The sequence below is a fragment of the Piscibacillus sp. B03 genome, from assembly GCF_052246295.1.
Classification (GTDB): Bacteria; Bacillota; Bacilli; order Bacillales; family Alkalibacillaceae; genus Piscibacillus.
Map to the genome: position 1 here is coordinate 1 of NZ_JBQQCO010000011.1, position 57671 is coordinate 57671.

Below are 57671 nucleotides of genomic sequence, written 5' to 3' on the forward strand. Positions count from 1 at the left end.
TAATCAAACCAAAGTGATTAAGCGTAATGCCTTTGGCTTTAAACGGTTTGATCGTTTTAGATTAAAGGTGTTATTGCATCATCAATATAAGAATTTAAAGGTTCGTATCAATTAAATTAGGAGTGAGACTATGCTCACCCCAACATTTGACTTAGAACCTTTTTTATCCTTCTTTTAACGCTAAGTAAGGTAGGTCTCCTTCATCTGTTTCAGCTACAATTACATCTCCACTTACGTTCTCCGCTTCATATAATGGAGTCCCAACTAATAAATGAGTGGCGGTTAAATCCCGAAACCCCTCTGGATCTTTAACTTGTTTTTCAACAATTCCTAGATCATCACCTTTTTCATAGTCTGAGTCTACCACCCACTCAATGTCACTCGCATTTTTGTACACAATCCCATTTACATACAAAATATCCGCTTCAGGGTTTTCTTGTAATATAGACGACGGAGTTGGATTTGGCTTGACCTGCTCTTCTCCCTCTCCACTTGTACAACCAGTGGATAATAATAATAGAAATAAAACCAGTATCCTCATATGACCCCTCCACTACTTCAGTCGTACATCAATAAAAAAAGTTACAACTTATTCCAATATCCAGTGCCTTCACCTATAATGTTCTCTAAGGGGGATGAACACATGCGTGAAATAAGAAAAATTAAACCTGACCACATTCGTGATCTGGTCAAAATCGAACAACAAGCCTACACAGCCAGACAAGCTGAAAGTGTAGATGACATTGATAAAATAGTTGAGAAATACGAGAAGATGTTTAAAGAGGCAAAAGGCTTTCATTACTTCGGACTTTTTGAGAATCAACAACTTCTTGGCTCGATGAAACTTTACGATTTTAAAATGAATGTTTTTGGCCAATTCTTACCTCTTGGCGGCCTTGGAAACGTCGCTGTTGATTTATTACATAAGAAAGAAAAAATAGCCAAAGACCTTGTAACCTACTACTTAGATCATTACGTTAATCAAGGATATGCCTTAACCGCTCTATACCCATTCCGTCCTGACTTTTATTACCGAATGGGCTTTGGTTATGGTAAAAAGAAGGACTTATACAAAGTCGTCCCTGAAGCTTTTCCTAACTTTAAGAATAAAAATGACTTAACCTACTTAGGTAAGGAAGACTCACAAGCTGTCGTTGATTGCTATAACACATTTGCTTCAAATCATCATGGCCTATTTTATTCTGACGGACCACATTTTGATGCGTACTTAGAGTCTTTTAAATCAAAAGTCATAGGTATTAAGAAAAAAGGTAAACTGACTGGATTTGCTGTCTTTACCTTTCAAAATAGGTCTGATGATCACTTTTTATCAAACGATATACAAATTCATCAACTGGTCTACAACGACACGGATGCGTTAAAACAGCTGATGACCTTTTTCCATACGCAGAAGGACCAAGTTAATCGCATTAACATAGCCACTCAAGACTCTAGCTTCAACCATTTACTGAGTGACGCACGTAATGATTCAAACAACTTAATACCACCTATTTTCCATGAGACCAACCAATCTGGGACAGGCATTATGTATCGGATTATTAATGTTAAAAAGTTTTTCCAACAGCTTGGTAAGCATAATTTTAATGGTGTAACGACATCAATTACGTTTAATGTTCGTGATAGCTTTTACCCTAAAAATGAAGGACCTGTTACGATTACTTTTAATAATGGTAATCCCATTGTCACTCAGGGTGCAAATGCTAAAATGACGATTGATCTCGATATTGCCGATTTAACTAGTCTTGTATTAGGGGTCATTGATTTTAGAAAACTTTACTTATATGGTCTTACAAAGATATCTGACGAAGCATACGTTGAGGAGGTAACGAATCTTTTCGCAACAGCAGAAGGTCCTATCTGTACTACAGGGTTCTAAACTTGCGACAGAACAAGTGGTTGTCTATACTAATAACAGCTCATACAAAAGGAGAGTCAATCATTGATTGAAGTTTACGTAGATGGGGCTGCACAAGGTAATCCAGGCTTAAGTGGCGCTGGTGTTTATATAAAAGCTAAAGGGAAACAATATGAATATTCATTCCCTCTAGGCTCACGCACAAGTCATGAAGCTGAATTTATAGCTGTTATTAAAGCATTAGATATCTGTCATAAGGAATTTCCAAACGAGATTCTCTCTTTTCGTACTGATTCACAAATTGTAGTTGATGCAATTGAATCAGGTTACACGAAAAACTCTTTATTTCAGCCACTTTTAACAGATATTATCGAAAAAGGTAATCAATTTCCTTTATACTTTTTTAAATGGATTGCAAGTAAACAAAATCACCATGCTGATCGCTTGGCTAAACAAGCGATTTATAAAAATGAAAAGAGCTGACCCACGAGAGTCAGCTCTTTTTCATTATCCCTTATAATCTTCTGGTTTTACTTCTTCTCCATTCTTACCATGGTAACGAAGTCCCCAGCCAGTGATTGCGGCAATTAACATAACAATGAGTAGTCCCCATCCTTGGAATACAAATGGGAATACTTGAGTTGGGCTAACGCCTGGTACATCGTAATTCTCAGTAACACCTTGAATAGTTGTGTAAGCTAATAGTACACCACCACTCCAAGGGAAGATATATCCAAGTGCTGAACTTACAGTATCTAGGAAGTTCGCACGACGATATGGGTGTAGGTTTGAATTCTTACCAATTTTACTTACGAAAGGTGCAGCTGCAATTTCTGCTGCCGTGTTAATCGTAATAAATGAGTTTAAGAATGCAACAATCGCAAAAATCGAAAGCTCAGCACGTCTTGTTACATCATTGATTAGCTTAACGAAGAAGTCCATAATTCTCTCCATCGTTCCGGCTAATTCTAATAAGTATGATGCGGATAATATGAACAAGATTAAGATTGCCATATTAAAGTAACCGCTTAAACCGCCCATTAAGGCACCTTCAACGACAGCACCATTGTCGCCTTCATAAATATGAATAACCTCGGAGAATGGTACACCTATTACAAAGAATAATGCGATTGACGCAATGATTCCCCAAGTTAAAGATGTTAATAGGTGGTGTCCTCTTAACGCCAAGAACAGCACCAGCGCGAACGGAATCAGGAAGACCAATCCGTCGGCGGTAACTTCATTTTCAAGTTGAGTTAATAAACTTGTGTTATCAACTCCTGATCCTCCACCGAAAATGACAAATAAAATTAATGCTGGAATCGCCGCAGCAATTGAGTATTTGAAACGTGAGCGAACCACGCCTGGAACGTCCGCTTCCTGTGTAGTTGCCGATACGATAGTTGTATCCGACACAGGTGCTAAGTTATCTCCAAATACCGCACCGGATAGAATAGCTGCAAGTAAGATGGTAGGGTCTGCACCTAGCACAACACCTGCAGGGTACATTAAAATACCGAAAGCAGCTACAGTACCATAACCTGTACCAACCGCACTTGAGAATAAAGATGCTAAGATAAAGGTTAACCCGACAAACAATCCACCTTCAAAGCCAGTTTGAAAACCGAACCAGATAAGACCATCAACTAGTCCACCTGCTTGTAGGAGCGTCGCAAACATACCTGCCCAGAACCATGCAATGATTGCCACAACACCAATTGGCTGTGCCATCCCATCAAATAATCCTTGAGCATAATCCCCCCACTTGGACTTTGTTAACAATAAACCGATAATTAAACCAATAACCATTCCAAGAATAAGAGCTTGTTCCGTCACTAAGCCTGTAACACTAAGAACTACAGCCCAAATTATGAAAAAGACTAATGGAATAGTCGCTACAAATGGACCACCACGAAACTCAAGTTTCTCGACTTTTTTCGAGGCAGTCGCTTCGTTTAATTCTTCATTGTTATTCCCCATAACATGTCCTCCTCTCTGAATTACTACATATTATACAAGATGTTCACAGAATATACAAAATTATTCTTAAATCATAAATAGTGACAAAACAACTAGTTAATCGACAGCTTTTTGGATCTAAATTTTGTTTGAAAAAATAACCACAACTCAAGGATTAACGATAGAAGGACAACTTTAGCCCAAATAGGTAGCAGCCAAATCTGAAACTGACTCAATACATCGGGTAACTGATATATCGGACTTAAATTTAGCGCTAAAGTAAAGGCAAAAAACATACCAAAGGTAAAGTTTCTAGACCACTGAGACACATGATAGTTCCATACGCCTTGTACAAATCCAAGTGTTTTAATTCGCTTATAAGCTCTTACTAACTCTACACTCTCAACAATAATTAATAATACTAATACTAAGAACCAAAACCAGATTATAAAGTTTGTTGAGAATAACTGACTAGTAACAATTGCTAAACCTGTAATTGATAACGCACCATGTATGATACAATTCGTGTTCTTCCAGTCATGTATGAGTGTCCATTGTGATAAAATATAGCGTCTTATTAATAAATATAGACCTAATAAATAAAAAACCACACCTAGGATAATAAGGCTTTCAACAACTACTAATGGAATCCACCCAAACAAATTCTTTACTAATATAACAATGGATTGCGTTCCTACTGTTGATAGTAAAATCACCCCATGAACGGCTGGATTATCTTCTACTATTATTTTTTTAAAACTTTTAATCACCGTTACTAGAAAAATCGCCCAAAGAGCCACATTAATCATAGCCATCCCTTGTAAGAAAGGTAAGGTTTGTGGAAAATATTTTAATAGAACGTTACAAAGAACCGACACCCCTGCAATCCAAGTCCCAATTGTAAATGACTGAATTGGGTTGTTCAAGAAGGGCTCTAGGAATTCACGTTGAAAAAACTGTATTGTTAATCTCCAATAGATGAGAACCCAAGCGATTAGCAAGAAGATTGCTAGAACTTTACCCAAGTAAGCATCTATTATTGGAAAAGCTTGTATTCCTCCATATAAAAAGATCCCATTCGCCATAATAATAGCTCCAGATGCGGGATCAATTCGTTTCGCAAACATGACTATACACCTCACTAACTTAACTATTTTAGCAAGGTATTGAAGATCATAGCAAATTAATTACATTTAAATGATGTTCTGCTGAAGTAAGCGCTTATTATAATAATATGTCAATTTACTTCGAGGGAATGCACGTGAAACGGGTTCAAGTGTCGCTCAAACGAGGGAAATGATTGTAACATGAATATACAATAGAAGAGCTTTATTTTCCTAATAGAAAAATAAAGCTCGCCCACTACGTTTTCTTATGTTTCCTTTTCAACTCTAAAGTTACTTTCTAGTACTGGCCAGTTTTGTGCAAACGGAATGTTTAAGACCCAATAACTCACACCTCTAAGATCATAATCTTTAACGGTTTCGTACTTGGCTTGCGCACTCCGAGCGTCTTCAAACCATACCTCGTGTCTCTGTCCTGTTTCATCGGTATACTCAAAATAGGGTGATTTATGTTGCGGATGAAACTGAATATCCGACCCGTATTGAGCAGCTAAGTTAAGTGCCTCATCTAGACTGACAGTTGTCGCATATGTCCCTTGCACCCAAGGGATATTCCAGTCTCGTCCGTACAACGGTACTCCCATCATAATTTTCTCTGGTGGAATAACCGTAACCGCATAATCTAACACTTCACGAACTTCATCAATCGGTGCAATTGCCCAAGGCTCACCACCAGCCCAGCCCCATTCATATGTCATGAGGACTACAAAATCTAGTATCTCACCATGGGCTGCGTAATCATGAGCTTCATATAAAAGCCCAGTCTGTTCACCAGAATCTTTAGGTGCTAACGCCGAAGAAACTGAATAACCTAAAGGACGCAAACTCTCGACGACTCGCCTCAAAAAGTCGTTATACCCTTCTCGGTCTTCTGGATATACATACTCAAAGTCAAAATTAACACCCTGATATCCTTTCTCTTGCATCACAACAAGCATATTATCTATTAAAGTTTCTTGAAGTTCAGGATTTCTAAAAAGAGTCGAAGCTAAATCGGAGTCGAATGTTTGATTGGCGTAATTCGTCAACACCAACAATGGCAACGTATTTGTTTCATATGCCGCATTAATCACAGCTTGCTCGTTGAAACTTGTCAACGTTCCATCCTCACGATAACTATAAGTGAATGGTGATAAATAAGTTAAGTGTCTACCAACCTCTAAGACCTCTCTCCTACCTTCTTCTTGTGTTTGAGTAATATAAGCATTTACTTCAATCAAAGGAAGTGGAGGAACTGGTACTCTAATCCTTTGGCCAGGTGAAATTTGTGAAGGATTGGAGATATCATTAACCTCCACAATATCAGAAACAGTCGTACCGTATCTTTGTGCTATCATCCACAGCGTTTGACCGCTTTGAACTGTGTGGATTCGGTATGGCATTTGCAACATATCGCCAACATTAATCAAACTCGGATTCGCAATATTATTGAAGTCTGCGATTTCTTCCATTGGTATGCCATACTCTTGTGAAATTCGCCATAACGTATCACCGGGCTGGACAACATATTCAACAGTTGGATCTGGTACAACAAGAGATTGACCTACCACTAATACATTTTGATCAGCTAAATCATTTACATAAGAAATCTGATCAATTGTCGTGTTGTACCTCCTCGCAATTCGCCAGAGTGTATCTCCACTACTCACGACATGAATATTCATCGATATACCCTCCTCTAACTTACTTATATCTATCTTATTCATGCCGTGGTTGTCCTATGGGTAAAATATATCTCTAGTACTCCAGTTCAACTTCAACACCTTTTGGAACTTCTATTAAAAAGTATTGTTTCATACTATCTCTATCTATTAAATGATCACTTTCCATCATAGAATCTTCCTTCATTTGACGAACAGGTAGTTCATTGTAAATTGCTTTTATACTAACATGTTGAGTTGGTTCCACAATTGATAATCTCCCATCCATATTCTCTAGCCAAACCTCAGCAGGTGGGATGAGTTTAATAACTGGATGGTCAAAATCCATCATATATTGAGTAACTTTAATATCATTACGTTCTGAGTAGCTAACATCTATTTCATATTGAGTTAACTGGTCATGCACAATGACCTTATCTAAATCAAAGTCAAAGGTCCATTCTTTAATTACCTTGACAGCATTACTAGATAAATCTTTATTTTTATGAGCTTGATCGAACGCAGGCTTTACCTCTTTTTCATTTAATTCATAATCCTGATTGGCACCACTAATTTGAATCGTGATCAGGAATACAATTGTTAAGGTGAGTAGTAACCCTATATAAGACATTAAGATCGCATTTCGACGCTTAAAGAAAATATTATTGTGCGAAAAGGCACCTCTACTCACTATAGAAACGATTATCGCAATAATAATCGATATAATTACGATTGGAATGATTGATGAAATGATTCCCATTTTACTGCACCTCCAATCGTCGTGTTGCGACTGCAGCCAAACCAAAACATGCAATACTCGTTAGCAAAACTTTTAACACAAATAGGAATAAATTTGACTCTTCGCCAAAAAACGTGATAATTGGTGCTAAACGTTCGTTTTGTATCGTGATCATCGCTCCAATAAGCACAATCACTACTAATTTAATTAGTCTTCCTTGCCTTATGATGCTCCCAATCAAATAACCTACAGAACTGATTAACATTAAATAGAAGAAAGTAATGATTAAGTTTACAACCATAATCGATAGTGTGTATTCTCCAAAGATGACAAAACTATCTAACCCATAAATCCAAATATGAGATATTTTCACTGCGAAACTAGCTAATAAAATTGAAATCGCACCTATAAGATTCGCTACGACAATAAATAAGATATTAGCTATTTGCCTACTGAATAAACTTGTGACAAAGATTTGATCTGCCAGTCTGTTATCGTCCCGATCTAGAGTGACAGCTATAAAAAAAGCCCATAGACAAGTAAAGAAGAACACGAAATCTCCCGAAACAAATTGAATACTTAAATCTATGTGCCCCATACCACGACTTCCACTTCCAACTCCCATCAATGAGAAAACCATGGCAATGACTTGCACAGCAATAAGACCTTGAAAGACACTTTTGTAACTTAACCATTTATAAACGGTTTGATTTTTTACAACATCCCACAAACTAGGATGATTTAAAGACATCATCAATTCCCCCTTTTGTGTCGCTCGTTAAGTGCATCGATAAATCTGCTGCATCAACCTTAGATAATCGCACTCCTGCTTCCCCTAGTCTTAACTTTTGAGAATCGGTTACCGCATTATTAATAACCATATAGACTTGTTTTTGGCTCAACTCTTTTTTGAATATAATATCCTTTTGATCAACAATCGATTGAATGACATCTTGGTTGCCTGTTAAACCAACTGCATGTTCCTTAAAGTCTTCCATTGGTGCATGTAAAACACAAGACCCATTCTTGATTAAGACCACCTCTTCTAAGATCGTTTCCAGTTCGTTCAATAAATGACTGGATACGATCATCGTTCTAGGGTAAGCCATATAGTCTTTTAATAATGCACGGTAAAAGTCTTGCCTGACCGAATAGTCCATTCCGGTCGTAGGTTCATCAAATAACGTTAATGGACACCGACTAGCAAGACCTAAAATGGCATTGAAAGTCGAAGCTTTACCTTTCGATAACTGATCATGAAATATATGAAGGCTAATTCCAAAATAATCTAGTAACTTATCAGCAAACCGTTGATCCCAATTTGGATAAAACATTTTAGCAGCTTCTAAAATTTCGCTTAATCTCATTTCAAGTGAGAAGTTCATTTGGTCATCTACATAGATTGAGTTAGCTGAAACTATTAGATTATTGAATGGTTTTTCGCCAAACACTTTAATGTCACCACTTGTTGGAACAATTTCACCTGCTAGCGACTTTAGTAATGTTGTCTTCCCTGCACCATTTCTACCGATTAAACCAATAATTCGATTTTCTTCAAGTTTAATAGACAATGAATCCAAAGCTTTATGATTCTTATATTTCTTAGTAACATTTTCACAAGATACCACACTCAAGATTTCCCCCACCTTTCTCCTCTAACATTCTCAATCATCTGAATAAGTTCTTTTTCATCTACATTTAAATGCTCGGCTTCTTGCACGAGCTCACGAACCATTCGTAATAAATTTTCATTCTTTCTCCTTAATAAAATTTGCTCTTTCGCATGCTCTTCCACGAACATACCAAGACCCCTTTTCTTATAAAGCACGTCATAATTAGCTAGAATATTAATCCCTTTTGCTGCAGTCGCTGGATTAATATTAAATAAATCCGCTAACTGATATTGTGAATACATTTTCTCATTTGCTTTAATACTGCCGTTAAGTATTTCCGTCTCAAGCCACTCTGCTATTTGGACATAGATAGGCTTTGAACTATAATGGTTTAAAACCAAATTGAATTTCACCCCCCACGTAGAGTAGTGCGTTAGTGATGTAATGTACTATTTAAGTATATGCCAAAAAATAACTTTTACAACCCTCTTTCGCAAAATTTGTTCAAATATTTTTCAGAGAGACGTCACAAATCAAATGCTCCTTTATAAATCGTTATGTTAAAGTGAATAATAGACATGATCACAGTTAAGGAGCAAAATAATGAAAAACATAATAACATTATTATTAATTGGATTGATGATATTTTTAGTTGCTTGTGGCGATGAGGAGCAAGAGTCGAATAATGGTGAGGAATCTAACCACGAAGGTCACAGTGACACTCAAGAGGATGAAGATGAATCGTTAATTCCGGTGATTGTTGAAATATTGGTAGATGATGAAATTGAAACCGGCGAACAAACGCTTCAAGCGCGCGTGACTCATAATGAAGAACCAATCGCTGAAGCTGAAGAGGTTATGTTTGAAGTGTGGGAAAAAGATCATAAAGACGATAGTGATATGGTCGAAGCAACCTATACAGAAGACGGTATTTATGAAATTACTTATAACTTCGAAGAAGAAGGTACTTATGAAATGTATGCTCATGTTACAGCTAAATCACAACATGTGATGCCAAAGCATGTGTTTGAGGTCAATGCGAATTAATCTGTATAATTGATATAATGAATCTCCCCCTTTTGTATGTAATAAATGAGGCATTCAAGCTAAGCTTGAATGCCTTCTTTATACTTCTATAGCTTCTTTAACTTCTTTTACCTGACTAACATTAAGTACTTTTTCTAAATTAACGAGAATTAATAGTCGTTCGTCTTGTTTTGACACCCCAGATATGTATTCTTTATCCACTCCCCCAACCATTTGAGGTGGTTCTTCAATTGTTGAGGAATCAACTGTTAGAACTTCTTTTGCATCATCGACCAACAACCCTAAACGCAAGTCATCAATATTAATCAACAACACTCGCGCTGATTCGTCTTTGGAAACATCCCCAATCTCTAACAGCGTTTTTAAATCAATAACAGTTGTGATTTCACCTCTAATATGAGACATCCCCTTAACATATTGGGGAGCTTGAGGAATTTTAGTCAATTCAGGCACTTTCTCAATGGCCTGAACTTGTTCAATTGGCACACCATAATACTCATCTCTCATACGAAAGACTACATATTGGCTCATAAATGCCACCGCCTTTTATTTTTATGGTTATTTTTTCTTATAAAAATCCTAACCTAACCCTATTGTTAAGTCAATATAATCAGGACATGCTACAATGTAGGAGGGTGATAATTGATGATCGTATACGTTGATGCAGATGCTTGTCCAGTTAAAGACATTATAATAGAAGAATCTAAAAAATATAATCTTGAAGTTGTATTAATACGTAGCTACTCCCATTTCTCCAATCTAATAGAAGAAGAACATGTTAAAACAATTTATGTAGATTCAGAAAATGAAGCTGCTGACTACAAAATAATGAAACTTGTGGGCAAAGGGGATGTTGTCGTAACACAAGATTACGGTTTAGCTTCTCTACTCTTAGCCAAACAGTGTACCATTTTACATCACAAAGGTTTCCAATACAAACCTGAAAAAATGGATACATTATTAAATTCTCGCTATGCAAGTGCCATGGAACGAAAAAGTGGTAAACGAACAAAAGGTCCTAAGGCCATGACAGACCAAGACCGAGAGAAATTTAGACAGCTTTTTAAGAAGACCATCTCTTTTTAATACAATCTAATTGCCGTATAGGCATACCAACTTGATAATGCTAAGATGACTGCTGACATTAAAATCGTATAAGTTCTAGTTTTAAAGTGACGAAAGTACTTCTGTCCGAATTGCCATGCGATTAAATAAACTGGGATCGTAATAATAACGGCTAATAAAGTAAGCCCCAATGTAAACAAAGGTACCTCCAACCAACCTTCTATATTATGGCCACTCCGATTCACAAAGCCCACCACCGCAATAGAAATATAAATAGGATAAAGGTTCAAAAGGCTTACAACAATGAAATAGAAAACCGTCAGCAAGTTCTTTTTCATTCTTTTTTCCCACCTTTAAATATAAAATCTCAACTTCCCCTACCCTCAATTTACACTAAATTTTCAATAAAATCTATTATCTTCCAATTATTTAGTTAGATTATTTCACACTGTCTTCCTTTTTCGATTTAATTCGCTAATAAAACACAACTTAAGTATTATTTACTATGAATTTTAAATAGTGATAATATTTTATCAATTCAGTCAATCGTTGGAATATCACATAGTTATCGTCAGTATATTTGACACTGTCGTGTGAAAAAATTTTTGAAAGGGGATATGTTGTGAAAAAGTTAATTGTCTTGATCGGTATGTTAGCATTCTTGCTCATACCACTCCAAACTGTATTGGCAGACGATGCCAGCACATCTGAAAAACAGGAATACTTGGTTCAATTTGATGGCCCAGCCAAAGAAGGTGTCTTAAAGGCTTTCGGAGTTGAAAGCTCAGACATCTTACATGAATTTCAGGTATTACCTGTATACCACTTAAAGCTAACGGATAAACAGGCCAAGGGTTTAATGAACAATCCACATATTAAAAATGTGGAGGAAAATGCAGAGGCTAAGGTAACTGCACAAACTACTCCATGGGGTATACCTCATGTTCAAGGTACCACTTCACAAAACTACGGTTACACTGGTAACGGTGTAAAGGTTGCAGTTCTGGATACTGGAATTGACTCATCACACGGCGATTTAAATGTATCTGGAGGCTACTCAGTATTTGGTGATTCACCTTACTATGATGGAAATGGGCACGGCACCCATGTAGCTGGTACCGTAGCGGCCCTTAACAATAATACTGGCGTATTAGGTGTTGCACCTCAAGCTAGCCTTTATGCAGTAAAAGTATTAGACGGAAATGGTAGTGGTTCATACGCTGGCATCGCTGAAGGTATTGAATGGGCGATTCAAAACGATATGGACATTATCAACATGAGCCTTGGTGGATCTCAAAGTTCATCCATCTTAAAAGACTATTCTGATTACGCATATTATAACGCTGGCATTCTTGTAGTTGCAGCAGCTGGTAATAGCGGTAATTCATGGGGCTGGGGTGACACGGTAGGTTACCCTGCTAAATACGATTCAGTTATTGCAGTGGCGGCTGTAGATCAAAACAATAACCGAGCATCGTTCTCTAGTCACGGTCCAGCTGTAGAACTTGCGGCTCCAGGTGTCAATATTTTAAGCACAATGCCTGGCAATAACTACGATTCTCTTAACGGAACGTCTATGGCATCACCACACGTAGCTGGGGTTGCTGCTCAGGTATGGCAGGCTAAGCCTTATCTATCAAACTCTCAACTACGTTCACTACTAAATAACACTGCACAATATCTAGGAAACTCTAACTACTATGGCAGTGGTTTAGTTCAATCATTTGATGCAATTGCTCAATAACTAATTTGATAAGCAGGGTTGAGTGAAAAACTCTTCCCTGCTTCATCATAAATAAACATAATTTTAGGAGGCTAATTTTGAAGAAAGTTGTAGTACTATTAACAGCATTGTTCTTACTCATGATTCCAGTACAATCGGCTTTTGCTGATGAAGCTAGTAATCAAGCTAAAGTTGATTACTTAGTACAATTTGATGGTTCTGCTGAAAAGGGCTTACTTAAAGCATTCGGTGTAGAGGAAGATGACATTGTACACGAGTATAACCAACTTCCTGTTTACAATGTAATGCTAACTGAAAAGCAAGCAGAAGGGTTGAAAAACAATCCACAAATTAAATACGTGGAAGAAAATGCGGAAGCGCAATCGTTTGCCCAAGAAACACCTTGGGGAGTGCCACATGTTCAAGGAACTGAAGCACAGGATCACGGACACACTGGTGATGGTGTTAAAGTTGCCGTATTAGACACTGGGATTGATGCTTCTCATGAAGATCTGAGCGTTGCTGGTGGTCACTCTGTTTTCGATGATTCACCTTATGATGATGGAAATGGTCACGGTACACACGTCGCGGGTACTATTGGTGCACTTGATAATAATGTAGGGGTTGTTGGTGTCGCACCAGATGCTGAACTTTATGCAGTAAAAGTTCTAGATGAAAATGGTAGTGGTTCATACGCTGGAATCGCTGAAGGCATTGAATGGGCAATTAATAATGACATGGAAATTATCAATATGAGCCTCGGTGGTTCTACTAGCTCATCCGTATTAGAAGAATACGTTGACCTAGCTTATGAAGAAGGAATTTTAGTAGTTGCAGCCGCAGGAAATAGTGGAACATTTCTTGGGTGGTTTGATACTGTTGGTTACCCCGCTAAATATGATTCTGCCATCGCCGTAGCAGCAGTAGATCAAAACAATAATCGTGCTTCCTTCTCAAGTACTGGTGATGCTGTTGAATTATCAGCTCCAGGAGTAAGTGTATTAAGTACCGTTCCAGGTAATGGTTATGACTCTTATGATGGAACGTCAATGGCTTCTCCACACGTGGCTGGTGTTGCTGCACAAGTTTGGGCTGAAAAACCACATTTATCTAACGTAGAATTGCGTGAGTTACTTAATAGCACCGCACAATACCTAGGTGATTCATACCATTACGGTAGTGGTCTTGTTCAGTCATTTGATGCGATTAACTATATTAATTAACTAAATATAAAACCCTTTAGGAGGTCTTTACATGAAGAAAGTATTAGTTATTATGAGTGCATTAGTTTTACTTCTAATGCCACTGCAAACTGGTTTTGCAGAAGAAGTTCAATCTCAATCTAAGTCAGACTACTTAGTAAAATTTAACGGTCCTGCTGATAAAGGATTATTAAAATCTTTTGGAGTAGATGACCCAGATGTTAAACATATGTTTGATAGACTACCTGTAGCTGCTCTAAGTTTATCTGATGGTCAGGCAAAAGGGTTAATGAATCACCCACAGATAGAAACTGTAGAAAAAGATGCTGAGGTGCAAGCATTCGCACAAACGACCCCTTATGGTGTGCCACAAGTGCAAGGGACAGACGCACAAGATGCTGGTCATACTGGCAACGGTGTTAAAGTAGCTGTATTAGATACTGGTATCGACTGTTCTCATGAAGATTTAAATGTTTCAGGTGGTCATTCTGTATTTGACGACGCTGAAAACAATGACCCTTGTTATGATGGTAATGGTCATGGTACTCATGTAGCTGGAACAGTAGCTGCATTAGATAACAGTGTTGGTGTGCTAGGTGTGGCTCCACAGGCTGACCTTTACGCGGTCAAAGTTTTAAACAATGATGGTAGTGGTTCTTATGCCGGAATCGCTGAAGGTATTGAGTGGGCAATTAATAATGATATGGACGTTATCAATATGAGCCTTGGTGGATCTCAAAGCTCTTCTATATTAGAAGACTTTTCAAACCTAGCATATGATGAAGGCGTCTTAGTTGTCGCTGCCGCTGGTAATGAAGGTAACAGAGGCGGTAAAAATGATAGTGTCAGTTATCCAGCCAAGTATGACTCTGTTATGGCAGTCGCAGCAGTAGATGAAAACAATCAACGTGCATCATTCTCTAGCACGGGGCCTGCTGTTGAAATCTCCGCACCAGGTGTAAACGTTTTAAGCTCAGTACCGGGCAATAGTTATGACTCATATAACGGTACATCAATGGCTTCACCTCACGTAGCAGGTGTCGCAGCTCAAGTATGGGCAGCTAAGCCAGGCTTAACAAATGTTGAGCTTCGTCAGTTATTAAATGACACAGCACAACAGTTAGGAGATTCAAATCAATATGGTAACGGACTTGTTCAATCACTAGATGCAATTAATCAATAAGTTTATTAAGAATCCAGTCACTATAATGGCTGGATTTTTTTTGACTTTCTACCTATCCCTCCGACAAATCTCTACAAAAAACACCCAATCCAACGAACTATTGATCAATCAATCTAATTTACTAATCTTATATGTCTTAAGCCTTATTTGCATTTATAGTAGAAGGTATTTTTCAAGATTTGCTGAAACTTGTAACTAAATTAAAAAGGGAGATTGCGTATGAAGAAGCTTTTGAAATTGAATAGTAAATTTTTACCTATTACCATGATTTTATTAATGCTTTTTTCAACATGGGCCGAAGTTGGGCTAGCGTTCTCAGCACAAGCTGAAGAGCATTCAGAAAAAAGCGAATTAGAAATTGAGAAAGAGCGTGAGCAGGACGTAGAAGAACAGGCTACTACTGGACCTGAAGATTCAGAAGAACTTAAAACACTGCTCACAGATCTCGGATTTGAACCAAAATTATCCGAAACTACTCCAAGAAAGGCTAATGCCCCACCCAAAATTAGTGAAAGCATTTCAAAACAACTCCAAGAACATAATCAAGTCGATGTCATAATACATCTAAAAGATTCAACTAACTTCCAATCTATTTATCAAAATGTCAAAGGAAAGCCTAAAGCTGAACGTACGAAACACGTTATGGAAACATTACAAAACCAAGCTCAGGCATCACAAAAAGGGCTAAAGAAAGCATTAACAGCTTTAGAAGATAAAGGTCAAGCAACTGTCAAAAAGGAATTATGGATTAATAATAGTATTGTCGCTACAGTTGACCAAGAAGCTTTTGACTCTATTAAAAAACGTGATGATATTGAGCGTATTCAACTAGATGAAACATTACAAGTTCCAGAAATCACAGTTGAAAGTACGCCTAATCTTCCAGAGTGGGGATTAGAGAAAATTAATGCCACTCAAGTTTGGGGCGAGTATGGCATAACAGGAGAAAATGTTGTTGTCGGGATCATGGATACTGGTGTCGATGGCAGTCACGAAGCATTAAAACATAATTACCGTGGAAAAGATAGTAATCATGAATCTTCTTGGATTGATTTATCTGGTGATGGTTATGACACGCCAGGAGATGGCCACGGTCACGGAACTCATGTGGCTGGAACAGCTGTTGGTGGCGGTGAAGGTGAACCTATCGGTGTTGCACCGGGTGCAGAGTGGATAGCAGCTAAAATTTTCAAAGATAGTGGGTCAACTACTACTTCAGCCATCCACGAAGCATTCCAGTGGTTTATGGCTCCGGGTGGAGATCCAGCTAATGCTCCACATGTTGTAAACAATTCATGGGGGAACTCAAATACTTATAACCTAGAATTCTATGACGATGTACAAGCATGGATTTCAGCTGGGATCTTCCCTCTTTTCGCAGCTGGGAACGATGGACCTGGAGCTCAAACAATCGGATCACCTGCTAGTTTCGTAGATTCATTTGCCGTTGGTGCAACTGACCGATATGATCAAATTGCTTCATTCTCTAGTCGTGGACCTGTTTATTGGGAAAATGAAGATGGTGAAATGGTCAGTCATATTAAACCTGACGTATCAGCGCCAGGGCATGAAATTTATTCTGCATGGCCAGGTGGTGAATATAACACAATCAGTGGTACATCTATGGCGACCCCTCACGTTGCGGGTGCGATCGCGTTACTACTTAGTGCAAATCAAGACCTAAATATTGGTGAGGTCGCCGATGTACTGAAAAACACAACTCGAAAAGAAGCACACATGGGTGAGTTACCAAATACACAATATGGTGAAGGAATTGTTAATATTTATCAGGCTGTTACAGAAGCAGCTTTTGCAGGAACGTTAGAAGGTCAATTAACTGACGAAAGTGGTGAACCTCTCTCAGGTAGTGTTCACTTACCTGACCTTAATATAACGATTGACGTTGAGGATGGTTCGTTCACCCATAAAATACGTGAAGGCGAGCATGACATTATTGTAAAATCTTTCGGTTACATTGACTATGAAACAACGATTAATATTGAAAAAGACCAATCAACCGAAGTGAACTGGCAACTAGAGCAAGCTGAGTCTTACACGGTGACTGGTCAAATTGTAAACAGTGAAACAGACGAACCTGTTCCTTACGCTTTTATCAGAGTTCAAGACACACCTTTAAATACCATAAGGGCTAATGAATCTGGAGAGTTTACTATCAATAACCTACCTACAGGTGTTTACGACCTACAAGTAACAGGTTCAGGTATTTTAGGAACAACAGAAACAGTAGATGTTGATCAAGACTTGAACTTAGAAATTGGCGTGGAGCCTAACTTAGAGTCGGGTGACCAAGAATGGAGAACCTCTAATCAAAATTTTGCGCGTAATGCCCTTTCAACTAATAATATTGATTTGAGCAAGTTAGAGAAGAACTGGTCTTACAATACTGATTCTAAAGGACAAATCGTATTTGCCTCCCCTTCCGCTTCAGATAACACCATCGTTTACACAACAGATCGAGGTTGGGTGACAGCACTAAACCTTCAGACGAGTAATGAAATTTGGAGTATCCGTATAGGTGATACCGTTCGCTCAACACCAACGATTGACGATGGTGTCGTCTACTTATCGGGTGGGGCTGATCAGAACATTTATGCTCTCGATCTAGCAACTGGACGCACCATCTGGAGTCAAAATATCAGTCAACCTGCTATTTATGAAGCACCTGTTGTTAGAGATGGGACTGTATATGTTGGTTCAAGCATGACTGAACAAACAACCGTTTACGCACTAGATGCGAATACTGGACAACCAGATTGGTCAGTTGAATTTGATTCTTCGTCCTTCTTTAACCCAACTTTAGGCGAAGACCTTCTATATGTTGGAACATTTGATGACAAAACATTAAGAGCGTTAAATCCAGAAGACGGATCTGTCACTTGGAGTTATCAATTAGAGGAGAATGAAGGCTTTCTCTCTCACCCTGTTTATAAAGACGGTGTTGTATATGCACTCTCCTCAAACATGGGTAGTAATGGAACCTTGCATGCCCTTAACTCTAGTGATGGCTCATTATTATGGAAGACTGGGAATGTTGGTGATTCACAAGCCAATACTCCAATAGTATATGGAGATTTAGTCGTTGTAAGTTCAGCAAGCCAACCTGTTGTAAAAGCTTTTAATATCGAAAATGGTGAAGAAGTATGGTCAAATGATGGCACTGGTACGATCTTAAACAACGGATCGATTACAAGTAATGGCATTTTATTCGTTTCCAATACGAATGGCTCATTAATGGCAATCGATGTGTTTACGGGAGAAATTTTGAAAAAAGAATCACTACCAAACTATAGCACGTCAACACCATTAATATTACCTGGTACTGTATTAGTCCCACATTTATCAGGTATTGAACAATTCATTGCACCAGGAACACTAACGGGATCAATCAGTGATGAATCTGGCCAACCTGTTGAGGCTAAAATTTCAATAACGGAAACAGGACAATCAGTTTCGGCTAATCAAGACGGTGGATATACATTTAATCATTCTCCAGGCCAATACGATGTTAAAGTTAGTCAATATGGTTATGAACAAGTACAAGAATCAATTACATTTGTCTCTGGCTATGAAGTTAACCGAGACTTTACACTTAAAGAAGCTGAGACGGGCTCAGTTGAAATTACAGTTACTGATGATCGTGTCGGTGATGCCATTGAAGGTGTTGATATTGAGCTAAAAGACACAACAGTTAGCGGAACAACAAATTCAAATGGTGTATTTGAACAATCTGATGTTTATGCTGGTACTTATGAAATGACCTTATCGATTAACGGCTATGAAACCTTATCCGAAATTATTACTGTCGAGCCTAATACAGATCAGCAATATGAATTTTCACTAAAACCTATTGGTATTGCAGTCTTAAATGATTATGAATCAGAAATTACAGAGCTTCTTAACTTAAATGGTTATTCTGCAGAAGAACGTGATTGGGATATCATTGAAGATATCGAACGTTACGACATCGTTTACTTAAACGGTGCCTACACGACTGATGGTTGGAAACCTGATGAGGATATTTTTAACGAACTTGTAGAAGAAGCCAAAAATGCAGAGGTTAACTTAGTATTTGCGGATACTTGGGGTGGAAGCTATGGTTCGATTCACCATTTAACCGACTTCTTTGGTGACCCTCAAGAGTTAAATCATAACTACGGCACTGGCTCAGTTTCGTTAAGAGTTAATAAAGAGCATCCAATCTTTGAAGGATACGAAGTTGGTGATTATTTAGAGTTAAATGGTCGTAATGGTGATTTTGCTTGGTTTAATAACTACTCAGGTAGAGATCTAGCTGAAATTGGCTCTTCTGACCTTGGGTTTGTCGGTACAGGTGTTGCTTACAAACCAGTTAGTGAAAATAGTGCACATTTATTATTATCATCCCACGCTGCCTCACCTTGGCTCTCACCATTCCAAGGTTGGCAACAGGATACACAAAATGTTTTCCTGAATAGCATGGACTATTTACTATCAGCTAACTTCGGTCATATAACAGGTACTGTAACGAATGAAGAAAACAATCCACTTGATGCGACGATTGAAGTAGTCGAAACAGGGTATCTATATAAAGATCAAAGTGAGATTGACTTTTATCATGATGAAGGTACCTACACATTAAAGGTAAGAGCATCTGGTTATGAAACAGAAACACTTGAAGTAGAAGTAGCTAATGGCACACCTTCAGAGTTAGATATTGTCTTAACATCCACTCAAGGCGGCTCAGTTATTGGTGAAATACAAGATGCACTGTCAAATGAGCCTTTAAGCGATGTAGAAGTTAAAATTTCACAAAATGGTGAACTCGTGCAAGATACAACGTCTGACGAACAAGGTTATTATGAAATCTTAGACCTTGATGAAGGCAATTATGAACTTCAATTTAGCAAAGCTGAATATATTAATGAAACAATAGATCTTGAAATCGGTTCTGTGCCAATAGAACAGAACATGGAGTTAACACCTGTTCCAGCAGTAGCAGTATTAGATGATTACTATGCAAGTGACAGAAGCTTTGAGGCTGTTTTTGCAGAAGCTGGAATTGATGTTGAAGAAGTACCAGATAACGAAATTATGGAACGATTAGATGAGTTTGATGTCGTGTTTGTTAACGGCTTAGGGTTAGATTTACGAAGAAACCTTGATGAGTTCATTAGCAAAGCTGATGAGGCTAAAACGAGTTTAGTGTTTGGGGAAACTTACTATACATCATCTCCACTGAACCAACTAGTCGAACAGCGCGGCGATCCAAGCAGTCGAGATCGTGCTGACCATTCGTCTAGCACCGAATATGTTGTGACAGAGCAACATGAGATTTTTGGAGAAGCTAAAGTCGGTGATACGATTGAAATTTTGACACCAGGAAATGGTCGAATCGGTTATTTTGATGGGTATAGTGGCTATAACATTGCTGATATCAAACATCGAGACCTAGATGAACCATATGGTAATAGTTTTGGATATAAACCTAGAACCGAAAGCAGTGTTGAGCTATTACTAGGCGGTTATGCTTTTACATTTAGCCATGATGCTGATGATTACACACCTGAAGGTAAGGAGCTTTTAATAGATAGTGTTGTCTGGGCAGCACATACACAGTTCCCAACCATCAACGGAACGGTAACCGACGCTGATGGTAACCCACTAGAAGCGAGCATTAATGTGGTTGGAGAAAATTTTGAGACCACAACGAATGAAAATGGTGAGTATTCCATCGCCCTGCTTGAAGGCGATTATGAATTAGAAATCAATTCGTTCGGTTACGAAGCGTATACCGTTTCAGCAACAGCTGACCAAAATAGCGAGCCCCTTAACATTGAAATGGATGTCCATCCAGATGCTGCTTCAATAAGTGGCGTAGTTGAAAATGAACAAGATGGACAAGCCGTTGAAGGTGTTAACATCAACGTGGAAGGCTTCCCACGTCAAGCTGAAAGCAATACACAAGGTGCGTTCTCTATCGAACGTATGGAGCCAGGTGATTACAAGTTAGTTTTATCAACTGAAGGTTATGTGACGAAAGAAGTATTTGTGAGCCTTAACGCTGGTGAAGAACTTGACTTAACAGTAGACATGAAACCATCTCCTCTAGTCGGGATTATTGTTGATAATAATTCGAATGATGAGACACTAGCTAAATACCTTGAAGAACGAGGATTTAACACAACTGAACTGTTCTATACTGATTTAGACAAACTCAGTGAGTTAGATTTAGTTATTGCTAACTCGGACTATGACCGAAATCAAGAGCCAACTGAGGAAGAATTTATCGATTTCGTAGAAGCTCTTGATCATGAGAAATTGTCTGTTATTTGGACAGGTCACGTTAATGGTCGTGGAGGCATTCGCTTCTTACACGAATTTGAAAACAATCCAGCTACTGAACTTCAAGAACGTGATTCCGATAAAACGATTAAATCCATTGAGGAACATGTAATCACGTCAGGTCTTGAATTAGACCATGCTTATCCTTTTGAGAGTCGTTCGAACAACTATTATGCATTCGACGACTATGATGGTGAAACCGTCGCAACCGTTAATCACCCATCAGACGGTCATAAAGGAGACTTAGCAGCATTTAAAGGGCGTACGACTGAGTCCGTTGAAGTTTTATTAGCAAATACAACGTTCGGTTATTACTTTAGTCCAAATGACCCTCAGTACTTTAATGAAACATTAGTTCAACTACTAAATAACTCTATACTTTGGGCATTGGACAATGAAGAAGCCTTAGCAGCAGATGTTAACGGTGTTATTGAAAATGATTTAGGAAATCAAATCGCAGGTACCGTAACAGTAGAAGAAACCGGTAAAGTAGTAGATACCAATGCTAATGGTGAGTTCTACATTGGATTACAAGAAGGCACATACAACTTAACTGTTGAAGCATTTGGTCATGAAACAGGTGAATTCTCATTAACAGTTGAAAATGGTGAGATTTATAATGAAACATTCAATTTACAATCAAATGATATTGGCACTTTATCTGGACAAGTTTTAGATGGTGAATCAGAAGAGCCAATCAGTGGCGCAACTGTGAATGTACTAGGTACTCCATCATCTGTACAAGCAGATGAGAATGGTCAGTTCGAAATCACCCTTCCAGTTGGAGAATACGACCTACAGATTCAGGCAGAAGGTTATATGACAACAACGGAGACTAATATTGAGATACAACAAAATGAAACTACTGACGTATCGGTCTTCTTGCCACATTCTGAAAAAATAGCTGTTGTCAGTATGTCATCTAGATTTGATGAGTTTGAATCAGTCTTAGGTGAGGCTGGCTATGATGCTGATTATATTAATTACACAAATTTAGAAGAATTTATTGAAGAAATCCCGAATTACGCTTTAATTATTTACAACAACCAGTCTTACTCAACGAGCGATGAACTATTTATGGAGTTTATTGAAACAACCGATGAACACGAAGTTAGTGTCATTTTTGCATCACAATATGGTGGTGGAACAATTGGTGATCTGAGTGACATAACAGGTGACCCTGAAGATGTTAATCATGGGTATGTTCCAGGCCACATTAACATTAAAACGCTACAAGACCACCCACTATTTGCGGGCATCAGTCAAGATGAGTTCCGCATTCTAGATAAAGGTTCAAGCAACCAACAATATGCCGTTTATGAAGGATACAGCGGAACAACCATTGGTAAGATTAGTCATGATGATGAAGGTGAAATAGGCGATGGTATAGGTTATGACTTCAGAACAGCTAACAGTGTTCACTTGTTACTTTCCGGATTCGAAATCGGTAGCTACTCTGATCCAACATCAAACTGGACGGAAGAAGCTAGTTTGTTCTATCAAAACGCACTAAGCTGGGCTATGAATGCGAGTATCGGTGAAATCACGGGTACTGTTACGGATGAAAATGATAAACCGATTGCCAATGCGACCATTAATATTCCAGGACACAACATAGAAACAAAAACTAATTCGAATGGTGAATACCAAATCGGTATTGGAACCGGAACGTATGATGTACAAGCTTCAGCACGCGGTTACCATGAAGATGTCCAAACCGCAACGGTTGAATCACAAGGACATTCGGTCGAATTGAATTTCACTCTTGAAGAAATTGAAGGAACGTCGATCTCCGGTCAGGTTTTTGATTCTGAAACTGAGGAAATTTTACAAAAAGCAACAGTGGAGCTTTATTACCGCAACGAAGCTGACCCTCTCGATACAGTTGAAACGGGTGAAGATGGACAATTTGAATTCAGTCAACTTTTACCTGATGAATATACGTTAAGTATTCAACGTGATGGTTATTTAGAACAAACAATAGAAGTTGACCTTGAAGAAGATGCTGTTGAATTAAACGTTCTTCTTAATAACATTGATGTTGCTGTCATTGGAGATCACAAAGATCAGATACAGACGCTATTAAACGAACATGATTTACATTCAGAGGGTCGTGATTGGAATGTGATTGATGATGTTGAAAATTATGAACTCATTATTATCAACGCGAGTGACGGCACAAAAGAGCAGCTTCAAGACTTAATTGATGTAACTGACCAACATGAAGTTAGTCTCGCCTTCTTAGGTACTTGGGGAGCTGACAATGGTTCTATCCCAACACTTAAGGAAACAGTAGGCTACCCTGAGTTAAGTGCTAGTAGTTATAACGAAGGTGAAGTCACTTTAAATGTAAGGGACAGAGAACACGCAATCTTCGAAGGGTTACCTGATGAGATTACCATCCACAGTGAGAAAAGCCCTTACGCAGCGTTTGAAGGTTTCCCTGGGAATGACTTAGGTGACATTGTAGTAAACGGTGATGTGAAAGGTACTGGGATATCTTATAAGTTTAATAGCGAACAGTCCATTCACTTATTACTATCGTCATTTGCCGTTAATAACATCATAGGGCCAAGCTCTGGTTGGACTGAAGATGGCAAAACTTTATTCATCCAGGCTATGGAGTACACAATGAATACCCAACAAGAACAACCATCCATTCCTGAATGGGATGAAACCAAAAAGAAAACAAATGACAAGCCTGTTACATTAACTGGTCAAAGCGACCCACTTACAACGGTCAATATTTATGAACGAAAAGGGAATCGAACCACATTAGTAGGTACAGGACAGACAGACCAGAATGGTGAGTTTGCAATTGATATTGAATTCAATAATGGTAACTACTTCTTGTACGCAGAAGCTGAAAACTTTGCAGGACAATCTGACTTAAGCGAACAAATGCAACTTACTATAACAGGTAGATAAACGAAAAATGGTGGCTCTCTCGATAGGAGCCACCATTTTTTTATTAAACAGGCGTAAGTTAGAATGAACGGGCCGTAATTCTTCAAAAAGAGGCCGTAAACTTCCAATAAGAGGCAGTTACTTTTCAGAAAGGGCCGTATAAATCTGAAAAGAGGCCATATAGAGATTTATAACTCACCGATATTTTATTAAAAAGTGACCGATATCCCTTCAATACTGACCGATAATACATAATTATTAATTAATTAGAAACTGACTTAGTGAATGAATTTGCTTTCCATTTCTTCCGACTGTCGTTTGTGCTGTCACCATTGAGTTAAGGATCGCTTCCTCTGTTGCTTCTGCTACACCTTGAAAAGCCTGATCGATATCATCTTCATGAATCGCTTTAACAGTTTGAAGTTGCCCATTATTTTCATGGGCAATCTTGTTTGCAGTTGAGAACCCTATCACGATATCTCCACTCCCATTTCCGTAAAAAGAACCTGTACGAGCAATGCCAGCGCTTGACCTTTTTATTATTCTATCTAATTGTCGTTCAGTTACTGGTAGGTCAGTCGCTACTACTACCATTATTGAACCCTTATCTGATTCCGATTCAGCTTGTATTTTTGCTTTAACTTCGGGACCTATGTGTGTTCCAGCTAACGTAAAGTGCTCTAACTGACCGAAATTCGATAGCACTAAAACGCCGACCATATAAGTACCATGCTGAAGCTTAAGGATTCTTGAAGAAGAGCCTATTCCCCCTTTTAAGCCAAAACAGACCATGCCTGTTCCAGCACCGACTGCCCCTTCCTCGAAATCATCCGCAGCTTGAATAATCGATTGATGTGCATCCTCTTTTGTCAATGCCATAGCTCGAATATCGTTGATCAGCATATCATTACATTCTCCAACTACTGGGTTGACGGTACCTGTCGTTCGCGCAATCTCAGGATTTTGTTCTAAAGAATATTCTACTAATGCTTCAGTACAGGCTCCAACATTAAAAGTGTTTGTCAAAAGTATTGGCGTTTCAATTGTGCCTAATTCATTAACTTGGATAGTTCCTGTTGTCTTACCGAACCCATTAATTATGTGACTCGTTGCCATGACTTTTTCTTTAAAAATATTACCACCATGAGGCAAAATTGCTGTGACACCAGTATGTATTTCTCCATTGTTAATCGTCTGATGACCAACCTTTATACCTGCAACATCTGTTATTTTATTCAGCTTACCAGTTTTCATGGAACCAATTTTATAACCATAGTCCCTGATTCGTTTCACCATAAATACGACCCTCCCTTTCTTCTATTAACATTTTAACAAATAAAAACCGCTCCACCATCCATAGGTGAAACGGTCGTTATCTTATTGGAAACTTTGTGGACCTTGGTTTTGTTGATTTTGCTGTTGAGCTTGCTGTTGCCCCATTTGCGTTTGTTGTTGCTGTTGTCCCATCTGACCTTGTTGTGGCTGCTGTCCCATTTGAGCTTGTCCTTGTTGTGCTTGTTGCGCCATCTGATTATGCGCTGGGAAAGATATGTTTGATAATGCCTGTCCCGCTTCATTTTGGAATATGTTTTGTGTTGCTAAATCACCTAATGATAGCATACCTGCTAATTGTCCATTTTCTGTAACAGGGAGACGGCGGATTTGTTTTTCAGCCATTAGTTGTGCTGCTTGATGAACATCCATGCTTGCATCTGCAGTTGTTAAATGATCACTCATGCATTCTCCCACCGTACAATTACCGTCCTTACCCATTGCAGTTGCTCGAGTTGTGATGTCACGGTCTGTAATAATACCTCTTACCGCTCCATTTTCAACGACTGGAATAGCGCCAATATCATTTTGGACCATTAACTCTGCAGCTTCTTTTAAAGATTGCTGAGGTGTTACAGAAACAACATTTGTGCTCATTAAATTTTTAATTGCATTTTCCATTATGAAATCACTCCTTTTACCATTAGATTTGGCAGAAAAAGTGATATTATACACAGTCATTTTTTAAAGTTATAATGAAGAAAAGCCAACTGGAGTGATGTACATGCAAATAAAAGGAGCTGTTGTTGATCACCAAACTAGGTGTAAACATTACCATAGTGAGCTAGATGTTATTGCGATTAAATTTAAATGTTGTCAGACATACTATCCTTGTTATAAATGCCATCAAGAATCCGTTAGTCACCAAACTGAACGGTGGGAAAAATACGAGTTTGATGAAAAAGCGATCCTTTGTGGCGTTTGCCAGCATGAGATAACGATTAATGAATATTTTCATTCGAACAATCAATGTCCTTATTGCCAAGCTCAATTTAACCCTGGATGTCAGTTGCATTATCACTTATATTTTAATAAGTATAAACTTGTCGCAAACCTAGCGACAGGTTTTTGACTAACCTTTAATATCTCTTCTTCTATATAACATTACGCCTAAAACTATTAGAGAGAATGCCAATACGATCAAAAAGATGCTACTTATAATATTAATATCTTCAATCGGGTAACTAGCAATATGCTCGAAAACTGATATATTTCGTACCGCGTCAGAGAATTGAAGTAAGTCCCCCATATAGATGACAAGAAAAATGAACCCTAAATATATCCAAGCAAGTGCGTTTAACCTACCTAATCCAATAAATAACGCAGCTAGCCCAACCATCACCCATGATGCGGGTAAATAAATCATAATCGCGTTAAATAACTCAATGAACGTCAGGTTCTCTTCAATTACAGCTGCTCCGGCAATGCCAAGACCAAGCCCTGCAGAAGCTAAAGTAATAGCACTTGTTATTAATCCTACTAATATATAGTTACCAAGTAATTTTTTTCGTGCTAAGGCTGTAGCGAGTAGCTGCTCAGTTCGATTGCGCTTTTCTTCTTTTTTTAATTTATTGACTGCCATAATAGCTGGTAGCGTCGCAAGCACGGCAATAATCGATGCAATCATCGTTACAAATTGCATGGTAAGTGGGACCCCTTCTTGGGTTGCCATCACTTCTTTCATCATCTCTATTTCTGCAAAATAGGTTTCCGTATCACCTAATACAGAGCCATATGTCGCACCAAATACAAACGCTACAACAGCCCATGATATAATCGACGTCTTTTGTAAACGTAACGTTAAACCTAAATGCGATTTCGTTAACCCTTTAGCATGTCGATTTCCATTTTTAGTTGGTAAAAATCCAGCGCCTAAATCGCGAATTGAGTTCAAGTAAAAGGTGACAGCAATGATGGCAATAGATAAGAAGAATGTTAAGACAATGGGCCACCAATAATTATTCACATACACTTCAGATTGTATGATCCATCCAAACGGTGATAGCCACGACAATGCCTCATTTGAAACGTCTCCAACAGCTCGAATGAGATAACCTAAACCGACTAATAGAAATGATAATCCAACAGCCCCTTTAGAAGTCTGTGCCAGTTGAGCGAATAAAGCAGTTGTTGCAGCAAAAAATAATCCCGCGACTCCTAACGCTGCTCCATATAATAGAGATCCATTTAAACCCATACTATCGATCCCTAAAGCATATAAACCGATTCCTGTAGCAACTGCCAACACAAGGTACGTAGCTGCCATAACTAATAAGATTGCCGCAACATTAGCCAACCTACCACTAGGAAGGGCCCTAATTAATTCAACTTTACCTTCCTCTTCTTCTGCTCGTGTATGCCGAACGACTAATAGAACACTCATAACAGCCACGATTAATATGGTGATTGCTAACATCTGATGTGCCATCATCGCGCCTTCTGTATAATTATCTAACCCAAACCCCGGTCCTAACAATGCAGTAATAGCCGGGTTCTCCATTGTTGAAGCCACATGTTGCCTCTCTTCTTGTGATGAATATAAGTCATTATATAAAATAGCTGTTAATAATGTCACAGATAGAAATCCAATGAGCCATACTGAGAGACGAATACGATCACGTCTTATAATTAACTTCATTAGTCTCCCGGTTTGTAGAAACTGTTGTTTCCCCATTAGCTCACACCCCCAGTTTCTCCTTCATAATGCCTCATAAAGAGATCTTCTAATGTAGGTGGTGCACTCTCCAACTTCGTAACTCCTGCTTGACTAATATGCTTCATAACGTCATCCAGTTGATCGGTATCTACCTGGAATTGATAACGGTTTCCTTCGTTTTGCACATCGTGGACTCCATTAATACTGTCCAATGACAATGGATGTTTTGTTTCTATTAAAATAGTCGTACGTGTTAAATGTCGCAAATCTTCCAATGACCCTGACTCGATAATCTCACCGTCACGAATGATTCCAACTTTATCACATAACTTCTCAACTTCAGATAAAATATGACTTGATAGTAAGACACTCTTACCTTCTGCTTTTGCTTCTAAAACACACTCTTGAAATACACGTTCCATTAAAGGGTCGAGCCCGGATGTTGGTTCATCTAAAATATATAAATCGGCATCTGCCGCAAACGCTGATACAAGCGCTACTTTTTGTCTATTTCCTTTGGAGTAAGTTCCACATTTTTTAGTTGGATCTAATTGAAACTTTTTAATTAACTCTTCTTTACGCTCAAGATTAATTTCTGCACCTCTCATTTTTGTGAAGAAATCAATGACTTCACCACCAGTCAGATTCGACCATAGGTTCACATCACCTGGAACATAAGCAATTCGTTTATGAATCTCAACCGCATCGGTCCAAACGTCTTTCCCAAAAATAGCGCCTTTCCCAGAAGTGGGCTTAAGAATCCCTAATAAAATTCTAATCGTTGTAGACTTACCTGCACCATTAGGGCCAATAAATCCGTACACTTCCCCTTTGTTCAACTCAATATCAACACCTTTTAGTGCTTCAACTTTACCAAAATTCTTTTTAAGACCTTCAGCCTTCAGAATTGTCATCCCTTTTCCCCCTTATTGATAAAATGCTTTTTTTAAAACCTCTAAGTAATCCATAAATTCCTCATGATACTTTTCATAATTAAATTGTGAAAAATCAATCCCTTTTAGCCGTTCAATTAACGATTCAGCATACCCATCCATTGACCATTGTATTAAATGAATGGCCTTCTCAACATCTAGGTCTGATCTAAACTTTGAGTAATCTATATTTTGATAAAGCTTTGCAAAACCTTCTGTACTTAATACATCAATTCTTTTTATTAAATCATCAGGTAAATGGTCACTTTCCATAACGAAAACCTGACTCATAAAGTTGAAAAGATTCGCATTCTTAAAATAAACACGCATTTTCAATTCAACAATTTGACTGAAACGTTTAAAGAAGTCCGCCTCACTTAAGTCAAATTGTTCAATATAATCGTTTTCTATTGTATTTAGACTATTTCTAACCAAATATTCATATAGCTCTTTTTTGTTTTTAAAGTAATAATATAGCATTCCCTTGCCGACACCAGCACGTTGAACAATTTGATTCGTCGATGCTTGCTTATAACCTTTCTCAGCAAATTCTTTTAAAGCTGCATCCACAATTTTTTTCTGAGTGTCTTCTTTTATGTCATCAAAAGCCATCGCTTCGTTCTACCTCCTTGACCAGTTCGGTCAACTTCATTGTAAATGTATTAGACCACTTCGGTCAATATGCATAATTTCAAATATTTGCTATTAATCTTATAAAAGGTATGTTAATATATCTTAGAAAAGTCAAAGGGGAGGAATACACAGCATGTTAAAGAAGGTCGCCTTAAGTAGCATTTTGTTGTTAGCTTTATTGTTGGGAGCTTGTTCGGGTGAGTCTAGAAGCAACAAAGAAGTGATGGTTGATACATATCAATCAATGATGGAAATGGAAAAGTTTGATTCAACAGGCACATTAGATCTAAACATCGACGCTGATGTTCAGGATCCATTTATTGCACCGTACATCCAGATGATTAATGATATGGAGTTCAGTGTAGACCAACGAATGGATATGACACAAAACTTAAGCGAGATGGTTATTCATCTATCTGCAACTATGAGTCCAATGACATTCAATATCGACCTACCAATTCTTCAAAATTTAGATACAGAGACTATATATATTGAAACAGATAGTTTAGCAGATAACTTGGGTATGTTCTTAGGAGATACAGAACAACTTCGTGGTAAAGTATTAAAGCTTGAAATGAGTGAGCTCGAAGGTGCAAGCGAAGTAGAACAAGTGGATTACCAAGAAGTTCAAGAGCAAGCACAAGCTATTCTAACAGACTTCTTAGAGGATAAAAGTGATGATGACTTTACTAAAGACGGAGACACTTATATCACTACGTTTAGTAAAGAAGAATTAGTTGATTTATTTGCTCAACTAGTGACTGAATTCGATGACACGCTTACGGATGAAGAGTTACAAGAAGGCGTGACAGAAATGAAGACAGCACTTGAAGAAGTTAAAGTCAACACTTTTGAAACTCGTGTAACACTTGATGGGGATCAGTTAGAGAGTCAAGAGTTCATCTTAGATTTAGAATTCGACCTTGAAGGTTCTCCAATTCATTTAAACCTTGCAACTGACACAGTATACAACAGTATCGGTGAAGATGTTGAATTCACTATTGACCCAGAGAACAGTGAACTTGTCGAAATGGAAGAATTAATGCAAATGATGAATTCTATGGGATACTAATCACTATGAAGCATTCAAGCTTAAGCTTGGGTGCTTTTTTTGTGTTGCATGCCCCATCTAATTAGACTATAATCTAATTAGATGATTATCTAATGGAGGGTGTCATATGCAATTAGATCGTTTGGTTAATTTTCATAAAACAGTTGGTGACAAGACAAGACTAAGGATCATTGGGTTACTCAAAGAAAGGCCGCTTCACGGTCAGGCAATCGCTGGCAAATTAGGCCTGACTCCACCAACGATTTCTCACCACATTCAAAAACTAAAAGAAATAGATATTCTATATCAGCGCCGTGATAAAAATACAATCTACTATCATCTAAATGAACCTAAACTAGCTCGTTTAGCTAATGCCATTACAAAGTTAGGGGGTGAGGAAATGAATGCAGAGTTTACGGTTACAGACGAGGAGAAACACAAAATTTTATCGAACTTCATCGGTTCGGACGGTAGACTGAAGTCAATACCAGCACAGCTCAAAAAACGTCTTATTATACTAGAGCATATGGTTAGCAGTTTAGACCAAGGTGTGACATATCCCGAACCTAAAATTAATGAACATATAAAGAAATACCACGATGACTTTGCAACAATACGAAGAGAGTTTATCATGCATCACTTCATGACAAGAGATAAAGGTTATTATGAATTGAATCCAAGAGAGTTGTGGCTTATTTAAACGACTATCAACAAGCTGTATTTATTACAGCTTTCTTTTTAACCACCTAATTAGATAGTCATCTAATTAATAGAAATGAGTTGTAAACCATGAATAACTGGAAAGTTTGGAAATCGGAATCAAACTATCATAAACTATTTTTTTCTGGTGTTATAAATGGGGTCGGCAACCGGTTTACACAAGTTGCTATTCTTGCGCTCATTTATGACATAACAAGCTCAGCATTTGCCATAGGCCTATTATTTTTAATCAGGCTACTTCCCTTTTTAATTATGGCACCAATAGCTGGGGCCTTAGCTGATCGGATATCAAAAAAGGCAATCTTATTGACCACCGAGTTCATTAGAGTTCCCATTGTTTTAGGGTTGATTTTAGGGAATAACGTAGAACAACTTTGGATCATCTATGCAAGTTCCTTTTTATTAGCTCTAAGCGAAGCTGTGTATGCACCAGCAAGAAAAGCATTAATTCCAAGTTTAGTACGCCGGGATCACTTACTAAGTATAAATGCAATCGAACAAATCATTATGGGGCTTGTCTTAATAATCGGTTCAACATCAGGAGGATTTATTTCATACTTATTAGGTCATAATATAGCGTTTAGTTTAAATGCACTAACCTTTTTAATCTCAGCGGTATTTTTAAAGAACCTAAAGATGCCTAACCAACAAATAGATCACTCAATTAAAACGCATTCACCTACAATATCTTATAAGAAATTTTTTAAGTCACCTGCTTTATTAGTATTTTTATTCATATGCCTCACCATGCCCATCGCAAACGGAATTGATAACGTCTTAATAAGTGTTTATGCACTTGAAGTATTCAAGATGGGAGATCTAGGTGTTGGGTTGATTTATGGTAGTTTAGGAGTTGGCCTCGTTCTAAGCTCATTTTCTTCTAACTGGATCAAAGGCAATTTAGTTGGAGTGACTATAATATTTATTATCATTGAAGGTATCGGGCATTTTCTATTAAGTGCATCCCCTAATTTTATGATTGCCCTAGGTACAGTTCTAGTCATTACCTTCTCGGCTGGCACTAGTGACATTAGTTTCAATACGCTAGTTATGAAAACCGTTCCCTCTCATAGGCGAGGGACTTTCTTCGGTTTAACAGAAATGATTTCAAATGTAACACTAGGTACTTTTATTGCGATTGGTGGGTTCATACTAGAATTTATAGATCCAAGAAGTTTAGGCAGTTTAGTTGGATTTCTCTATGTTTGCTTAGCAGTTATATATTTGTTGTTATTCCAAAGAATCCATTTGGTCAAAGAAAAACGTAGACTTCGTAATATTTAATTGAAATAAGCATTTTGCGCTAGAATTAGATGGTGCTATTTGCTTATTTCTATTCTATATATTATTATCATTATATATAATGATAATAAAGGATTGAAAATTTATGAGTTCGAAAGCTGATTTACTATTACATCCAATACGTATGCGTGTTATACAAAGCTTACATTCACATCAACAACTAACGCCAAAACAACTTTTAGAAATACTAGATGATATTCCTCAAGCGACCCTATACAGACAACTGAAAACATTGCTAGATGCTGAGCTAATTTATGTCGTTGACTCTAAACAAATTCGTGGAGCTAAAGAGAAAGTTTACGCTGTTCGTGAGGAAAACATGAAAATACCAGATCAAGAAATTAAAAACTTAACACCAAATGAACTTACCAAACACTTTATGGCCTATCAATCAAACCTATTAAAAGAATTTGAGCGATATGTTTATAAAAACGAACCACAAAATTATAAAAACGATGGGTTAGGCTTCTCTCAAGCTACATTACACTTGACGGATGATGAGCTTCAACAATTTGGGCTAGAGCTACAACGCGTTATTGAGAAGTACGACCAAAACACACCATCCGACAGCCGGGTTGCCATAACATTTGGTACCGTGAACATCCCACAAATATTTAGGAGGAACCACTGATGAATGAGGAATCAATTCATTTTGGGCATGAAGTGACATTACATGGTACGCTATCCATTCCTGATGAGCAAAAAGATCTTTACCCTGCTGTACTCATTCTATCTGGTTCTGGCCCCCTCGACAGAGACGGCAATGGTAAGCAAGAGTTAAACCTGTACAATAAGCTTGCTCAAGTTTTCTCAGAAGTTGGCTGTGCTACACTTAGATATGACAAAAGAGGTGTTGGGGATAGCCATGGCGATGTTTATACAACTGGAATGTATGATTTAGTAGAAGATGCTAGGTCTGCTCTTCATTATTTTAAAAGTGATTCACGTATAGATAACGAGAAAATCTTAATCGCTGGTCATAGTGAAGGGGCTATGCTAGCTACAGCCATCGCCGCAAATGAAAATATTGCTGGCGTCATGTTCATATCTGGCGCGGCACAAACACTTCAAGAAGCATTACAATATCAACGTGAATTAATTGCCGATGAAGTAAAAACTAAACCAGGATTAACCGGAAAATTTATGCGTTTTCTAAATGTACCCAAGAAAGCGAAAGCTCAAGGTGAAAAATTTGACCAAAAAGTAATTAACTCAAAAAAAGATGTGTTTAGACAACAGTTCATTCGAATTCCGGCTAAATGGTTTAGGGAACACTACCAATACGATTTACTAGCAGATTTGGCTAAAGTGAATTGTCCTATTCTCGCAGTGACTGGAGAAAAAGATGTTCAAGCAACACCTACTAATGTTTACAAGGTTAAAGATTATGTTCCAAATGAATTAGTCGAGGCAAAAATTATTCCTAATATGAATCATATGCTTCGTTACCAAGAGGAACCACCAAGCACTCTCAAACTAAAAAAGATTTATAAACAAATGGGTGTCCTCTCACCAGACTTAATTATCACACTACAAGATTGGGTTAAGCGTCATGTTTAACAAAATAAAATATATTTTAATTATCTTAACTGTGGTTTTACAAATAGGTACAATTATAGCGATCTTTTATGAAACTTCTTTAGCTATGAAAATTGCTGTTGTTTATGCAGTATCTATAATCTCACTGATTGGGATTTTTATTTACGAAAGAAGATTAGAAAAGAAGGAGGAAATTAATTATGATGATTTTGACTACTGAAACAGCTCCAGGTTACGAGATTCAAGAATTAATTGGTTATGTAAAAGGAAGCACCATTCAATCAAAACATGTCGGTCGTGACATCACAGCCGCACTTAAAGGGTTAGTCGGCGGTGAAATCGGTAGCTATAACGAGATGATGACAGAAGCTAGAAAACTAGCAATACACCGAATGGTTGAAGATGCGGAGTCAAAAGGCGCGAATGCGATTTTAGCCATGCGAATGCACACATCCTCAGTCATGGGTGGAGCTGCTGAAATTATTGCATACGGCACTGCCGTTAAGGTTATTAAAACAGTCTAATGAAAATTAGGCTGTTTTTTATTTACCCTTTTACATAAAGTTACTAATCAATGCAATACTAATCTGATATAGGATCTATGTGAAGGAAGTGGAAGTCATGGGAAAGGAAGGCAATCAAGTACCAATTAGTAAGTATTTTAGCCGGAATATTGAATACTTAAATAAAGAATTACGTATAGAGAAGAACTTTGACCTAATCCACCATAAAATTGAGCATGGTGGTATTAAGATTGGCTTATTCTTTGTCGATGGGTTTGCTGGTGGGTTAGCCATGATTGAAACGTTAAAACGTCTAAATGAGCTTGAAGAACGTGAAATGCGTCGTGATCCAATCACAGCTCTTACACAAACCATCATTCCCCACCAGGAAGTAGACACTTCTAAAGATTTAGAAGAAGTCATCGCTCAAGTTCTAGCTGGACAAGCGGCTTTTATTGTTGAAGGGTGCGATGAAGCTGTACTCGTTGATTCACGTGAGTATCCCGTTCGTTCACCACAAGAGCCTGACCTTGAACGCGTTGTACGTGGTCCGAGAGACGGTTTTGTTGAAACCATTGTTTTTAACACCGCACTCATCAGGCGACATGTACGTGATCGTTCATTAATTTTCGAGTATCTACAAGTCGGACAACGCTCTAAAACAGACGTTTGCTTATCTTATATAGACAGTGTTGTCGACCCACGTTTGGTCAAGAGGATTAAAGATAAAATAGAACAAATTGATATTGACGATTTATCCATGGGTGAAAAAACTTTAGAGGAATTCATTTTTGGTAAAACCATGAACCCTTATCCGCAAGTTCGTTACACAGAGCGCGGAGATACTGCAAGTGTTCACTTAATGGAAGGACATGTCTTAGTTATTGTTGACGGTTCGCCAAGTGTCATGATTTGTCCAGCAACTTTTTGGCATCATTTGCAACATGCCGAAGAATACAGACAAAAGCCTGTTGTTGGTGCCTTTTTACGCTGGGTACGGTTTGCTGCAATTATTGCAGGCCTATTCTTACTACCATTATGGTACTTATTCGCTACTCACCCAGAGCTGTTACCTCCCAACATGAGCTTTATTGGAGTTGATGAAGAAGGGGCCATCCCGCTGTTTCTGCAGTTTTTAATCGCTGAAATTGGAGTTGAAATATTGAGGATGGCGGCGATTCATACACCTAGTGCCTTAGCGACCGCATTGGGCTTAATCGCAGCACTTATGATAGGTGAAATCGCGATTGAAGTCGGTCTTTTCACTTCAGAGGTCATACTTTATTTAGCCATTGCTGTTTTAGGAAACTATGCAATGCCAAGCTATGAAATGTCTTTAGCGAATAGAATTGTTCGTTTAGTCTTTTTATCAGCCACAGCAGCATTTGGCGTTATGGGATTTGTATTATCAATCGTAGCCTGGATTTTTTTACTATTATCCACAAAAACTTTAAACACGCCATACCTATGGCCATTCATTCCTTTTAATGCAAAAGCATTTTTCGAAACAATCGTGAGATCGCCAATGCCATTAATTAAAAGTCGTCCAAGTGTACTCAATACACAAGATAGTTCTAGACAACAAGGAGGGTCCTAATGGAACTGATTAGGATCCTCTTCCTTCAAGGCGCGTAATTCTTTGATACTCAGGTCTTGATCGATACGTTTGATGCGGAACGAACTGCTCTTTCATCGCATCTAAAGTCCGATCCTTAAGCTGAGTGGCAGTGATGAATTCGTCAATATTATGTTCACCGAGCTTTTCGAAAAACACTTCTGATGTTTCTCCTTCTTGAGGTGTTAGTTCACCTGATACATACTCACCATTAAATACAACACTAATATTTCCACTACTTAAATTTTGATTAACAGTTGAAAGTCCGTTGATTTTAACTTCTACACCTGTTTCTTCTAAAATTTCACGTTTCACACCTTCGATTAGCGTCTCACCTTCTTCAAGTAAACCGCCTGGGATTTCTGCTGTATATGAACGGTGCAAATTACGAACAAGCAACACTTCACCCTTTTCATTCGTAATATAACCCGCTACACCAACTAAATGTTTTGGCGGATGATAGCCTTCAGGTCCTGCCGTAGACGTCATAAACTCTTCTCGGCTGCTAAAATTGAAACCACCAAGTTCTTGGCGTTTTTCTTGTGCTCTTTTATGTAAATCACTTCGACGAATCTTATCATCTATCTCTTCAAAATGTTTACGATTCTTATACTCCCACATCGCCATTACTTCCGTGTAATCTTCATTAACCCATCTTCCTACTAACTTAGCCCCATGCCTTAATTGATTCGGAAGTAAATACTGATGAAAGAAATCAGTAAACATTTGATACTGATTCGGATCCATTTCATAAATTTTTCTACGGTAAAAGATGCGAACCCCTCCTTTTGTTAATCATTTTACACGTTTGTTAATTAATAGCAATACTATTCAGATTTTTTAGTAAGAAAAAAGAGTTGGTTACATGTTGACGAGAGGTCACGTGAGTTTGGCGAGACCTCGGTTGATTTTGGCGAAACTCTGCCTTGTTTTGGCTAGACGTCCTAAAAAAAAATGATCCCCACCATAATGAGGATCATTCCTTATGTTATTACATTAACAAATAGTAAACCATACTGCCTAAATAGTTTCCGATTACATAGCCTAACGTACCGACAAGCATAATGGGTGCAATTAGTTTGGTCCAACCTTTTGCAATTGCAAAGGCAGCTGCGGTCGTTGGCCCTCCAATATTGGCATTACTCGCAACAATCATCTCTTCTAAGCTAAATTTGAACACTTTGCCTAAAGTAAACGTGATGAGCATATTAAATAAAACTATGATTGCCATGAATACTAGTAAGAGTGGTGCATTTTCTATTAATAGTGGTAATGATGCTGGTACCCCGATGACAACAAAGAAAATATAAATAAGATATGTTCCTATTTCCTGCGCACCATTTATGTTTTCAAAGTATTTACCAAATACAGTTACGGCAATAACCGTAATCGTCGTTAATACTAGGTATCCGTCCCCGAATAAACCGTTTAATAGATTTAAGAAAAAGCCCACGTTATCTCCTGAAGGTATAACATTGCCAATCCATTCTGCAAGTTTAAAAGAGATTGACACTAATACGAAAGCAGACCCAATTGCCAATGCGATGTCTTTCAACGAGATGTCTTTCCTTTTCCAATAGTCTGCAACACTATTCTTCTCCGAATTACCTGCATTATTTTCTAGTTCATCCACTAAAGGTGTTCGATATTTACGCCTAAAGAAAGCGATGGTTGGCATCATAATTAATATGAAAAAATAAAGAGCCATTAAAATATTATCCGCCACGATTGCAGATGATGCTAATTCACCCGGTACTTCTAATTTAGCCGATAATGCCGCAAAGTTAACGCCACCGCCTGTATACGAACCGGTTTCCAGACCAGCTAATTTTTCTGGTTCTGGCAGGACGTTTTGCATCGCAAAAAATGCTATAAAAGCACCTATTACTGTTCCAATAGCACTAATAAAAAATAATGCTAACATTTTTCCACTTTCATTCCAGATCTTCCTTAAGTTCGCCTGAAATAATAAAAGAGGAATCGCTAACGGAATCACATATTCCCACACTGCGTCATAGGCAGGGGCTTCTACTGGTATGACGTTAATATTAACTAGAATCATAGCACCGACTAACGCTATAATAGCTCCGGTTACCTTTGAAGCCCATTCATATTTTTGCTCTAAATAAATACTGAAGGCTGCCCAACCAGCTAGAAACCCCCACAATAGCCAAGTATCTTCTGGACTAATTAAACTATTAGTCAATGGTTTCACTCCTTTTTTGTAAATTATTATAAGCTATATATTCCCTAACTTCGTTTAACTATTAACTTTAAAATGTTCTTTAAGCTTTTATAGGAAATGATGCAAAAAATACGCCCTCTATAGAGAGCGCATTATACTAATCTACTTTTTCAACTTTCCATTGGTCATTCACATACAGACCAATAACTTCCATTTCAAAACCCCAAGTTTGGATTTTCTTAATTGATTGTTTTATTTGTGCAATTTTTTCTTCTTTATCAATAGGGTTACCTGCACAGTCATGATGCCCAACAATGGCAATCACTTTTGAGCCATGCTTGCTATAAGAGATATCAACTTTAGTCTTTAAAGAACCTACTTGATCTTCTGAGCCTTCTAATAAATATTTGTTGGGACCAGCCTCTGTTATCATATCCACGTAGTCCACTTGATATGTTGATTTCATCCAGTCAATGACTGATTCTTGAACTCGTCCATCCATACAGTTGATTGCTGTCGCAAAAGTTCCTTGTGCCATATAAATGTCTCCCTTCAAACTTTTCTTTTATTTTAACACAGCTTGATAAGTACTATTTAGAAAAATAAGCTTATAGTCTCATTCTAAAAGGTTTACTATTTAATTTTTTCACAGTTAAAATTGACTATTTCACAAGAAACACATTCGTACTTTGGTTTCATTTTCCATTTTTTAAGAAGATTTAACGAAGTTTACATCTAATAAAGTTGTCGAAAGAACTAAAAATTTGTGGAGGGATTTTAATGTCGAACAAATTTCTTAAAGTTTCTTTGTCAGGAATGTTGGTTTTTTCAGGTCTTGCTTTCACAACTCCAGTTGCCGCAGCAAACGGCCGGGATTACAACGGAAATGAATCGATTCAAAATGAACGTCTCCATGATTATGAAGAAATGGCGGATTTTCTACAACACTTAGATGAGAAGTCCGAAGCTTTAGAGGTTGAAGTTTTTGGTCAATCTGTAAAGGGTCGTGATCTTTACTTAGCAAAGTTTGGTTACAATGAAGAAAATCCTACGATTCTTTATCTAACTCAGCAACACGGTAATGAAACATTAACGACTGAAGGGGCTCTTCAGTTTATTAAAAAAATGACTTCAAATTCAAAGAATGTTAAAGAGATTTTAGAAAACGTGAATATTTTAGTGGTTCCAAGGTTAAACGTCGATGGTGCTGAAGGTGATGTTGACTTCTCATTAGATGATTATGTAGCAGGTACACATACTCGCTATAAGGCGAAGGGTGTCGATCTAAACCGAGATCACGTAGTAAAAGAAGAGCCTGAAACTAAAGCCTTCCATGAAGAAGTTATTCAGAAATATAACCCTGATTACTTAATTGACTTGCACCACCAAGGTACGCAAACAACTTATGGTGATACAGATGAACTCGTGTCAGGCTCGATTTTGCACCCAACTAATGAAAATGTAGATCCAGAAGTATTAGAAGGGTCGAAACAGTTAGGTAAAGTGTTATATGACGCTATTGAAAGTAAAGGATTCGGTTTACTTTCTAAATATAATGGTGGTTCCGCAACAACCATTGGACGTAACGGTCTAGCAGTAGAATACGGAATTTCAACGCTTCTATTCGAAATGAGAGGTATGGCTGATCATTTCTATGAAGATTATGTTCTTGGTCAAAAGAGTAATGGATACTTAATTAAGCAAGCTGTTATTGGTCTGGAGGCAACTGCTAAAGCGATTGCGGATGGCTCTGTCGAAGAGGCTGACACATCGTTCTGGGATGAGTTGCCTAGAAGTTCTTACAATCGTAGTAACGAGTAAGTAGAAAGATGGTAAAAGATTTGTTAAAAGAGGAAATTAGAGGATTTGGCATTTTTTAATAAGACTGTCTTAAGAATCCGAGTAATAATTTATAACAAGTTGTATTGTGGTAAGCGACGGTGGCGACCTTGAGGGAACAGCATGAACTGAAAATCCATTTAGATAATCTTCGCTGAATCCGTGTCCGTGGAAATCGTCCACCGTTAGCGCACCACAATAACCTTAACAGAGCCTATTAATTTTTAATACTGTTTTATAGGAGCTTACTAGCTAATTGCCGTTATCTTTGAATCTGTAACTCCCCAAGTATTTTTACTCCACTCAACTTTGATTTCAAACCAAATGGCTCCTAAACCTGGTTTGTATTTTTCTCCTTCAAACACGTACTTCGTATCTGACTTCCGTTCTATATCTTGCAGCCTTAGCAAAACACCATCTAAAACTAGACTTTCTTCATCAAAATGACCTTGTTCTCTTAATTCCTCTAACGATGCAGACTTAACCTCAACATCGTATTGATCTGTAAAATAATCTACAATGGCCTGTTTTTGTTGTTCCTCTAACTCAAAATTGTTCATATCAATAGCCAGAAACTCCATTTGATGGTTAAGAACTTCATCTTCTTGCATCAACTCTTCTAAAGCTGCAATATAAGCCTCCTCAACTGACTTGTCACCGGGTAATTCTCCAGGGTCACCTTTAACTGCGGTCCCACAACCACTCATCAAAACAAGAAATATTAATAAGACTTTTATTTTCATCACGACACCGCCTTTTAAGTATAGACGGTTCACCTAATAAAAAGTTACAGCTATGGTTTAGTCAATTCTTCATCAACAATTTTTGCTGCAATTTCTCCAGACTCAACTGCACTCTCCATCGTTGCAAAGTTTGACGTCTTCGTATAATCTCCAGCCAATGTGAACCCTTTAATTGGTGTGTCTTGTTCTGGGCGCATCCAATCATGTCCAGGCTCTAAAGAATAAAATTCATCAGGATGCTTTACTACTCTATAATCTAGAATATGTCCTTCAAGCTGCAATCCTAACTTTTTAGCATCTTCCAAAACAATGTTCAGAATGTCTTCCGAGTTCATATCAATAAACTTTTGCGCTGGAGCTAAGATACAAGATAATCTCCCTGGAACATGAGTAAAAGTGGTTCTAGACTGCTCTGTAAATGATGCTAGAGAAGTTCCTGCCCCAAAAGTCGTTCGGTCATATGGCATTGTAGGCTGATTTAACTCAAACTGAATCGTTACAGCAGGTACGGCTGGAAGTTCAAGTAAATTCTTAAAGCACTCATGTTTTATACTTGATTGCGCAATGAGTTTCTTTGCAGCACCAATTTCAGTAGCCAATACTGTTTGTGTTGCTCGGTATTCTCTCTCTTCTGTCACAACCCCTCTAACCGCTCCATCTTCATAGATAAGTTGTGTAGCCTTTTGATTCGTTAGTATTTCTCCACCCTTAGATGTAATTGCCTCAGCCATCGGATTGGCAACTAAATCTGACATTCCCCCTAAAAATGCTCCCATTCTCATTTTGTAAAAGTGGGTTAATGTTGGGGCTAACAAACCAAAAAGCGCATATGCTGAAAATCGTTCTGGTGGCAGAAAAAAGACCCCGGCAGTTAATGGAATCAACACCAAATGGTAAGCGTTATTCGACACTTTATACTTTTGAGCATACTCCTTAACACTAATTCGATCTAGTTGATCTGGGTGCTTCACATAATCTTTAAATCCATTTATGAAAAAAGGAGCTAATGATAGCCGATCTTTATAAGATATTGTGTCAGTGTTTCCGAACATCCCGTGTAGTAATTTAAGTGGTCCATGTACAGGGGCCATGCCGAAAGTCGTTACCTCACCATTTCTCGGTGAACGAAAATCCATCACTTCTTCCCACATCACAATTTTATTTAAATCAATGCCTGCCTTTTTTAAAATTTTAGGATAGTGCTTGTAATACCCAATCACACGGTGAAAGCCAGATTCAACCTGCATCCCATCTTCATTCCAAGATGATGTCCGACCACCCACAAAAGGTTTTGATTCTAATATTAGAACTCGGTAACCTTTTTCAGTCAAAAGAAGGCCAGTCGTCATCCCTGCCAGGCCTGCCCCTATAATCACCACATCATATTCCAATCATTTTCCCTCCGTACGATTTCATTTATAAATAGGTTGCCCGAAAACAATCTAAACATAAGGCTAGTGCCTAATTTTGATAATAATAGGGGCATTCGACTAGTCCTTTACATACTCTATATGCAGATACCAATATGACCTAAGGAGTGACATTATGTTTTATCATGTCAAAGAACTACAATACGAGGCTAAACCCGATCGACCGGATCCGCTTTTTGCGAAACAACTGCAAGAAATTTTAGGTGGACAATATGGTGAGATTTCTGTTGCCATGCAATACTTATTCCAAGGCTTCAACTTGCGTATGGAAGGAAAATATAAAGACCTTCTGTTGGATGTTGGAACTGAGGAATTAGCACACGTTGAGATGTTAGCAACTATGATTGCACGATTGTTAGACGATGCCCCGATTGGTGACCTAGAAGATGCTGTGGAAGACCCTGTGTTAGGGGCCGTAATTGGAGGAATGAACCCGCAACATGCGATCGTTTCAGGCTTTGGAGCTATGCCAGCAGATAGTGTCGGTAACCGATGGACAGCTGAATATATTGGAGCTAGCGGAAATCTTTTAGCAGACTTCCGCGCAAATGTTATGGCAGAGTCACAAGGTCGCCTACAAGCAAGTCGTCTATATGCCGCTACTTCAGACCGTGGCGTTAAAGATATGTTAGCATTCTTAATCGCGCGTGACCGATATCATCAAAACATGTGGCTAGCTGCAATTCAAGAACTTGAGGAAAAAGAAGGCGTCATCGTGCCATCAACCTTCCCGCCTGAGTTAGAAAAACAAGATGTTGCGTACGAATTTTATAATTTATCTAAAGGTGATGCGAGTAGTAAAGGACGCTGGGCTAGTGGACCTAGCATTGATGGATGTAGCACGTTTGAATACGTAGCTAATCCAAAACCTATGGCTGGAATTCCAGTTCTAAAACCAGCACCAGCTTACTCATTTGACACAAACTTCAGCATACCACCACAAAAATGTTAACAACTTTTGCCCCTCATGAAGCAGGGGCAATTTTTATGTTTTCGATTCATTTAAATATGTGATTAATATATAGATGAACCGGGAATGTATGTTGACAAGCAAGACTTTTGCAACATAATTTTTTTAGATGTTATAAATAATAATGCAGAAGGAGGAATGTCATCATGAGTAAAAAAGTACTAATGGTTGTAACAAACCATACTAAAATTACCGACGATCATAAGACAGGTCTTTGGTTAGAGGAATTCGCAGTTCCTTATAATGTATTTAAAGAAAAAGGTTATGAAATAAAAGTAACTAGTATCGAAGGCGGCGAAGTAGCTCTTGATCCAAATAGTATCGAAGACCGTGCTGAATGGAAGGAAGCAGAAGCCGAATTAGAAAAAACGCATAAACTTACAAAAGAAGACTCCACAGGATTCGATGCCATCTTTCTACCCGGTGGACACGGAACAATGTTTGATTTTCCTGACAGTAAAACATTGCAATATGTGCTACAACAATATGCAGAAGAAGACAAAGTAATCGGTTCTGTATGTCATGGTCCATCAGGTCTAGTGAATGTAACTTACCTGGACGGCACTCCGATTGTAAAAGGCAAAAAAGTATCAGCTTTTACTGATTCAGAAGAAAAAGAAATGCAATTGGACGAGCATATGCCCTTTATGCTTGAATCAAAGCTTCGTGAAAAAGGTGCTAACTTTGAACATGGTGACAACTGGGAAGACTATTCTGTTCGTGATGGAAACCTTGTTACAGGTCAAAACCCACAATCCAGTCGATCAACAGCTGACAAAGTCGTAGAAGCGTTAGAAAGCTAATACTGCTCAGTTATAATTAAAAAACTATTAAAAAGAACCCTTCTCGCAATACTCGCGAGAAGGGTTTTTGTGTGGGAGTCATTATATTATTAATCTAAAATTTTTACTTCTACTGTCTTTACGCCCCATTGGTTTGCTTCTTCCGTAGTTGGAACGTGAACGTCAATACGGTTACCTTTAATTGCGCCGCCAGTGTCTCCAGCGATTGCTTCTCCGTAACCTTCAACCCATACTTTAGTTCCTAATGGAATTACGTTTGGGTCAACCGCGATAACTTTTTTGTTGCGGTCTTCTTTTAAGTTAATACCTGTTGCTGTGATGCCTGAGCAGCCTTCACATTCAGCAGTATATGCTGTTGCTTTCATCGTCATTGTTTGAGCTGCTTCCTCTTCTTGACCTGTCTGTTGAACAGGTTGTTCTTCTTTCGATTCTTCTGCTTTTTCATTTGATGTTTGTTCTACATTTTGTTTAGGCTCTTCTTTTTTAGCTGGAGCTTGTCCATTGCGCTCCTCTAAGAACTGATCATAATTTTTAAGAACATTTAGAGGTAATTCCAACTCTAGCTCTTGTCCATTTACAATCAGGTCCGATTCTAATTCGTTCCACTCTTTGATGTCATTTACTTCTATTTCGAGATCACGCGCTAACTCACTTAACGTGTCTCCTTTTTTAACTTCTAGCACTCTTTTGTTATCTATTTTTATTTGATCTCCTGCTACGATTAAACTAGATGATAGATTGTTAAGCTCCATTAAGTCTTCTGATGTTGTGCCGTATTCTTTAGCTAATTCACTTACTGTATCACCTTTTTGAATTTCATAGTCTGCTTCAGCAGATACAGAAGTGGCTACAGCGAATCCTGATAATAGAATTCCGCCTGCAAGCGATATGATTAATTTCTTCATATACTTTCCCTCCTTATTGACTTGCAAGAGTTATCTTAACACGGAACAACTAGGCCTGTGGTTACACAGAGTTTAAGAGTCTATAACGAACGTAATAGATTAATAGGACTTTGTAATAAATTATAGGAATTATGTAATATTTTTTGATATTTTGTAAAATAACTTGGGTATATATACAGTAAAACAACAAAAAGGAGTGTCACCATGTTAATTAGAGAAGCGATTTTATCCGATTATAGTGGAATTGCCAAAGTTCATGTCGATTGTTGGTTGAATAATTATCAACGTGTACTTCCAATTAAGTTGTTAGAAGATTTAAGTTACAGAGAACGAGAAAACCTCTGGAAAAAGATCCTTCTGAATGATAAAGTATGGGTAGTAGAGAATGACCACAGTGAAATAGTTGGATTTGTTCATGGTGGGATTAATCGGATGTCTCAGTATGAGGACTATCAGGGTGAAATTTATGCATTGCATATTTTAAAAGACTATCAAAACCTCGGTTTGGGTAGAATGCTAATAAGAACTTTATTAGATGATCTCAAGCAGCATAATATCACTTCACTCATGATTTCGATTTTTGAAGAAGATTCTTTCTGTACTTTTTACGAAAATTTAGGAGCACAAAAAATTGACTGTGTTCAAGTTGATTTAGAAGGTCAAACCGTTAACGAAGCGATTTACGGTTGGGAGGCTCTTCCTCAAATCTAGCTTTCTTAACATTAGAAGGAGTCAAGAACATGGAGATTAATTGGAAGCTTTGGCAATATATTAGTGTGGATAATTGGATTGACATTGGAATCGCAATCGGTATTTTACTTTTATTTCATATTCTTAGAAAAGCATTTACTAAATATGTGTTTTATTTCATTAGACGCTTGTTCAATCGTGATAAGACCGATTTAATAAGACAGATACTTGATGCATATGAAAAACCAATCCGATGGTTATTTGTGATCATCGGGTTGTACATAGCGGTAGACTTTTTTCCGTACTTAAGCAATGAAAGTGATTGGTTTAAAAACTTAATCCTCGCTTCTCTAATTATCTTAATCGCTTGGGGACTTTATAATTTATCTTCAACGTCTTCTCTTCTATTTATGAAGTTGAACGACGGTGTGGGGCTTGAAGTTGATCAGATTTTAATTCCGTTTTTTTCAAAGGCACTAAGGATTATTATTGTTGCGATTACTGTAAGCTTAGTCCTTTCACAATTTGGCTTTGACGTTAATGGATTTGTCGCGGGTCTTGGTCTAGGTGGTCTTGCATTTGCACTAGCAGCTCAAGAAGTAATTAAAAACTTCTTCGGTGGGATTGTGATTATTACTGAAAAGCCATTTACTTTGGGAGACTGGATTAAAACTTCGACAGTTGAAGGTACTGTTGAGGATATTAATTTCAGAAGTACCATTGTACGTACGTTTGCTCAAGCTCTAGTAACGGTGCCAAACTCTACTTTATCGAATGAGGCCATTACAAACTGGAGCAAAATGGGGAAACGTCAAATTACATTTAATCTTGGCGTTGAATATAGTACGCCAAAAGAAAAGCTGGAAACCGTTGTCGAACGCATTAATGATATGCTTGTGAACCATGATGGAGTTCATAAGGAGACAATCTTTGTGAAGTTTGACAAATATAATGACAGTAGCCTTGATATCTTCTTATACTTTTTCACGATTACAACAGAATGGGAAAAGTTCTTAAATGTAAAACAAGATGTTAATTTTAGGATTATGGAGATTCTCGATGAAGAAGGTGTATCCATTGCCTTCCCATCGCGCACCATTTATATGGATAACGGAAACGCAACGATTACAAATGAAAAAGAAGAATAAAACACGTGGGGGCTTCATGCCCCGCGTGTTTTTATATCAATTTTGCCAGATAATACTCATCTACAAATCGTTCGCCTAACTTTAAAGAGTCCCTTTTTGTACCTTCTACTTCAAAACCCATTTTCTTATAAAGGTTGCAAGCAGCTATATTTTCAACAATCACCGTTAGCTCTAGTCTGTGAAGGTCTACACTTCTCGCCCATTCCTCCATTTTCTCAAACAGCTGTGTTCCAACACCCTGTCCCTGAGCCTCTTCCTTAACTCCAATCACAATAGAAGCAGAATGCTTATTTTTCTCAGTAGCACCACCTTGAATAATCAGATAACCCAATATGTCATTATCTTTTTGCGCGACAAAGATATTGTGTCTTTTCTTCTCGTTAAATGCGTTAATCATTTTTTCTTGAATCTCTGTAGACCAGTTGCGTTCGCCTGCACCGTAAAGCATATATTCACTTTCTGACTCAACGTCTAAGATTGCCTTGGCCAAACTTTTAGCATCTTCTACTCGGGCTTGTCTGATTTGCATGAGGACCCCTCCACTTTTTGTCTATTATACTAAAGTGGAGTTCGAATTCCCCATAAATCTGAAAATTTCCCCATAAATTTGATTTTTTCCCCATATATCAGAATTTTTCCCCATAAATTTAAATTTTTCCCCATATATCAGAATTTTTCACCATAAAAAAATATTACTCACTCTTGTGAACGTAATCTACCACTGTCACATTACCGTTACGCACATCGATTGTAATCCGATCTGTTACATAGGGTGGATCTAGACTTTGGATTTGCGTTTGCACTTCGACCGTTGCTAAAAAACAGCCTTGGCAATCCTCTATTTTTTTCAACTCTACAATATTCTCTTGTTCATAATCCCTCGTTTGTCCATAGAATTCTTCAATAGCTTCTTGTACATATGGCGTTAATAATTCCAAGATTAAGTTTTCTTCTAAATTAGCTTCTGCAGCAAGCTTGCCATTAATCGAAAAAAGTATTATTCCGACAATCAATATGATCTTCTTCATCTAAATCACCTCTTACTATGTAAACTGAACCAATTTTCATTTTTTATGAATACCGAATGATTTTACTTATATAGGTAAAAATAACATCTGAATGTGAAAGGAGGAATTCAGATGAGAGAACATCCTAAAGACAAAGAGAATAAGCAAGAAATGACGAATCAACAGGGCCATCCTGTTACCGATAACCAAAACACGCGATCCGTTGGTAACCGTGGCCCACTTGTGCTTGAAAACTATGATTTTTTAGAAAAAATTAGTCACTTCGACCGTGAAAAAATTCCTGAGCGGATTGTGCACGCACGTGGGGCTGGGGCTCATGGTTATTTCGAGTCATATGGTGAGGTAGATGGCGAGCCCATATCGACATATACACGCGCTAAGGTATTTGAAAAAGGAAAACGCACACCTGTATTCGTTCGTTTCTCAACGGTAAACCACGGGAAACACTCACCAGAGACGTTGCGTGATCCGCGTGGGTTTGCGGTGAAATTTTACACAGAAGACGGGAACTGGGATTTAGTTGGGAATAACTTAAAAATATTTTTCATTCGTGACCCTTTGAAATTCCCAGATTTTGTACACTCGTTCTTCCCTGACCCAGTGACAAACATACAGGACCCGGAGCGTCAGTTCGACTTTATTAGTGCATCACCAGAGGCGACTCATATGATTACGTTTTTGTTTTCACCTTGGGGAATTCCTGCCAACTATCGTCAAATGCAGGGTTCTGGTGTTCACGCCTACCGTTGGGTGAATAAAGAAGGGAAAACAGTACTAGTTAAATACCATTGGGAGCCTATCCAAGGAATCAAGAACTTAACACAAGCTGAAGCGAATAAAATTCAAGGCATGAACTTTAACCATGCTACACAAGATTTATATGAAGCCATTGAAGATGGAAATTATCCTGAATGGGAGCTTTATGTCCAAATCATGGAGGATCACGAGCATCCCGAGCTTGACTTTGACCCGTTAGATCCGACGAAGTTGTGGTATAAGGATCAGTTCCCTTGGCATAAAGTTGGTAAAATGGTCTTAAACAAGAATCCTGAAAACTACCATGCTGAGGTTGAGCAAGTTGCGTTTGGAACTGGTGTACTTGTAGACGGACTAGACTTCTCAGATGATAAGCTTTTACAAGGCCGTACTTATTCGTACTCTGATACGCAACGTTACCGTGTTGGACCGAACTATCTACAATTACCGATTAACAGCCCAATCAAACGAGTTGTGACGAATCAAAATGGCGGGCAGATGGATTTCCGTATGGATTACGCAGAAGAGAAGAATCCTCACATTAACTATGAGCCATCTACCCTTAATGGATTAAAGGAGGCTAAGAATCCAGGTGTGGAAAACACACCACATGTCGAAGGCCATATTGTCCGTGAGCCAATTGAACGTCAAAATAATTTCGGACAAGCAGGTGAAACATATCGCCGCCTTAATGACTGGGAACGTGACGACTTAATTAACAACTTAGTTGGAGCCCTTTCTCAGTGCCGTAAGCCAATTCAAGATAAGATGATCGAAAACTTCACACAAGCAGACGAGGAATACGGTAGACGAGTGAAAGAAGGCTTAGAGAAAATGGATACCAACAATGAAAAAGAAGAAGCTGTGCATGACGCAGAAACAATGGGACATGTGTCAGACCCATATTAATATGTACGCCAGCCGTTGCGACGGTTGGCTTTATTTTTAGGTAAAATTATCCAACGTTATAGTGTAGAAAGATTACAGAATTTACTGTAGAATTAATTATAGAAATATTTTACAGGGGGAATAACTTATGGGCTCCAGAATGATGCATGCCATAATTGCGCATCAAGTAGGAAAATACTTTGAAGTAAAAGATTTAAACTCCTTTATCATTGGTGGAATTGCTGCCGATGCCAATCTGACAGACAAAGACACTTCCCATTTTTACAAAGGAAGAATGGACGATTTTTCAAAAGTAATAGAAATAGACCTTTTTACAGAAAAATATAAGCATCAGTTAAATCACCCATTTTTACTTGGGTACTATACTCACCTGATTGCCGATGAGAACTGGTTGAATGGCTTCGCTTTATCGTGGTTAAAAAATCGACTGGATCACGATGATGACATTTTCTATCGTTATCACAACGATTTTCAAGTACTAAACGCAAAACTACTTAAACATTATAATTTAAAGGAAACCATCAAAAACATCTTTGATGAAGCTGAAGTAGAGTCCAAAGTTGATGAAGTCAAAACTGAAGATATTCGAACATTTATCCCATACATAATTAAAGATATCGATTACAAAGAACCTGATTTATACGAAGACCTACAAGTATTTACCTTAGACCAGTTACTCGGTTACGTCGAAACATCTATTCAAAAAAGTATCTTGAAAATTAATCAGAACAATTTCTTAATGTCATCTAAGTCGTGAAGCACTTGCTGAACCTCATCTTGATTGAGCTTAATCAGAATCTGGTCATTCAACGACAGAATCTGTCCTCCATCACTTGCGTGAGCTAATAAATAATCATGTAGCAAACCAAGCTCATCTTCTGTGATCGTGGATTCAGTCGTCAAATGCTTAACGCTTGTGATGGAAAATTCATGGTTTTGTTGATCATATTCACCAGAAATAATTTTACCATCAATGTGCATGGCAATCACCTCAAAGGTAGTCTGTGCAAAAACGGGGTGATTCATGATTAAAAATGGTGATATAGAGGATTATGATTTGTGTTGGCGAGAATTCGTCCCTCTTGGCGAAATCATGCCTTACTTCGGCGAGATCTTGCTTCACTTCGGCGAGATTGTGCCTCACTTCGGCGAGATTGTGCCTCACTTCGGCGAAATCATGCCTTACTTTGGCGAGATTATGCCTCGCTTTGGCGAGAACTCAACACACTTCGGCGAGATCTTGCTTCACTTCGGCGAAATTTTGACTCTTTTCGGCGAGAACTCAACCCAGTTCGGCGAGATCTTACCCCTCCTTGGACAAATCATGCTCTTAATATAGAATTAATAGAGCACACCCCGTTCAACAGGGTGTGCTCTACTTTTTATCTAAAAAACGGAACTTCTTTAACGCCGATCATTCGCGCGTAAATAAATAACTGCCCTTTGTGATGAATCTCGTGTTCATACATCGCTTTTAGGTAGTTATATTTGGGGCCTTTCATTTGAGACAGTTCAGCTTCGTTTTCTTTTCCGATTTCTTCATCGGTCATATCGGCAATTTTCTTTTTCGTACGATCGGTTAATTCTTTTACTTTTTCTCGAACGTCTTTCATATTTTCAAACTCTGGCATCTCTGGCGCTTCCATTTTTTCCGTCTTCACCATGTCTGCAAACATATCACCTGCTAATGCGATATGAAGTGCCATTGTCCCTAATGACATGCCACCATCCCACGGTTTGTAGTGAACATGTTCATCATCTATTTGTTCTAATAATAACTCTAGCTTTTCTCGATGGTTTAGCCAATCTGTTAGAAATTCTTGTACTTTAGACATGATTTAACCTCCTAATTATAGGCTTTTTAATGCTTCTTCGATAGAGTATTCCCCGGATAGTAAATCAAATCCACGGTTAAACGTTTTTTCTTCATTTAAAGCAGCGACTAACACTCGCGCCACGTCTTCTCTAGGAATAGTTGCACGTTCCGGTAGGTCTTCTGCAACGCGCACTTTACCTGTTCCTTCTTCATTTAATAATCCACCTGGGCGGACGATTGTATGATTAAGCGAACTTTCTTCTAAAGCTTTATCTGCATAATGCTTGGCGACATAATAATGGCGGATCTTCTCGTTCCAGTTCTCACGGTTATGAGCTTGAAGCGCACTCACCATTAAGAAACGCTCAACTCCGGCTTTTTCAGCAGCTTCCACCATTTTAACGGCACCATCTAAATCGATGAGCAATGTTTTATCGGCTCCTGTTTTCCCACCTGAACCAGCTGCAAAAATCACTGCGTCACAACCTTCAGCAGCTTGCGCCAACTGATCGACTGGGCCTTCTAAATCTGCTAATACTGCTTCGATTCCTTTTTCCTTAAATTCATTAAGCTGATCTTCCTTACGCACCATTGCTCTAACGTGATGGTCGTTTCCTTCTTGTAGCATCTCTGTTGCTTGTTTTCCAATTTGTCCGTTTGCTCCAACAACTAATACTTTCATTTAATCAGCTCCTTCTTCAAAGTTAGAACCTATATAAAAAGTATTTCATAAAACCTTTTTCTTATCAAAAGAGATGATTAACGGAGTTTATAAATTATATATCCAATTAACGCGAACCCTGCACCAATTATGATTTTTATATAAGCAGGCAATTGGTAGGTATAGCCAAACTCAGGCATAAAATAATATATTAAGAAAAAGACTCCAAAGGTCATAACCCCGATCATCCACGTTATTAAAAATTCTACTACTGAATTAAGATTCTTTATGGAGGTCCACTTTAGAAATTGTAAAATCAGCACTAAGAATAATAGAGAAAAGATAATCGATAAAACAAAGTTGACGCTTTCAGTACCTAAGTAATAGGTCTTATACAAAGAGTCAAAGTTAAATAAATGGTAAGCAATCGTATCAAATAACCCTGATGCTCCTAAAGCCGTTGCAAGAAAGAAAAATATTCCCATGAACATAAGTGATAGTTGATTTTTAGTTAACATCTTGGGTAATTCATCAATTATTTCATCAGCGTAGGTTTTTTTATCATTACCGAAAATATCTTCGGCGGTTTTTCCTTCTTCTTGTGCAATTAGTAAATGGTCTAGCATCTCGGCTAATACCTCTTCTGTTTCCTCCTCGGATTTATCATAAGCAAGCCTAATGTAAACTAGCATGTCTTCATAATACTCTTTGTTTCCTTTAGTTAATAGCTTTCGCTTTTGATTATTTTCCTTAATCAACTGTTTTGTGTTCATCGTCTCTCCCCTTTTCTAAAATTTGATCAACAGGCTTCTTAATCCATGCCCAGTTTTGCCTAAACTCTTCAAGTGATTTTTGGCCTTCTGTTGTTAAGTAATAATATTTTCTATTAGGACCACTTGGTGATTTTTCCATTTGACCTCTAATTAACTTTTCTTTCTGTAACCTTAATAAAATTGGGTATATTGATCCTTCGCTAACTTCTAGTTCAAATTCTTGTAATTTAACAGATAATTCGTAGCCATATACAGGCTCTTTTTCTATTGTTGCTAAGATACAACCTTCTAAGATTCCCTTTAATAACTGACTTCTAATTGCCATTTTTTCACCTACCTTGCAATGCCATATAGCACATCTAAAAGAGTACCTTGTATAACCTAATAGCTAACATAAAAAAACAGCTATCTTGTAATACAAAGCAGCTTACCTTTTTATCTTACACTATTTTTATTTAAAATCAACACCTTTTTAATTATGTTAAATGACTTTTTAGCCAAACATCTTTACAATAGTATTGGATTGATTAAAAGGAGTTGCACTATGAGTCAGACACAAATTGGGATTAAACAAAATATTATTCAATTTACGTTACTTGTTTTTATTAATTTATTTGTAGGTTTCATGGTCGGACTTGAACGTACAGTCTTACCAATGGTTGGCGAGAGTCATTTCGGTCTTGCCTCTGCAAGTGCTGCGTTATCATTCATTGTGAGCTTCGGTTTTTCTAAAGCGGCGATGAACTTCTTTGCAGGAGGATTGGCAGATCGATTTGGCCGTCGTGAGGTTTTACTTGTCGGTTGGGGAATCGGTCTATTAGTTCCAATCCTTGTCATCGTCGCTCATGCTTGGTGGGTGATTGTTTTTGCAAATATCTTGCTAGGTATCAACCAGGGCTTGACTTGGTCGATGACGTTAAATATGAAAATTGATTTGGCACGTGGGAATCAGCGCGGGATTGCCGTTGGATTCAATGAATTTGCAGGGTATATCGGTGTTGGACTAATGGCTGCGATTTCTGGTTATGTCGCATCCCAAACGTCGATTCGACCAGAGCCTTTCTACCTTGGAATTGGAATTGTTGTAATCGGCTTTATTCTATCCTTGTTTGCGCAAGACACGGAAAAACATGTTCAAGCACAGTCGGACAGTCATGATGGTGATGAGGAAGAAGATTTTGACGCCAAAGAAGTGTTTAAGAAAACAACTTATAAAGATCGCGAGCTATCGACTCTAAGTTTTGCAGGGCTATCAACAAACTTAAAAGACGGTATGGCATGGGGACTATTCCCCGTCTTCCTAACTGCTGGTGGCCTAACGGTTGGCCAGGTCGGCGCTGTTGTGGCCGCTTATCCAGCCGCATGGGGGTTCTTCCAGTTGTTCACAGGGATTTGGAGTGATCGCATCGGGAGAAAAGGGTTAATCGTGAGTGGCATGATCATTCAGGCTTTAGCGTTATGGATGTTTTTATTAGTTGATACATTCACGTTATGGATGACAGCGGCTATTATTCTTGGAATTGGAACCGCCATGGTTTACCCAACGATTATCGCAGGTGTTGGCGATGCCTCACACCCTAAATGGCGCGCCACTTCGCTAGGATACTACCGTTTCTGGAGAGATAGTGGCTATGCGTTCGGTGCACTATTCGCAGGGATATTCACAGACTTACTCAATGTTGAATGGGCCATTGGTTTAGTAGCTATTCTTCCGTTACTTGCAGGACTTAGAGCCATCCGCATGAAAGAAACCATGAAGATGATTTAGGAAAAAGTGCCTGTAGTGGGCACTTTTTTTACATAAACATCATTAAAACAAATGACGATAAGGCTGTGAGGATAGCACCTAAAAAATATGGACTAATTGCTCCTGTAAATTTATTGACTTTTGTACTTGGCACATATCCTCCCACTGTTCCTGTGGTGGCGACTCCCTCCCCTAACGATGAGACTCTTCCCCCATATGTAAAGAAACAACTGACGACTCCGGTGACAAATACTATGTTCACTAACTGAAACTCTGTAAATGAATAAATCATATATGAGATCCAATAAAGAACTGTCATAAAAATTAGCAACTTCAGGATAAACTTCTTCATAACAAATTGCCCCCTTATTGATTAATACGATTTAGAAATTGCCTAGTTTCAGAAAACTGTGGTTCATTCGTTGGAATATTTTGTTACAATGGAAAGTGGAACTTTTACATAAAGGACGATGATGATGCGACAACCACCAAAGCAACGAATTGCCAGGGATGCGATTAAGGCCTGGCGCCTGACTGCTCTATTATTTTCGATTATACCACTTGTATTAAGTGGAGTAGCTTGGTACGGCTATTATGCTTTTAATTTTTTATCGATATGGATACCAGCATTATTAACGATGATCACATTAATAGATTTCATTATAACTCCATTTGTAATCCCCAAAATACGCTGGCGCAGATGGAGGTATGAGGTCATCAATGAAGAGATTTACATTCAGCATGGAATTCTAATTGTCACACAGACATTGATTCCGATGATTCGTGTACAACATGTTGACACAAAGCAAGGGCCTATTTTATCAAAATATAGACTAGCCACTTTGACCATAACGACAGCTGCGACGACTCATGAAATTCCAGCATTACGTGAGCATGAAGCGACTGAATTAAGAGATTTAATTTCAGAATTAGCAAGGGTGGAACAGGATGATGTCTAACCCTAAACGTCTAAGTCCTCTTGCTATTGTGTTTAATGTTTTTAAATTGTTTCGAAAAGCATTTTACTTAGTTGTAACATTTTCTGTTCTGGCGATCGGTGATGGTTACTTTAAGTTTGTCTTGTTAGGGTTATTAGGGGTGACTGTCTTATTTATTATATTTGGTATTCTATCGTGGTTACGGTTCACATATGAAGTGTCTCCTGACCAAATCCATATCAAGCACGGGGTCATTATTCGAAAGGACCGTTATATATCGAGAAATCGCATTCAATCAATTGACTTAACACAAGGAATTTTTCATAGACCATTCGGATTAACGAAAGTGAATGTTGAAACGGCCGGTAACGATAAAGATGTGGATGCCAACTTAAGTGCGGTTACATACGATGAAGGAATTAGAATTCAAGATACGCTAAAAGAAGCGAATGAGGAGGCTGCTGAAACGACTTCTGATCAACTTACATATCCAAGTCGCACCATCAGCAAGCGAGAACTCTTACTGGCAGGAGCGACATCTGGAAGTATCGGAGTCATCTTAAGTTTATTTGGGGTTGTGTTTAGTCAGGTTGAGAATATTATCCCCGAAGATTTTTATGATGCAACGACTCGATGGTTCCTTTCTCAAGCTATTGAAACGCTAGTAATTATTGCTTTGGTCGTTTTCATTATATTGTGGGGTTTAGGGATTTTAGGATCGCTTATTAAATATGGTGATTTTAAAATTACTAGATATGAAGATGAATTGTTTATTACACGAGGTTTGTTAGAGAAAAAACAAATGACCATTCCGTTAAAACGCATCCAAGCTGTTGGGGTTGAGGAAAGTATTATTCGCCAACCATTAGGCCTAGCGACGATCTATGTTGTGATCGCAGGTGGAGAGATTGGCAGAACAGCTGATGCTCATACGTTATTGTTTCCAATTATTCGTAAGCGGAATATTGAGAGTTTCTTAGTTGATATTTTACCAGAATATCAATCACAGCCAGATGTTTTTAACCGTGTACCGAAACGTGCTTTACCTTATTATTTAATTCGTGCATTAGTGATTCCAGTGGTTTTATTAGTCGTGGCGCTTATCTTTTTCCAATCGCTATGGGTGTTAGGCGTCATTATTTTGGTGGCCAGTGCTGTGTTAGGATTTTTACGGTTCCGTGATGCGGGTTATGGAGTGCAAGGCGATTTCCTATGTGTTAGACATCGAATTTTAAGTAAAGATACGGTTATTATGCAGCGCAAACGAATTCAAGTCACTGAAATGATCCACCACCTATTGCATCGCAAGCAAGGCTTGATTAGTATGAAGTTTTCTATATTAAGCAAACAGGCAGGGCGGCACTTATGGATTAAAGAACTCGATCAACGAGATCATGATGAGATTGTGAATTGGTTTGAGAAGTAAAAAAATCCACACGTTGCGACGTGTGGATTTTCTATATTTAAGCTTCTTGTTTTTGTTCAGCATAATACTGTTCAATTTTATCTAAACGCTCTTGAACATCTTCTTCAGTTAGCTCGTTTTCTTCAATGTAAAGGTTGCGTTCAGCTGTACGGCATTCATGTGTGCAGCCACGCATGAAGAAATGTTCATTTTCTTCAGAGC

The 57671-nt window shown here is 38.1% G+C and carries 58 protein-coding genes (1 of these 58 running past the window's edge); 28 read left to right on the forward strand and 30 right to left on the reverse strand.

The window, feature by feature from the left end; genetic code table 11:
* Window positions 1-163: 163 nt before the first annotated feature.
* Complete coding sequence (locus ACTWQB_RS08840; RefSeq protein WP_443138828.1) at window positions 164-541, reverse strand: hypothetical protein; 378 nt, start codon at window positions 539-541, stop codon at window positions 164-166.
* Between the two features lie 102 nt (window positions 542-643).
* Between ACTWQB_RS08840 and ACTWQB_RS08845 the strand changes: the two genes are divergently transcribed.
* Together ACTWQB_RS08845 and ACTWQB_RS08850 are read left to right on the forward strand one after the other, a co-directional pair.
* Window positions 644-1897: a GNAT family N-acetyltransferase gene (locus ACTWQB_RS08845; protein WP_443138829.1), complete on the forward strand. Its 1254-nt coding sequence runs from the start codon at window positions 644-646 to the stop codon at window positions 1895-1897.
* A 63-nt stretch (window positions 1898-1960) separates the two neighbouring features.
* Window positions 1961-2359 carry an RNase H family protein gene (locus ACTWQB_RS08850; RefSeq protein WP_443138830.1) on the forward strand — a complete coding sequence of 133 codons (399 nt, stop codon included), beginning with the start codon at window positions 1961-1963 and terminating at the stop codon, window positions 2357-2359.
* Window positions 2360-2383: 24 nt separating this feature from the next.
* Here ACTWQB_RS08850 and ACTWQB_RS08855 read toward each other — a convergent pair whose 3' ends face one another.
* From ACTWQB_RS08855 to ACTWQB_RS08885, 7 genes are all read right to left on the reverse strand, one after another.
* The gene (locus tag ACTWQB_RS08855; protein ID WP_443138831.1) at window positions 2384-3856 is read right to left on the reverse strand and encodes a Na+/H+ antiporter NhaC family protein; all 1473 of its coding nucleotides are present in this window, start codon (window positions 3854-3856) and stop codon (window positions 2384-2386) included.
* A 92-nt stretch (window positions 3857-3948) separates the two neighbouring features.
* On the reverse strand, window positions 3949-4962 hold the full coding sequence (locus tag ACTWQB_RS08860) for a hypothetical protein (protein ID WP_443138832.1): 1014 nt from the start codon (window positions 4960-4962) through the stop codon (window positions 3949-3951).
* A 245-nt stretch (window positions 4963-5207) separates the two neighbouring features.
* The gene (locus ACTWQB_RS08865; RefSeq protein ID WP_443138833.1) at window positions 5208-6623 is read right to left on the reverse strand and encodes a LysM peptidoglycan-binding domain-containing protein; all 1416 of its coding nucleotides are present in this window, start codon (window positions 6621-6623) and stop codon (window positions 5208-5210) included.
* Window positions 6624-6696: 73 nt separating this feature from the next.
* On the reverse strand, window positions 6697-7359 hold the full coding sequence (locus ACTWQB_RS08870) for a hypothetical protein (protein WP_443138834.1): 663 nt from the start codon (window positions 7357-7359) through the stop codon (window positions 6697-6699).
* 1 nt (window position 7360) lies between these two features.
* The gene (locus tag ACTWQB_RS08875) at window positions 7361-8089 is read right to left on the reverse strand and encodes a hypothetical protein (RefSeq protein ID WP_443138835.1); all 729 of its coding nucleotides are present in this window, start codon (window positions 8087-8089) and stop codon (window positions 7361-7363) included.
* The gene (locus ACTWQB_RS08880) at window positions 8070-8966 is read right to left on the reverse strand and encodes an ATP-binding cassette domain-containing protein (RefSeq protein WP_443138922.1); all 897 of its coding nucleotides are present in this window, start codon (window positions 8964-8966) and stop codon (window positions 8070-8072) included. Before ACTWQB_RS08880 ends, ACTWQB_RS08875 begins: the two co-directional genes overlap by 20 nt.
* Before the next feature lie 2 nt (window positions 8967-8968).
* On the reverse strand, window positions 8969-9352 hold the full coding sequence (locus tag ACTWQB_RS08885; protein WP_443138836.1) for a GntR family transcriptional regulator: 384 nt from the start codon (window positions 9350-9352) through the stop codon (window positions 8969-8971).
* A gap of 202 nt (window positions 9353-9554) precedes the next feature.
* Between ACTWQB_RS08885 and ACTWQB_RS08890 the strand changes: the two genes are divergently transcribed.
* Entirely contained in the window at window positions 9555-9998 is a 444-nt protein-coding gene (locus ACTWQB_RS08890) for a FixH family protein (RefSeq protein WP_443138837.1), read from the forward strand.
* A gap of 78 nt (window positions 9999-10076) precedes the next feature.
* Here the strand turns inward: ACTWQB_RS08890 and ACTWQB_RS08895 are convergent, their stop codons facing one another.
* Entirely contained in the window at window positions 10077-10529 is a 453-nt protein-coding gene (locus ACTWQB_RS08895) for a chemotaxis protein CheW (protein ID WP_443138838.1), read from the reverse strand.
* Window positions 10530-10643: 114 nt separating this feature from the next.
* On the opposite strand from ACTWQB_RS08895, the gene ACTWQB_RS08900 reads away from it, so the two are divergent.
* Entirely contained in the window at window positions 10644-11084 is a 441-nt protein-coding gene (locus tag ACTWQB_RS08900) for a YaiI/YqxD family protein (RefSeq protein ID WP_443138923.1), read from the forward strand.
* On the opposite strand, the gene ACTWQB_RS08905 is transcribed toward ACTWQB_RS08900, so the two are convergent.
* Window positions 11081-11401: a hypothetical protein gene (locus ACTWQB_RS08905; RefSeq protein ID WP_443138839.1), complete on the reverse strand. Its 321-nt coding sequence runs from the start codon at window positions 11399-11401 to the stop codon at window positions 11081-11083. The genes ACTWQB_RS08900 and ACTWQB_RS08905 overlap by 4 nt on opposite strands.
* A gap of 284 nt (window positions 11402-11685) precedes the next feature.
* Here ACTWQB_RS08905 and ACTWQB_RS08910 point away from each other — a divergent pair, with 284 nt between their 5' ends.
* The 4 genes from ACTWQB_RS08910 (at window position 11686) to ACTWQB_RS08925 (ending at window position 24441) form a co-directional block, all read left to right on the forward strand.
* The gene (locus tag ACTWQB_RS08910; protein WP_443138840.1) at window positions 11686-12807 is read left to right on the forward strand and encodes a S8 family peptidase; all 1122 of its coding nucleotides are present in this window, start codon (window positions 11686-11688) and stop codon (window positions 12805-12807) included.
* 74 nt (window positions 12808-12881) lie between these two features.
* Window positions 12882-14009: a S8 family peptidase gene (locus ACTWQB_RS08915; protein WP_443138924.1), complete on the forward strand. Its 1128-nt coding sequence runs from the start codon at window positions 12882-12884 to the stop codon at window positions 14007-14009.
* 31 nt (window positions 14010-14040) lie between these two features.
* On the forward strand, window positions 14041-15171 hold the full coding sequence (locus ACTWQB_RS08920; protein WP_443138841.1) for a S8 family peptidase: 1131 nt from the start codon (window positions 14041-14043) through the stop codon (window positions 15169-15171).
* 219 nt (window positions 15172-15390) lie between these two features.
* Complete coding sequence (locus ACTWQB_RS08925; RefSeq protein WP_443138842.1) at window positions 15391-24441, forward strand: carboxypeptidase regulatory-like domain-containing protein; 9051 nt, start codon at window positions 15391-15393, stop codon at window positions 24439-24441.
* Window positions 24442-24678: 237 nt separating this feature from the next.
* On the opposite strand, the gene ACTWQB_RS08930 is transcribed toward ACTWQB_RS08925, so the two are convergent.
* Entirely contained in the window at window positions 24679-25716 is a 1038-nt protein-coding gene (locus ACTWQB_RS08930; protein WP_443138843.1) for a DmpA family aminopeptidase, read from the reverse strand.
* Window positions 25717-25797: 81 nt separating this feature from the next.
* On the reverse strand, window positions 25798-26373 hold the full coding sequence (locus ACTWQB_RS08935; RefSeq protein ID WP_443138844.1) for a CBS domain-containing protein: 576 nt from the start codon (window positions 26371-26373) through the stop codon (window positions 25798-25800).
* Window positions 26374-26476: 103 nt separating this feature from the next.
* On the opposite strand from ACTWQB_RS08935, the gene ACTWQB_RS08940 reads away from it, so the two are divergent.
* Complete coding sequence (locus ACTWQB_RS08940) at window positions 26477-26824, forward strand: CHY zinc finger protein (protein ID WP_443138845.1); 348 nt, start codon at window positions 26477-26479, stop codon at window positions 26822-26824.
* Here the strand turns inward: ACTWQB_RS08940 and ACTWQB_RS08945 are convergent, their stop codons facing one another.
* The 3 genes from ACTWQB_RS08945 to ACTWQB_RS08955 are packed head-to-tail and all read right to left on the reverse strand — an operon-like array spanning window position 26825 to window position 29952.
* Window positions 26825-28426: an ABC transporter permease gene (locus ACTWQB_RS08945; RefSeq protein WP_443138846.1), complete on the reverse strand. Its 1602-nt coding sequence runs from the start codon at window positions 28424-28426 to the stop codon at window positions 26825-26827.
* Window positions 28426-29322 carry an ABC transporter ATP-binding protein gene (locus ACTWQB_RS08950; RefSeq protein WP_443138847.1) on the reverse strand — a complete coding sequence of 299 codons (897 nt, stop codon included), beginning with the start codon at window positions 29320-29322 and terminating at the stop codon, window positions 28426-28428. Before ACTWQB_RS08950 ends, ACTWQB_RS08945 begins: the two co-directional genes overlap by 1 nt.
* Before the next feature lie 12 nt (window positions 29323-29334).
* Window positions 29335-29952 (reverse strand): TetR/AcrR family transcriptional regulator, encoded by a 618-nt coding sequence (locus tag ACTWQB_RS08955; protein WP_443138848.1) that lies wholly within the window; start codon window positions 29950-29952, stop codon window positions 29335-29337.
* 154 nt (window positions 29953-30106) lie between these two features.
* On the opposite strand from ACTWQB_RS08955, the gene ACTWQB_RS08960 reads away from it, so the two are divergent.
* The 8 genes from ACTWQB_RS08960 to ACTWQB_RS08995 all read left to right on the forward strand — a co-directional run bounded on the left by ACTWQB_RS08960 (window position 30107) and on the right by ACTWQB_RS08995 (window position 36685).
* A complete protein-coding gene (locus tag ACTWQB_RS08960; protein ID WP_443138849.1) occupies window positions 30107-31045 on the forward strand; it encodes a hypothetical protein in 939 nt (312 codons plus the stop codon).
* A gap of 106 nt (window positions 31046-31151) precedes the next feature.
* A complete protein-coding gene (locus ACTWQB_RS08965; protein ID WP_443138850.1) occupies window positions 31152-31724 on the forward strand; it encodes a DUF2087 domain-containing protein in 573 nt (190 codons plus the stop codon).
* A gap of 89 nt (window positions 31725-31813) precedes the next feature.
* A complete protein-coding gene (locus tag ACTWQB_RS08970) occupies window positions 31814-33028 on the forward strand; it encodes an MFS transporter (RefSeq protein ID WP_443138851.1) in 1215 nt (404 codons plus the stop codon).
* 103 nt (window positions 33029-33131) lie between these two features.
* Window positions 33132-33677: a helix-turn-helix domain-containing protein gene (locus ACTWQB_RS08975; RefSeq protein ID WP_443138852.1), complete on the forward strand. Its 546-nt coding sequence runs from the start codon at window positions 33132-33134 to the stop codon at window positions 33675-33677.
* The gene (locus ACTWQB_RS08980) at window positions 33677-34606 is read left to right on the forward strand and encodes an alpha/beta hydrolase family protein (RefSeq protein ID WP_443138853.1); all 930 of its coding nucleotides are present in this window, start codon (window positions 33677-33679) and stop codon (window positions 34604-34606) included. Before ACTWQB_RS08975 ends, ACTWQB_RS08980 begins: the two co-directional genes overlap by 1 nt.
* Window positions 34599-34805 (forward strand): hypothetical protein, encoded by a 207-nt coding sequence (locus tag ACTWQB_RS08985; protein ID WP_443138854.1) that lies wholly within the window; start codon window positions 34599-34601, stop codon window positions 34803-34805. Before ACTWQB_RS08980 ends, ACTWQB_RS08985 begins: the two co-directional genes overlap by 8 nt.
* Window positions 34786-35109, forward strand: a complete 324-nt coding sequence (locus ACTWQB_RS08990) for a heavy metal-binding domain-containing protein (RefSeq protein WP_443138855.1) — start codon at window positions 34786-34788, stop codon at window positions 35107-35109. The genes ACTWQB_RS08985 and ACTWQB_RS08990 overlap by 20 nt, the downstream gene beginning before the upstream one ends.
* 97 nt (window positions 35110-35206) lie before the next feature.
* The gene (locus tag ACTWQB_RS08995) at window positions 35207-36685 is read left to right on the forward strand and encodes a spore germination protein (protein ID WP_443138856.1); all 1479 of its coding nucleotides are present in this window, start codon (window positions 35207-35209) and stop codon (window positions 36683-36685) included.
* 9 nt (window positions 36686-36694) lie between these two features.
* Here ACTWQB_RS08995 and ACTWQB_RS09000 read toward each other — a convergent pair whose 3' ends face one another.
* The 3 genes from ACTWQB_RS09000 to ACTWQB_RS09010 all read right to left on the reverse strand — a co-directional run bounded on the left by ACTWQB_RS09000 (window position 36695) and on the right by ACTWQB_RS09010 (window position 39426).
* Window positions 36695-37192, reverse strand: a complete 498-nt coding sequence (locus ACTWQB_RS09000) for an NUDIX hydrolase (protein WP_443138925.1) — start codon at window positions 37190-37192, stop codon at window positions 36695-36697.
* Between the two features lie 502 nt (window positions 37193-37694).
* On the reverse strand, window positions 37695-38909 hold the full coding sequence (locus tag ACTWQB_RS09005; protein ID WP_443138857.1) for a DUF819 family protein: 1215 nt from the start codon (window positions 38907-38909) through the stop codon (window positions 37695-37697).
* 136 nt (window positions 38910-39045) lie between these two features.
* The gene (locus tag ACTWQB_RS09010; protein WP_443138858.1) at window positions 39046-39426 is read right to left on the reverse strand and encodes a carbonic anhydrase; all 381 of its coding nucleotides are present in this window, start codon (window positions 39424-39426) and stop codon (window positions 39046-39048) included.
* Between the two features lie 242 nt (window positions 39427-39668).
* On the opposite strand from ACTWQB_RS09010, the gene ACTWQB_RS09015 reads away from it, so the two are divergent.
* Window positions 39669-40709, forward strand: coding sequence for a M14 family metallopeptidase (locus ACTWQB_RS09015; protein ID WP_443138859.1), 1041 nt, complete (start codon window positions 39669-39671; stop codon window positions 40707-40709).
* A gap of 266 nt (window positions 40710-40975) precedes the next feature.
* Here the strand turns inward: ACTWQB_RS09015 and ACTWQB_RS09020 are convergent, their stop codons facing one another.
* Together ACTWQB_RS09020 and ACTWQB_RS09025 are read right to left on the reverse strand one after the other, a co-directional pair.
* Complete coding sequence (locus tag ACTWQB_RS09020) at window positions 40976-41503, reverse strand: peptide ABC transporter substrate-binding protein (protein ID WP_443138860.1); 528 nt, start codon at window positions 41501-41503, stop codon at window positions 40976-40978.
* A gap of 17 nt (window positions 41504-41520) precedes the next feature.
* Complete coding sequence (locus ACTWQB_RS09025) at window positions 41521-42861, reverse strand: hydroxysqualene dehydroxylase (RefSeq protein WP_443138861.1); 1341 nt, start codon at window positions 42859-42861, stop codon at window positions 41521-41523.
* 154 nt (window positions 42862-43015) lie between these two features.
* Here ACTWQB_RS09025 and ACTWQB_RS09030 point away from each other — a divergent pair, with 154 nt between their 5' ends.
* Both ACTWQB_RS09030 and ACTWQB_RS09035 read left to right on the forward strand, forming a co-directional pair.
* Complete coding sequence (locus ACTWQB_RS09030) at window positions 43016-43852, forward strand: manganese catalase family protein (protein WP_443138862.1); 837 nt, start codon at window positions 43016-43018, stop codon at window positions 43850-43852.
* Between the two features lie 164 nt (window positions 43853-44016).
* Entirely contained in the window at window positions 44017-44673 is a 657-nt protein-coding gene (locus tag ACTWQB_RS09035; RefSeq protein ID WP_443138863.1) for a type 1 glutamine amidotransferase domain-containing protein, read from the forward strand.
* Window positions 44674-44762: 89 nt separating this feature from the next.
* Here the strand turns inward: ACTWQB_RS09035 and ACTWQB_RS09040 are convergent, their stop codons facing one another.
* Window positions 44763-45578 (reverse strand): LysM peptidoglycan-binding domain-containing protein, encoded by an 816-nt coding sequence (locus tag ACTWQB_RS09040; protein WP_443138864.1) that lies wholly within the window; start codon window positions 45576-45578, stop codon window positions 44763-44765.
* A 204-nt stretch (window positions 45579-45782) separates the two neighbouring features.
* Here ACTWQB_RS09040 and ACTWQB_RS09045 point away from each other — a divergent pair, with 204 nt between their 5' ends.
* Together ACTWQB_RS09045 and ACTWQB_RS09050 are read left to right on the forward strand one after the other, a co-directional pair.
* On the forward strand, window positions 45783-46289 hold the full coding sequence (locus ACTWQB_RS09045; protein ID WP_443138865.1) for a GNAT family N-acetyltransferase: 507 nt from the start codon (window positions 45783-45785) through the stop codon (window positions 46287-46289).
* Between the two features lie 29 nt (window positions 46290-46318).
* The gene (locus tag ACTWQB_RS09050) at window positions 46319-47416 is read left to right on the forward strand and encodes a mechanosensitive ion channel family protein (RefSeq protein WP_443138866.1); all 1098 of its coding nucleotides are present in this window, start codon (window positions 46319-46321) and stop codon (window positions 47414-47416) included.
* A gap of 31 nt (window positions 47417-47447) precedes the next feature.
* Here ACTWQB_RS09050 and ACTWQB_RS09055 read toward each other — a convergent pair whose 3' ends face one another.
* Together ACTWQB_RS09055 and ACTWQB_RS09060 are read right to left on the reverse strand one after the other, a co-directional pair.
* Window positions 47448-47945, reverse strand: coding sequence for a GNAT family N-acetyltransferase (locus tag ACTWQB_RS09055; protein ID WP_443138867.1), 498 nt, complete (start codon window positions 47943-47945; stop codon window positions 47448-47450).
* Window positions 47946-48108: 163 nt separating this feature from the next.
* Window positions 48109-48444 carry a DUF3888 domain-containing protein gene (locus ACTWQB_RS09060; RefSeq protein ID WP_443138868.1) on the reverse strand — a complete coding sequence of 112 codons (336 nt, stop codon included), beginning with the start codon at window positions 48442-48444 and terminating at the stop codon, window positions 48109-48111.
* Between the two features lie 111 nt (window positions 48445-48555).
* Between ACTWQB_RS09060 and ACTWQB_RS09065 the strand changes: the two genes are divergently transcribed.
* Together ACTWQB_RS09065 and ACTWQB_RS09070 are read left to right on the forward strand one after the other, a co-directional pair.
* Window positions 48556-50109, forward strand: coding sequence for a catalase (locus tag ACTWQB_RS09065; protein WP_443138869.1), 1554 nt, complete (start codon window positions 48556-48558; stop codon window positions 50107-50109).
* Between the two features lie 127 nt (window positions 50110-50236).
* Entirely contained in the window at window positions 50237-50866 is a 630-nt protein-coding gene (locus ACTWQB_RS09070) for a hydrolase (protein ID WP_443138870.1), read from the forward strand.
* Here ACTWQB_RS09070 and ACTWQB_RS09075 read toward each other — a convergent pair.
* The gene (locus tag ACTWQB_RS09075) at window positions 50833-51090 is read right to left on the reverse strand and encodes a hypothetical protein (protein WP_443138871.1); all 258 of its coding nucleotides are present in this window, start codon (window positions 51088-51090) and stop codon (window positions 50833-50835) included. The genes ACTWQB_RS09070 and ACTWQB_RS09075 overlap by 34 nt on opposite strands.
* Before the next feature lie 43 nt (window positions 51091-51133).
* Between ACTWQB_RS09075 and ACTWQB_RS09080 the strand changes: the two genes are divergently transcribed.
* Window positions 51134-51448, forward strand: coding sequence for a hypothetical protein (locus ACTWQB_RS09080; RefSeq protein ID WP_443138872.1), 315 nt, complete (start codon window positions 51134-51136; stop codon window positions 51446-51448).
* Window positions 51449-51491: 43 nt separating this feature from the next.
* Here the strand turns inward: ACTWQB_RS09080 and ACTWQB_RS09085 are convergent, their stop codons facing one another.
* The 4 genes from ACTWQB_RS09085 to ACTWQB_RS09100 form a co-directional block, all read right to left on the reverse strand.
* Window positions 51492-51944, reverse strand: coding sequence for a DinB family protein (locus tag ACTWQB_RS09085; protein ID WP_443138873.1), 453 nt, complete (start codon window positions 51942-51944; stop codon window positions 51492-51494).
* A 15-nt stretch (window positions 51945-51959) separates the two neighbouring features.
* On the reverse strand, window positions 51960-52607 hold the full coding sequence (locus tag ACTWQB_RS09090) for an SDR family oxidoreductase (RefSeq protein WP_443138874.1): 648 nt from the start codon (window positions 52605-52607) through the stop codon (window positions 51960-51962).
* Window positions 52608-52684: 77 nt separating this feature from the next.
* Window positions 52685-53359 (reverse strand): DUF1129 family protein, encoded by a 675-nt coding sequence (locus ACTWQB_RS09095; protein ID WP_443138875.1) that lies wholly within the window; start codon window positions 53357-53359, stop codon window positions 52685-52687.
* Window positions 53337-53684, reverse strand: a complete 348-nt coding sequence (locus tag ACTWQB_RS09100) for a PadR family transcriptional regulator (protein ID WP_443138876.1) — start codon at window positions 53682-53684, stop codon at window positions 53337-53339. Before ACTWQB_RS09100 ends, ACTWQB_RS09095 begins: the two co-directional genes overlap by 23 nt.
* 219 nt (window positions 53685-53903) lie before the next feature.
* Between ACTWQB_RS09100 and ACTWQB_RS09105 the strand changes: the two genes are divergently transcribed.
* Window positions 53904-55127 (forward strand): MFS transporter, encoded by a 1224-nt coding sequence (locus ACTWQB_RS09105; protein ID WP_443138877.1) that lies wholly within the window; start codon window positions 53904-53906, stop codon window positions 55125-55127.
* Window positions 55128-55155: 28 nt separating this feature from the next.
* Here the strand turns inward: ACTWQB_RS09105 and ACTWQB_RS09110 are convergent, their stop codons facing one another.
* Entirely contained in the window at window positions 55156-55458 is a 303-nt protein-coding gene (locus tag ACTWQB_RS09110) for a hypothetical protein (protein WP_443138878.1), read from the reverse strand.
* A gap of 124 nt (window positions 55459-55582) precedes the next feature.
* On the opposite strand from ACTWQB_RS09110, the gene ACTWQB_RS09115 reads away from it, so the two are divergent.
* Entirely contained in the window at window positions 55583-56065 is a 483-nt protein-coding gene (locus ACTWQB_RS09115) for a PH domain-containing protein (RefSeq protein ID WP_443138879.1), read from the forward strand.
* Window positions 56058-57470 carry a PH domain-containing protein gene (locus ACTWQB_RS09120; RefSeq protein ID WP_443138880.1) on the forward strand — a complete coding sequence of 471 codons (1413 nt, stop codon included), beginning with the start codon at window positions 56058-56060 and terminating at the stop codon, window positions 57468-57470. Before ACTWQB_RS09115 ends, ACTWQB_RS09120 begins: the two co-directional genes overlap by 8 nt.
* 37 nt (window positions 57471-57507) lie before the next feature.
* Here ACTWQB_RS09120 and trhO read toward each other — a convergent pair whose 3' ends face one another.
* Window positions 57508-57671, reverse strand: partial view of an oxygen-dependent tRNA uridine(34) hydroxylase TrhO gene (gene trhO / locus ACTWQB_RS09125; RefSeq protein WP_443138881.1) — the 3' portion only. Its footprint extends 814 nt past the window's final position; the window shows 164 of its 978 coding nt (coding positions 815-978); the start codon falls outside the window, past its right edge — the gene reads right to left on this strand; its stop codon occupies window positions 57508-57510.

Bases quoted from the DNA above. Each gene is read 5' to 3' on its own strand.
- ACTWQB_RS08855 (WP_443138831.1), bottom strand. From the start codon at position 3,856: ATGGGGAATAACAATGAAGAATTAAACGAAGCGACTGCCTCGAAAAAA.
- ACTWQB_RS08965 (WP_443138850.1), top strand. From the start codon at position 31,152: ATGCAATTAGATCGTTTGGTTAATTTTCATAAAACAGTTGGTGACAAG.
- ACTWQB_RS09075 (WP_443138871.1), bottom strand. From the start codon at position 51,090: ATGCACATTGATGGTAAAATTATTTCTGGTGAATATGATCAACAAAAC.
- ACTWQB_RS08960 (WP_443138849.1), top strand. From the start codon at position 30,107: ATGTTAAAGAAGGTCGCCTTAAGTAGCATTTTGTTGTTAGCTTTATTG.
- ACTWQB_RS08995 (WP_443138856.1), top strand. From the start codon at position 35,207: ATGGGAAAGGAAGGCAATCAAGTACCAATTAGTAAGTATTTTAGCCGG.
- ACTWQB_RS09000 (WP_443138925.1), bottom strand. From the start codon at position 37,192: ATGACGTCTACGGCAGGACCTGAAGGCTATCATCCGCCAAAACATTTA.
- ACTWQB_RS08860 (WP_443138832.1), bottom strand. From the start codon at position 4,962: ATGTTTGCGAAACGAATTGATCCCGCATCTGGAGCTATTATTATGGCG.
- ACTWQB_RS08930 (WP_443138843.1), bottom strand. From the start codon at position 25,716: ATGGTGAAACGAATCAGGGACTATGGTTATAAAATTGGTTCCATGAAA.
- ACTWQB_RS09050 (WP_443138866.1), top strand. From the start codon at position 46,319: ATGGAGATTAATTGGAAGCTTTGGCAATATATTAGTGTGGATAATTGG.
- ACTWQB_RS09115 (WP_443138879.1), top strand. From the start codon at position 55,583: ATGCGACAACCACCAAAGCAACGAATTGCCAGGGATGCGATTAAGGCC.
- ACTWQB_RS08865 (WP_443138833.1), bottom strand. From the start codon at position 6,623: ATGAATATTCATGTCGTGAGTAGTGGAGATACACTCTGGCGAATTGCG.
- ACTWQB_RS09060 (WP_443138868.1), bottom strand. From the start codon at position 48,444: ATGAAGAAGATCATATTGATTGTCGGAATAATACTTTTTTCGATTAAT.
- ACTWQB_RS08990 (WP_443138855.1), top strand. From the start codon at position 34,786: ATGATGATTTTGACTACTGAAACAGCTCCAGGTTACGAGATTCAAGAA.
- ACTWQB_RS09085 (WP_443138873.1), bottom strand. From the start codon at position 51,944: ATGTCTAAAGTACAAGAATTTCTAACAGATTGGCTAAACCATCGAGAA.
- ACTWQB_RS08840 (WP_443138828.1), bottom strand. From the start codon at position 541: ATGAGGATACTGGTTTTATTTCTATTATTATTATCCACTGGTTGTACA.
- ACTWQB_RS09045 (WP_443138865.1), top strand. From the start codon at position 45,783: ATGTTAATTAGAGAAGCGATTTTATCCGATTATAGTGGAATTGCCAAA.
- ACTWQB_RS08925 (WP_443138842.1), top strand. From the start codon at position 15,391: ATGAAGAAGCTTTTGAAATTGAATAGTAAATTTTTACCTATTACCATG.
- ACTWQB_RS08955 (WP_443138848.1), bottom strand. From the start codon at position 29,952: ATGGCTTTTGATGACATAAAAGAAGACACTCAGAAAAAAATTGTGGAT.
- ACTWQB_RS09110 (WP_443138878.1), bottom strand. From the start codon at position 55,458: ATGAAGAAGTTTATCCTGAAGTTGCTAATTTTTATGACAGTTCTTTAT.
- ACTWQB_RS09080 (WP_443138872.1), top strand. From the start codon at position 51,134: ATGATTAAAAATGGTGATATAGAGGATTATGATTTGTGTTGGCGAGAA.
- ACTWQB_RS09010 (WP_443138858.1), bottom strand. From the start codon at position 39,426: ATGGCACAAGGAACTTTTGCGACAGCAATCAACTGTATGGATGGACGA.
- ACTWQB_RS09015 (WP_443138859.1), top strand. From the start codon at position 39,669: ATGTCGAACAAATTTCTTAAAGTTTCTTTGTCAGGAATGTTGGTTTTT.
- ACTWQB_RS09040 (WP_443138864.1), bottom strand. From the start codon at position 45,578: ATGAAGAAATTAATCATATCGCTTGCAGGCGGAATTCTATTATCAGGA.
- ACTWQB_RS08870 (WP_443138834.1), bottom strand. From the start codon at position 7,359: ATGGGAATCATTTCATCAATCATTCCAATCGTAATTATATCGATTATT.
- ACTWQB_RS09055 (WP_443138867.1), bottom strand. From the start codon at position 47,945: ATGCAAATCAGACAAGCCCGAGTAGAAGATGCTAAAAGTTTGGCCAAG.
- ACTWQB_RS09095 (WP_443138875.1), bottom strand. From the start codon at position 53,359: ATGAACACAAAACAGTTGATTAAGGAAAATAATCAAAAGCGAAAGCTA.
- ACTWQB_RS08985 (WP_443138854.1), top strand. From the start codon at position 34,599: ATGTTTAACAAAATAAAATATATTTTAATTATCTTAACTGTGGTTTTA.
- ACTWQB_RS08970 (WP_443138851.1), top strand. From the start codon at position 31,814: ATGAATAACTGGAAAGTTTGGAAATCGGAATCAAACTATCATAAACTA.
- ACTWQB_RS09100 (WP_443138876.1), bottom strand. From the start codon at position 53,684: ATGGCAATTAGAAGTCAGTTATTAAAGGGAATCTTAGAAGGTTGTATC.
- ACTWQB_RS09035 (WP_443138863.1), top strand. From the start codon at position 44,017: ATGAGTAAAAAAGTACTAATGGTTGTAACAAACCATACTAAAATTACC.
- ACTWQB_RS08845 (WP_443138829.1), top strand. From the start codon at position 644: ATGCGTGAAATAAGAAAAATTAAACCTGACCACATTCGTGATCTGGTC.
- ACTWQB_RS09120 (WP_443138880.1), top strand. From the start codon at position 56,058: ATGTCTAACCCTAAACGTCTAAGTCCTCTTGCTATTGTGTTTAATGTT.
- ACTWQB_RS08940 (WP_443138845.1), top strand. From the start codon at position 26,477: ATGCAAATAAAAGGAGCTGTTGTTGATCACCAAACTAGGTGTAAACAT.
- ACTWQB_RS09030 (WP_443138862.1), top strand. From the start codon at position 43,016: ATGTTTTATCATGTCAAAGAACTACAATACGAGGCTAAACCCGATCGA.
- ACTWQB_RS09105 (WP_443138877.1), top strand. From the start codon at position 53,904: ATGAGTCAGACACAAATTGGGATTAAACAAAATATTATTCAATTTACG.
- ACTWQB_RS08945 (WP_443138846.1), bottom strand. From the start codon at position 28,426: ATGGGGAAACAACAGTTTCTACAAACCGGGAGACTAATGAAGTTAATT.
- ACTWQB_RS08935 (WP_443138844.1), bottom strand. From the start codon at position 26,373: ATGGAAAATGCAATTAAAAATTTAATGAGCACAAATGTTGTTTCTGTA.
- ACTWQB_RS09065 (WP_443138869.1), top strand. From the start codon at position 48,556: ATGAGAGAACATCCTAAAGACAAAGAGAATAAGCAAGAAATGACGAAT.
- ACTWQB_RS08900 (WP_443138923.1), top strand. From the start codon at position 10,644: ATGATCGTATACGTTGATGCAGATGCTTGTCCAGTTAAAGACATTATA.
- ACTWQB_RS08950 (WP_443138847.1), bottom strand. From the start codon at position 29,322: ATGACAATTCTGAAGGCTGAAGGTCTTAAAAAGAATTTTGGTAAAGTT.
- ACTWQB_RS08920 (WP_443138841.1), top strand. From the start codon at position 14,041: ATGAAGAAAGTATTAGTTATTATGAGTGCATTAGTTTTACTTCTAATG.
- ACTWQB_RS08905 (WP_443138839.1), bottom strand. From the start codon at position 11,401: ATGAAAAAGAACTTGCTGACGGTTTTCTATTTCATTGTTGTAAGCCTT.
- ACTWQB_RS08890 (WP_443138837.1), top strand. From the start codon at position 9,555: ATGAAAAACATAATAACATTATTATTAATTGGATTGATGATATTTTTA.
- ACTWQB_RS09070 (WP_443138870.1), top strand. From the start codon at position 50,237: ATGGGCTCCAGAATGATGCATGCCATAATTGCGCATCAAGTAGGAAAA.
- ACTWQB_RS08875 (WP_443138835.1), bottom strand. From the start codon at position 8,089: ATGTCTTTAAATCATCCTAGTTTGTGGGATGTTGTAAAAAATCAAACC.
- ACTWQB_RS09090 (WP_443138874.1), bottom strand. From the start codon at position 52,607: ATGAAAGTATTAGTTGTTGGAGCAAACGGACAAATTGGAAAACAAGCA.
- ACTWQB_RS08980 (WP_443138853.1), top strand. From the start codon at position 33,677: ATGAATGAGGAATCAATTCATTTTGGGCATGAAGTGACATTACATGGT.
- ACTWQB_RS08895 (WP_443138838.1), bottom strand. From the start codon at position 10,529: ATGAGCCAATATGTAGTCTTTCGTATGAGAGATGAGTATTATGGTGTG.
- ACTWQB_RS08975 (WP_443138852.1), top strand. From the start codon at position 33,132: ATGAGTTCGAAAGCTGATTTACTATTACATCCAATACGTATGCGTGTT.